Origin of the sequence: Sulfitobacter sediminis, from assembly GCF_040811725.1 — a bacterium.
Lineage (GTDB): Bacteria > Pseudomonadota > Alphaproteobacteria > Rhodobacterales > Rhodobacteraceae > Sulfitobacter > Sulfitobacter sediminis.
This window is the reverse complement of record NZ_JBFNXX010000002.1, coordinates 166,779-222,293: the sequence shown is the minus strand read 5'-3', so window position 1 is coordinate 222,293 and position 55,515 is coordinate 166,779. Positions and strand designations below refer to the sequence as shown.

Sequence of the window (55,515 nt, the reverse complement as noted above, 5' to 3'; positions counted from 1 at the left end):
ATTTCTCCGGTCAGAATGCCCTGCGCACCGTGCTCGCCATGGTGCTGAGCCGGTTTATCCCGTTCATCGGCCCCTGGATCGCGAGCCTGTTGACAACGCTTCTGGCCGCGCGGCTGTCGCGGGGCGACGAATACGAGGCGGATGCCTATGCCGCCGCGCTGCTGACCAAGGCCGGGATCGGCGTTGCGCCGCAGATATCGCTTTTCAAGAAGCTCGAAGCGCTCACACAGTCGAACGCGGGTGCCGCGCCAGCCTGGCTCCTGAGCCACCCCAAGACCGACGAGCGGATCGCGGCGCTGCAGAAGTTGCAGAAGCGCTGGCACACAACGGATTAACCCAATTCGCGCAAGTGCTTGGCCAGACGCGGCAGGCGTGCTTTCTTCAGCAGCCCGCGCATGTCCCACTCCCGCCCTGACAGCTGCCGTGCCGTCGCAAGGACGTTCTGTGCCACGTCTTCGATCTGCCGGGGTGAGGCCAGCCAGAGGTCCATCAGATAGCTGTCGGGGTCGACGCGCCTCAGGCCTTCCTCGGCCAGGGTCCCGCGCGGGAAATCCTTGGCGTTCAGCGTCATCAGCATGTCGGCGCTGGATGCAACGGCGACGGCCAGCACGTGAATGTCATTCTCATCCGGCAGCCACAGCCTTTGCGCCACCTGCGGCGCGGCGGGGCGAAGTGCACCGGGCCATGAGGCCTGCACCAGGGCAATCTCCGAACGTGCCTGTGCCTCGCCCCCGGCACCCAGTTTGACGGCGGCACGGGCCCATTCCTCCAGGATGCGCGCGGACCAGACCGGCTCGAACAGGCCCTGCCCCGCAGCCCCCAGAACCATCTCACGCATGACGGTAGGATAGAGCACGCAGGCGTCGATCAGGATGCGCGGCGGCGTCACAGGCGGAAGAAAAGCGATTTCAGATAGCCGCTTTCGGCAAGCTGCGGCAGTTGCGGGTGATCGGGACCGGCAAAGCCCGTGTGCAACAGGATAGCCCTGCGCCCTGCCCGGCCGATGCCGCGCACGCAGGCCCCCCGGAACTGCGCGATGTCCGCCGCGTGAGAGCAGGAACAAAGCACGAGGAAACCGCCGTCGGCCACCAGCGGCGCGGCAAGACGCGCGATACGCTCGTAAGCGCGCAGCCCCGCATCCAGCGCATTGCGCGAGGGTGCGAAGGCAGGCGGATCGCAGATCACCACGTCGAACTGCGCCCCTTCCTTGCCAAGTGCCGCCAGCGTGTCGAAGGCATCTCCCTGGCGCGTCTCGAAGGACGATGCAACGCCCATCCGCGCAGCCCCTTCAGTCGCCAGTGCCAGCGCGGGGGCCGAGGCATCCACCGCCAGAGCGCTTTCGGCCCCTGACGCCAGCGCGGCAAGAGAAAAGCCGCCCACATGGGCAAAGACGTCCAGAACCCGTGCCCCCCGCGCAAGACCAGCCGCAAAGGCGTGGTTGGGCCGCTGGTCGTAGAAGAGGCCGGTTTTCTGCCCTTCGGTCAGATCGGCCATGTAGATTGCCCCGTTCATCGGCACCCCGACCGGCCCTTCGGGCGCCTCACCGTGCAGCACGCCCGAGACATCGTCGAGCCCCTCGAGCGTGCGTGTCCGCCCACTCGCATTCTTTAGAACGTGGCGCACGCCGGTCACCGCCACCAAAGCCGCGCAAAGCGGTTCGATCAGCACCTCGGCCCAGGCGGCATTGGGTTGGATCACGCAGGTATCCCCGAACCGGTCGATGATCACCCCAGGCAGCCCATCAGCCTCCGCGTGGATCAGGCGGTAATAGGGCGCATCGAAAAGCGTCTCCCGCAGGTGCAGCGCCCGTTCGATCCGTGTTGCGAACCACGACTGATCGACGCTTGCCTCACCGTCGTCGTCCAGCATGCGCGCGATGATTTTCGAATTGGGATTGACCGCAACCAGCCCCATCGGCTGGCGGTCTGCGTCCTCCAGACGCGCAAGTGTCCCGGGGAGCAGCTTTCGCGTACGCCGGTCGGTCACAAGTTCATTGGCAAAGACCCAGGGCGCGCCAAAGCGGATCGCGCGGGCGTTGGCCTTGGGCAAAAGCCGCACGGTCGGGCGGTCTGTGAGACCAGGTGTATCAAGGGGCGCTGTCATGTGCCCCATTTAGTCGTTTCGACACCGCCGGAAAAGCGCCGAATGCGTGCAGCACCTCAACCGGAGACGAATTTCGCCAACTCGTTCCGGATGGTCTGGCGCAGAAAGGCCAGCACGCGCACTTTCTGGGTCTCGCCCCGGCGGTCCGCCTCTATGGCCATCTTGCCACCGAAGGCCTCAAGATCAGCGACCACCCGCCGCGTCGGTGCCAGGGGTTGCCCGGTCGAAGCGCGGCGCACAGTCAGATCGAAGATGATGTTGTGCACCCCTCCGATCGAATAACGCGCCTTTTCGCTCAGCGAGTGAAAGCGCACAAGCTGCACATCGACGACCACCGCCGTCGGGCCGCTGAGGCTTGCGGTCCCCTCGGCAAAGGCCTGTTCCAGGATCGCCTGGACCTGCGCATGCCGGTCGCCGATCAGGTCACCGCGCCAGACGATATCCGCACGCGGATAGTAGCTGTTGGCCTCCGAGACGCTGAGCGTCCGGGGTACGGTGACATTGATCTGGCTGACGCTCAGGGCACCCGCACGCGGGGCCGTGGCGACGCCGCCGGGCTGTGCGACGGGTGTGACCCCGGCGGGCGCAGCGCCCGCCTGCGCGGGCGGAACGGCCTCGAAAGGTGCGCTGCGGCTTGCGAGGTCCGGCATCCCGCCGCAGCCGGCAAGAGCCAGCACAAAGACGGCAGGCACGATGATTTTCAGGGGTTGCATCACAAACCACTCCTTGGGCCTACATGCCGGCCCTCCCATATCCAGTGGCGGCTTTCTGGGCGGCAAATGGGGCAGGTTTGAGACGAAAGAGCCTTTTCTCGAAGGTTTTCCGCGAATGTGACCTTTGCGCATCCCGTCAGTTGCGGGGGCGCGACCGCCAGCCCCCGCGCCTGCGCGGCGCCGCCATCGACGTCAGCCCTTCGCTCAGCACCTCCGTCATGGGGTGGGACGGATTGGCGGGGCGGTATGTTTCAAGCAACGCCCTGATCGTCCGACCGGTATCGCGCTCCATCGGCAGGCTCAGCGCCCAGTCGAGGAAAATCGAGCGACATTCGGCCTTGGTGATCCCCTCCATGCGGTAGCTTTCATGGATCAGGCCCTTTGGATCGTCTTCGCTGCCCTTCTTCATGCGGATTGCCTTTCAGGAAGCGCCGCCGTGATCACGCGGTCCGCATCCCCATAGATCGCGGTCATCTTCTCCTCAAGCGCCGCAAGGTTGTCACAGCCCAGCGACCGGGCAAGGAAATCCGCCCCAGCCTGGCCCAGCGTCTCGCTCTCCACGGGGTGGGCGGACAAGAGCCGCCCGGCGCATTGCAGCCGCCAGCAGGCGTCGTAGGCGAGGTTGAGCGTCTCGGCACCCCCCGGGTCGAGCACCCCTTCCGCCAGTCCCGCCGCGATGCCGTCCGGAATGCTGCAGGCCGACTTTCCGCCAAGAAGCCCGCCTGCCTGAGCCATGAGTTCGATATCCTGCAACCGCCCCGGCCCGATCTTGGCATCCCAAGGGCCCGCAGGGGCCTTGGCCGCCGCGATGCGCGCGCGCATCTCTGTCACTTCCTGCAGGACTTCGGCCTTCGCGCTCGGCAGGGCCAGAACCTCGGCACAGAGCGCCGTGACATCCGCCGAGACATCCGCCGGCCCCGCCACGACGCTTGCCCGCGTCAACGCCAGATGCTCCCAGGTCCAGGCCTCGGTCTTCTGGTAGCTCTCAAAGCTCGCAAGGCTCGTCGCCACCGGCCCCTGATTGCCAGATGGCCTGAGCCGCATGTCGATCTCGTAAAGCTTGCCCTGCGCCATCGGGGCGGTCATCGCCGTGATCATCGCCTGCGTCAGTCGCGCGTAGTATGCGCGCGAGGCCAGTGGACGCTTGCCTTCCGAGCTTTCCACACCTGCCGGTTCGTAGATCACCATCAGATCGAGGTCCGACGTCGCGGTCAGCCGCCCGGCCCCGAGCGATCCCATCCCGAGGATCGCCGCGCCGCGCCCTGGCGGCGGGCCATGCCGGGTTGCAAATTGGTCGGTCACCACCGGCCAAAGTGCTGCGAGCACCGCGCGCGCCAGATGGGCGTATTGCTTTCCCGCCCGGTCCGCATCAATGAGCCCGCGCAGCAGGTGCACCCCGATCCGGAAATGCCATTCCCGCGCCCAGCGGCGCGTGCCGTCCAGCTTGGCCTCATAACTCGGCTCGGCCGCCAGAACCGTGCTCAATATCTCTGTCAGCCCCGCCTCTCCCGGCCATTCGCTGAAGAAGTCACCGCCGATCACCGCGTCGAAAACGCCCGCGTTGCGGGACAGGTGGGCGGCCAGCGCCGGGGATGTGCTGACGATGTCGATCAGCAGATCGGCCAGTTGCGGATTGGCCTTGAGGAGCGAGAAAAGCTGCACACCCGCAGGCAGCCCCGCAAGGAAGCCGTCGAAGGCCAGCAGCGCCTCGTCCGGCTTCGCCGCGCGGGCAAGCCGCGCCAAAAGATCGGGCTTCAGCCGCTCGAAAAGCTCCGCGCCGCGTTCGGACCGCAGGGCCGGATAACTTAGCCAGCGGTCAAGGACGGAGGTGTCAAAGACATGGGCGGCCTCTTTCGGGGCCTCGGCACCGGCACGGGAGGCGGCAAAGAAGCCCTCGGTCATCTCGTGTACCTCGGAAAGCCGCTCAAACAGTTCTTTCCGAAGATCCGTTACCTCCATGTCCATCATCGCCGCAAGGCGTGCAAAGCCCTCGTTGGTCTGCGGCAGATCGTGGGTCTGGGCATCGCGCACCATCTGAAGGCGGTGTTCCACCGTGCGATGCGCGCGGTAGTGGTCGGTCAGCGTCTCGGCGGCGTCAGACGGCACCCAGCCCTTCTCTGCCAGCACCCGGAGACCGTCGCAGGTGCCCCGCTTGCGCAGGTCGCTGTCGCGCCCACCGGCAATCAGCTGGCGGGTCTGGGTAAAGAACTCAATCTCGCGGATACCACCCCGCCCCAGCTTCATGTTGTGCCCCGGCAGGGTGATCGGCCCATGCAGCCCCTTGTGCTCACGGATGGCGAGGCGCATGTCGTGGGCGTCCTGAATGGCGGCAAAGTCAAGGTGCCTGCGCCAGACGAAGGGCCTGAGCGACTGGATGAAACGGTCGCCCGCCTTCAGATCGCCCGCGCAGGGACGCGCCTTGATATAGGCTGCACGCTCCCAGGTTCGCCCCAGGCTTTCGTAGTAGCGCTCGGCTGCCTCCATCGCCATGCAAACCGGCGTCACCGCGGGATCGGGCCGCAGCCGCAGGTCTGTCCGAAACACATAGCCCTCACCGGTCAGATCGCTCAGGGTCGCGCTCATCGCGCGGGTTGCCTTGACAAAGGCCATGCGTGCCTCGTGGTAATCGTCCACCTCGAAGCGGGTCTCGTCGAAGAGGCAGATAAGGTCGATATCCGAGGAATAGTTCAGCTCATGCGCACCCATCTTGCCCATCGCCAGAACGGTCATGCCCCCCGCATCGGCCAGATCGTCCATGTCCATGCCGGGCAACTTGCCGCGCCTGATCTGCGGCGCGAGCCCCGCGCGCAAGGCGGCATCGCAGGCCGCATCCGCGAAATCCGTCAGCGCTCCCGTCACCTGCTCAAGGCTCCAGGCACCGCCAAGATCAGCCAGCGCGGTCATCAGCGCCACCCGCCGCTTGCCACGGCGCAGCGCAGTGCCCACGTCATCAAGCTCCAGCGCCCGGGCCGCCGCGATCTCGGCTTGGACTGCGCCCATGGGATCGGCAATCGCCCCCATCAACCAATCGCTTTCTTTTTCCAAGAGCGCCATGAGGTAGGGCGCGCAGGACGCGGCCCCGACGATCAGCGCACGCACCTCAGGCGGCGCATCCGTGGCCCGTGCCTTGGCATCCTCGGCGCGGGTGGTGTCGAAGACACGTGGCGTCCGGGTGATCTGGGAGGCGAGGCTGCTTGTCATGCCCTCACCTTTGCGCCAGTGTCCGCCCATGAGCAAGAGCCTGAAACGCGTCCGCGCCGCCCTCGATGCCGCCGGTGTTCCCGCCGACATCCGCGAAACCGCCCTCTCCCGCACCGCTGCGGACGCAGCGGCCGCCATCGGCTGCACAGTGGACCAGATCGCCAAGTCGATCATCCTGCGCGGAGAGACCTCGGGCAAGGCGCTGCTCTTTGTGACCGCAGGCGGTCAGCAGGTCGATCTGGAGGCCGCTGCCAAACTCGCCGGAGAACCGCTGGGCAAGGCGGATGCCGCGCTGATCCGGGCACAGACGGGCTTTGCCATCGGCGGCGTGTCGCCCGTCGGACACGTGACCGAAGCAAGCAAGTGGTTCGACAGCACCTTGCTGAAATTCAATATGATTTGGGCCGCTGCAGGCACACCGCACCACGTATTCGGCATGAATCCGGCCGATATGGCAAGAATTTCCGGCGCGGAAGTATCTGATTTCATTCTGTAACTTCAGAAAATGTAAAAACCTTTCACATTTGCTCTTGCGCGACGCGAAACAATCTCCATCTTGAGTGATGTAAAAGGCATTCACATAAGACCTTTTAGAAAAGAGAGGCCGCAGTCAGGCCTACATCGCACGAAAGGCTCGACACGATGACGACGATCACTTCTGAGCAAACCTACGCCCCCCAGCCAAGCTGGTTTGCCCGCACGGAAAACTGGCTGGACGAGAAAGGCAAAGGCGCGTGGATCGCCGCGATGGTCCTTGGTTTTATCTTCTTCTGGCCCGTCGGCCTCGCCCTTCTGGCCTACATAATCTGGAGCAAACGTATGTTTTCTGGCAAATCCTGTGCCCGCCGCGGCAGCCGCCGCATGATGACGACCCGCAGCACCGGCAACTCGGCGTTCGACGCCTACAAGGCCGACACGCTGCGCCGACTCGAGGAGGAACAGCACAACTTCGAGGCCTTCCTGGAGCGCCTGCGCGAGGCCAAGGACAAGGCCGAGTTCGACCAGTTCATGGACGAACGCGCCAAACGCAACAGCGGCGACGCCGCCGAAGCCTAAGGCCCTTTGCCCCCCGACTTGCTCGGGGGGCATTCCCGAAACTCCTTTGAGAGAACTACAAATGACGCCCGACCCCCATACCCAACCGCAGTTCTACGAAGGTATCGCGCTCAAGCGCCTTCTGGCTTGGGTGGTCGACTCTGTCCTGATAGCCCTGATCTGCCTGCTGATCGTGCCCTTTACGGCCTTTACCGGCATCTTCTTCTTTCCGCTGCTGATGCTGGTTGTAGGATTTGTTTATCGCTGGGCCACGCTTGCGGGCGGCTCTGCCACTTGGGGCATGCGCCTGATGGCGATGGAGTTGCGGCGCAGTGACGACCGCCTTTTCGACGGCGGCACGGCCCTTGTGCACACGCTGGGCTACTCGGTCTCGGTCGCCTTTCCGATCCTGCAGGTGATCTCGATCGTTCTGATGCTGACCTCCGAAAAGCGGCAGGGTCTGACGGATATGATCCTTGGCACGGTGCCGATGAACCGGCGCCGTTAACCGCCTTCGGATTTCCTGACAAATTTTACTAAAACTGCCCTTGGCGGGTGATGATCTCAGCGCTAGTCTCACTTTCGGAGACACGATCACCATGCGCCACACCCTGCCCCTGACGCCGCAATTCTACGTGACGGCACCGCAACCCTGCCCCTATCTCGAGGGCCGGCTTGAGCGGAAACTGTTCACAGCATTACAGGGGGAAAACGCGACAGAGCTGAACGACAGCCTGTCCGCCCAAGGCTTCCGCAGGTCGCAGAACGTGCTATACCGCCCGTCCTGCGCCGAATGCGCCTCGTGCCTTTCGGCCCGCATCGACGTTGCCGCCTTCGAACCCAGCCGCAGCCAGCGCCGCATCATCAAGCGGAACAGGCGGCTGGAACGCCGGGCAACGTCGCCCTGGGCGACGGAGGACCAATACGAGCTTTTCCGCCGCTATCTCGACAGCCGCCACGCCGATGGCGGCATGGCCGACATGGACGTTTTCGAGTTCGCCGCGATGATCGAGGAAACGCCGATCCGCAGCCGCGTGATCGAATACATGGACCGCGACAAGCGCGAGCTGGTGGGCGTCTGCCTCACCGACGTTCTGGGCGACGGGGTCAGCATGGTCTATTCCTTCTACGCCCCCGACCGGCCCAAGGATGGTCTTGGCAATTACATGATCCTCGATCATGTCGAGATCGCCCGCTCCGCCGGGCTGCCTTACGTCTATCTCGGCTACTGGGTCCCCGGCAGCCAGAAGATGGGATACAAGGCCAAGTTCTCGGGGCTTGAGGTCTACCTTGGCGGCAAGTGGCAGAAGCTGAAGGATCCCGAAAGCTTCCGCCCCGAACAACACCCCCTCAGCAACGATCCGATTGCCGAGCAGGTGGCGAACATCGCCCTGCCCGACATGGCGCGCAGCAAGCGCTGATCAGAGATCGCGCCAGCGTGGCAATCCGATCTGCGCGGCCTTGATCTTGTGCACCGCAGCAAATCCGATCCCGAAGGTCAGTGTCAGCATCAGGTAGACCACCGGCCCGGCCTCGATCAAACTGCGGATAGGCCGGGGCAGATGCCCCATCAACACCCCAATAACAACCGCCAGCACCGTTACGGCGCTGAACAGGAAAAGGAAGAAGATCACCAGCCCGATCCATGACCGGTAGTGCAGCGGTTTGACAATGATCCCCGCGCGCGCCAGTGCCCGGAACGCAGGCGCATAGGCATAGGCGCCCGTCACACCGCCGCGCTCAAGATGCGCGAGTGCCAGAATCAACCGTTCGCGCCGATTGCTTGCCGGTTTCCCATGCGGCACTTCCGGCGCCTTGCGCGCGTTGGGTTGCTGTGGCGTGGCCTGCGCCTCCTTCTCCCTCAGGCGCGCCAACCGGTCTTCGAAAGAACTCTGTCCCATTCAGTCCTCCTGCATTTTCGCGCAGGAAAACAACCCTTCCGGGCAAAACTAAGACTGAAAATGGGAATTCGAAATGCAAGGACCGCCCCGAAGGGCGGTCCTGACCTAGCTTTCCTTTTACCGATCAGTTCGGGATCAGGTCCGGTACGATGGTCACGATCGACGGGAAGAACCACAGAATCGCCAGCCCCAGCACCTGGATCAGCACGAAGGGAATGATGCCCCGATAGATGTGCTGCGTCGTGACCGAACTAGGCGCCACGCCCCTCAGGTAGAAAAGCGCGAAGCCGAAAGGCGGCGTCAGGAACGAGGTCTGCAGGTTCACGGCGATCATGATCGTCACCCACTTCGGATCAAAGGTGCCGCCGTAGATCACCGGCCCCACGATCGGCACCACAATGTAGATGATCTCGAGGAAGTCGAGCACGAAGCCCAGCACGAAGAGCACCAGCATCACGATGAGGAAGACCGTCAACTCATTGTCGAAAGACTTCAGGAACTGCTGGATGTAATGCTCACCGCCGAAGCTGATGACCACGAGGTTCAGAAGCTGCGAGCCGATCAGGATGGTAAAGACCATCGAGGTCACCTTCGCCGTCTCCCGCACCACCGGCGACAGGACACCAGAAGTGTAGAGTACCAAGCAGGAGAACAGCAGACCGAAGACCGCGTAAAGATACGCACCGTAGGCCACGAAGAAGGCGAACCAGCTTTCTGCACTCACCTCTTCCTGGTTGATGCGCAGGTCGAAGTTCACACCCACGAGGATGCAGATGATGATCGCCAGCGTCGACCAGATGATGATCTTGGGTGACCGGTCCTGATCCTTGAGCTTGCGGTAGGCTGCCAGCATGATCGCACCGCCCGCACCCAGAGCCGCCGCCGGTGTCGGGTTGGTGATGCCGCCAAGGATCGAGCCCAGAACGGCCACGATCAGGATCAGCGGCGGGAAGACCACGCGGATAAGCTCGTTCCCCGCGCAAAGCTTGGTCGCGTAGACGACGCCGTAGAGGGCCAGCACAAAGGGGATGAACAGCAATGCGATGGTCGCCCCGGAAGATGTCAGCGGTCCGACAAAGATGATGTCCACCAGCACCGCAAGAACGATCCCGATACCACCCACGATCAGCGGACGACTATCCGCGGAGGGCGAAACGCCCCGCCCGGTTGTCATGATCAGCGACAGGATGACCAGCAGGATGGCAACGCCGGTCCCGATCGGGGCGGCATTGGCGACCTTGTCGGCGCGGGCCTGTTCGATCTCTTCCGGGCTCAGGCGCTCGGACTGGGCAAGACCGCCCGCATCGTCGATGGCCTTCTGCTCCTCTACCGCGCGGTCCCAGGCTTCCTGGCCGTGCAGTTCGATCATCGACGCCTGGCACTGCTCGCCCACGTTGGTGCGCAGACTGGCCGCCTGACCGATGTCCGAGAAGGTCGAGACCGTGGTCGACTGGCTGCCGACGATGTTGAGGTTGCCCAGCAGGATGGTGCCCACGATCAGCAGCGCGGGCGCGCCGAGGAACCAGGTGAACGCCTCGCCCCGTGTGACCGGTTCGGCATTGGTCGATCCCATCTCGACGGCGGGGGCCTTGTCGGGGTTCAGAAGGGCGAAACCGAAGGCGTAGAGCGCGTAGAGCAACGCCAGCATGATGCCCGGTAAGAGCGCCGCCTGAAAGAGCGTCCCCACAGAGACCACCGCCGGCTCGCCCAGGAACGTCAGCGCGTCGGTACAGCCCGCCTGCATGGCGCGCGCCTCCTGCGCGGCGGAATAGAGATCCCCCGCCAGCGTGCCCAGAAGAACGATCACGATGGACGGCGGGATGATCTGCCCCAGCGTCCCGGACGCGGCGATGACCCCCGTCGCGATCTCGGGCGAATAATTGTTGCGCAACATGGTCGGCAGGGCCAGCAGCCCCATGGTGACCACCGTCGCCCCCACGATCCCGGTCGACGCCGCCAGGAAGGCACCCACGACGACAATCGACACCGCCAGACCGCCCGGCAGCGGGCCGAAGACGCGCGCCATGGTGGTCAGCAGGTCGTTGGCGATCTTGGACCGCTCCAGCGTAATGCCCATCAACACGAACATCAGCACCGCGAGCAGCGTCTCGATGGACTGACCCGCCAGCACCCGCTCGTTCATGCGGTTCACGATGAAAGAGACGTTACGGTCCAGCGCCACTTCCCAGCCGGAGGGGAACACGGGCTCACCGATGCGCGGCAGATCTGGATATCGGAAGATCGACACCGCATCCTCCCGCACACCTGAATTGATCAGCGCGCGATAGGCGTCGGACGATGTGTCGATTGCCTGGTGGATCAGCAGCCCCGCGCTATCGAGTGCCGCGATGATGCCGAACGAGATAATCGCCGCACCACCGATGGCAAAGGCCACGGGAAAGCCGGACAGAATACCGCCGAAAAGGCAGACGAATACGATAATCAGGCCGATTTCGACCCCATCGAGACCGAAAAGCATCAGTGTGTCCCTTCGTAGGCTTCTTCACCTTCGCCAAGGGTGTCCTTGTCGAGGTACTTGTTTTCCGATTCCTCACCTTCCATGAATTCGCAGTAGCTGCGGTAGAAGGTGGCGATGGCCTGCAAAATCACCATGACGCAGAACATGCAAAGCAGGACCTTGAAGATGAAATATCCGTTGAACCCGTTGGGCGAGAACCCGATGGTTTCCACGTTCCACTTGAGCACGCGCGCCTTGCGCAGCAGCAGGTCCAGCGCGTCCGAAGCCGAGGGGTTCGGCGTCACAAGGTGCCGCCACATGAAGAACCAGCCATAAAGCCATGTCACCACGGCAAAGGGGATCATGAAGAACAGCGCGCCGAACATGTCGATGATCTTCTTGGTGCGGAACTTGGCCCCCGCGTAGAAAAGGTCCACCCGGACGTGGCCGCCCTGGATGAAGGTGTAGCTGACGCAAAGACAGACGACCAAGGCGTTGAAAAGTTTCAGTTCCTCGGCAAACCAGCTGATGTCGAACTGCAGTGGTATGCCGAAGCCGACCGAGATGTCCGGCCGGGTGAAAATCCGCTGCATGAACACGATGATGATCTGCTGGATCACCATGATCAGGCCCGCCCAGGCGAAAAGCCGCCCCATGCCGTTCCCGAACCATTCCAGCCCGCGGACCACCGCCCACATGACCTGGCGACGCATCATGCCGACGATGGTCAGGATGATCAGGCCGACAAAACAGACAAAGAAGAACTCGACCGATCCGCCGTAATATATGAAACGCATCAGCGCCTGCGGATCGGACCAGTTCAGCCAGAGCATCGGCTGAAAGATCGCCGCGAAGAAGTTGTAGAAGGCCTCCAGCATATTCCCCAGTACGAACTGGACGATGCCACTGTCCTGGAATTTGTCGAGGCAGCTGATCTTGGCGCCTTCAGCTGCGCGGAAAAATCCCTCGCATTCCACGTCGTTTTCCATGATGTCCCCTCCCGGATCGCATGGCGGGATTGTCCCTGTCTCATGCGTGTCAGACGCGCATAGCGCCCACCGAACCTAGATGTGCGTCAAGGGCCGCAACAGCTGCGGCCCTTGAGCGTTTCAAGCTGAAGCAGCTTACATGCTGGCGCGGACGCGCTCGCGCTGCTCGACGTAGAAGGCGTCGGACTTGGACAGCCACTCGGCGGAAGCCGTGAGCGACGCTTCGAAGCTCTCGCGGGTCTTGGCGAAAAGCTCGTCGCCCATGTTCTCGTCCATGACCTTGGCGGATGCGCGACCGAATGCGTCCCAGACATCGTCGGAGAACTGCATGGTCTTCACGCCCTGCTGCTGCAGACGCGCGAGGGCCGCACCGTTGTTCGCCAGCGTTTCGGCCAGCTGGACGTGGGTCGTCGCCATGCAGGCATACTCGATGATCTTCTGGTGCGCCGGCGACAGGTCATTGAAGACGTCGAGGTTGACGGCACAGGCCAGAGCCGAGCCCGGCTCGTGGAAACCGGCGGTGTAGTAGACCTTGGCGACTTCCTGGAAGCCCGCGCGCTCGTCCGCGAAGGGACCGACCCACTCCAGACCGTCAAGAGCACCGGAGGACAGCGCCTGGTAGAGTTCGCCGCCGGGGATGTTCTGAACCGACGCGCCCAGCTCGCCCAGCACCTTGCCGCCAAGGCCGGGCATCCGGAACTTCAGACCGTTGAAGTCGGCAGCGGAGTTGATTTCCTTGCGGAACCAGCCACCGGACTGCGAACCGGAGTTGCCGGCGATGAAGGACTTCAGGTTGAAGATCTCGCCCAGCTCGTTGTGCAGCTCGTGGCCGCCGCCATGGTGGTACCAGTTGGTGACCTCCTGCGCGGTGCCGCCGAAGGGCACGGCGGTGTAGTAGGCATATGCCGGGTGCTGACCGATGAAGTAGTAGTCAGCAGAGTGGTACATGTCAGCCTGGCCCGAGGACACGGCGTCGAACACTTCAAACGCGCCCACCAGTTCGCCCGGCGCTTTCTTGTCGATGGTCAGGGTGCCGTCGGACATCTCGTTGACCATGTTGTTGAGATACGTGGCCGCGTCGTCGAGCACGGCGAAACCGCGGGGCCAGGATGTGACCATGGTCAGCGTGCGGTTGCCCTGCGCGATGGCGGGTGCGGCGAGTGTGGATGCTGCGGCGGCGGTGCCACCCAGCGCAGATGTCTTCAGAAATGAACGACGATCCATAGGTATACTCCTCCCGAGTAGGATGCCCGTCTGCGCGGTTTTCCGCGCGCGGGTCGTTTCAAGTGCGCGTAAACTACAGTCGTCTGCGGAAAGTGAAATACCGACAACTACGTAGTTATCCGCAGTTTCCGCTCTATACACTTGAAAACCATACGAAAAATAGCCTCATCGCCCTCTGTTGACGCCTGCTGATGCCCGTCATGCGGGCAGTCCCCTTTGATTTGTCGGCGATTCGGCGTATCGAATCGCCCATGGCCCGCCGTTTCGCCCTTCCCCGGCCCTCCTACGCCCAGAAACTCACCCTTCTGGCAGCCGTGCCTCTGATCCTTGCGGTGGCCGCCATCGCGGTGCTGGTGGCGCTGCAGGCGCGTGCGCTGGCGGAACGGGAAATCTCGACCCTCGAGGATCAGCTTATCGAGGCCAAAAAGGCCGAGCTGCGCAATTACGTCACGCAGGCGCGCAACGGTTTCTATTTCGTCTACGGCAACGCCGCCCCGGACGACGAGGCGGCCAAGCAGCGCGTCGCACAGATCCTATCGGCGATGATCTACGGCGAAGAGGGACAGTTCTTCGTCTACGACTACGACGGCAACCAGCTTGTCAGCCCGCGCCAGACCGAACGGATCAACCAGAACTGGTCGGGCCAGGCCGACAGCGAGGGGACCGCCATCGTTGACGAGCTGATCCGCATCGCCCGTTCCGGGGCCGGCTATCACAGCTACCTCTGGCCAAAACCCACCACCGGACAAGAGGCGCGGATGATCACCTATGTCACCTCCTTTCCCTCGTGGCGGTGGGCGGTGGGCACCGGTGTCTATATCGACGACGTGCTGGCATCCGTGGCCTCGGCGCGGGCCGACGTGGAAACCCGCGTACAACGCACCTTCGTCTACATAGGCGCGATCACCTTGGCCGCCCTTCTGGTGGTCTTCGGCACCGGTATGCTCATCAACCTGCGCGAACGCCGCCTTGCCGATGCCAAGCTCAAGAAACTGACCCAACGGGTCTTTGACGCGCAGGAAGAGGAACGCAGCCGGGTGGCGCGCGAGTTGCACGATGGCATCAGCCAGATCCTCGTGGGTGTCCGCTACGCCCTCGACAACGCTCGCCGCAGGCTGGAACGGGGCGACCCTTCGGCATCCGAACCGCTGGGCAAGGGCATCGAAAGTCTGGGACAGGCCATCAGCGAGGTCCGCCGCATCAGCCGCGACCTGCGCCCCGGCGTGCTTGATGACCTGGGTCTTGGTCCCGCGATCAAGACGCTGGCCGAGGATTTCGAGACGCGCACAGGCGTGACCTGCAGCTTCGATACCGTGGTCTTCCGCAATCGCCTCGACGACGAGGCAAAGATCGCCCTTTACCGCATCGCCCAAGAGGCTCTCACGAACGTCGAACGCCATTCCGGCGCAACCGAAGTACAGATCGATCTGCGCGGCCACCGCCGCGGCGCGACATTGCGCATCAGCGACAATGGCCGGGGTCTGAATGCCGGACGCTCCGCCCGATCATCCGGTCTCGGTCTGCGCAACATGCAGGAACGCATGGAGCAGCTCGGAGGCATGCTGACAATCCGCGATGCGAAGGGGCACGGCACAACTATTGAAGCTTCCGTCCCCTTCAGCCATATGCTGCCGCCCGAACAGACGGAACGCCGAAAGGTCGCAGCTGAATGACCAGTCCCACCCGCATTGTCATCGTGGACGACCACCCCATGGTTGCCGAGGGGATCCAGTCCATCCTCGAAAGCTACGAGGATATCGAGGTGCTGGCGACGTTGTCGAACGGCCGCGAAGCGATCAACCGGCTTGAAACGCTGAACCCGGATGTCGTGTTGATGGACCTCAACATGCCCGAAATGGGAGGTCTGACAGCAACCGAGATCGTGCTCGAGCGCCGCCCAGGCACGCGGATCGTCATCCTGTCCATGCACGATAACCCCGAATACATCTCTTCCGCCCTCAGTCACGGGGCGATGGGGTATCTTTTGAAGGACGTGCCCACGGACGAGATCAAGACGGCCATTGACACGGTCATGCAAGGCGAGACCTACCTTTGCACCGGCGCACAAGGCTCCATCGCGCCCGCACGTTCCGGCGCACGCGAAGCCCTTACCGAAAGGGAACAGACGATCCTGCTGCAACTCGCCTCCGGCAAGTCGAACAAGGAAGTCGCCAACACCCTCGATATCTCGGTTCGTACGGTCGAGACGCACCGCAAGAACATCAAGCGCAAGCTGGGGATATCGAGCACGGCGGGCCTGACGCGATACGCGCTTGAACATGGCGTGCTTCAGGGCACAGGCGCGCGGCTCTGAAAATAAAAAAAGCTCCCGCTACATGGCGGGAGCTTATCTGGTTTTCTTTGTCAGGCGATTTAGCCGCCGTTATTCGGCGGCGTAACCGAGATACCGGGGACCGTCACCGTTTCTTCTTCCATGGTGATCTCAACATCCGGCACCTCAACCGTGACTTCTTCTTCGGTCATCTCTACGGAGCCCACTTCGGCGTTAAACTCGGGCATCTGGCCGCCTTCGACGCTCACGTCTACGTCAGGCAGGCGGGCTTCCTGCGTCTGATCGATATCGACCATGTAAAATGCGACTGCTGCAAGGGCGACAACGGCAACGGCGCCGACGATTTTGGTTGCGGTGTTCATTTTGAACCTTCCTTTCGTTTCACGACCATTGGCCGCTTTATCTGAGATGCGGCAAGTCGCCGCTGTGTTGCCTAATCAACGGAAGAAGGTTGCCACGGGTTCCCATAAATTTTCTCGCAAGTGGCTGAACCCGGATTTCCCCGCTCTCAGCACATTGCCGAAGAGGGGCGAGAATTTTCATTAACTGCGCAACGCACCCAATAGGCGAAATTTTATGTCGCAAAAAACCGCCCTTGCGACATTATTTCCGCCGCTTTGCCTGTTGACGCCCCCGTCAACCGCCCATAATGTCCCCGCACGCTTGAAGGAGCCTCACCCAATGACACCCCTAGTCGTCATCGTAGGACACACGCGCATGGGCCGGTAACGGTAGACCATACTCTGACCCATGCGCCCCCGACAGCCTCGGGGGCTTTTTTATGCGCCTAGAAAACCGATTGCCTTACGGAGCAAGACAATGACACGCCAAATGACCGGAGCCAAAATGATCGTCCAAGCCCTTATTGATCAGGGCGTGGACACCGTATTCGGATATCCCGGCGGCGCTGTTCTACCGATCTATGACGAGGTCTTTCAGCAGAACTCGATCAAGCACATCCTCGTGCGCCACGAACAGGGCGCGGTGCACGCCGCCGAAGGCTATGCGCGCTCCACCGGGAAACCCGGCGTGGTGCTGGTGACCTCCGGCCCCGGTGCCACGAACGCGGTGACGGGCCTGACGGATGCGCTGATGGACTCGATCCCGATTGTCGTTTTGACCGGCCAGGTACCCACCTTCATGATCGGCTCGGACGCTTTCCAGGAGGCCGACACGGTAGGCATCACCCGCCCCTGCACCAAGCATAACTGGCTCGTGAAAGAGACCGACAAGCTGTCGGGCGTGTTGCACGAAGCCTTCCACGTGGCGACCTCGGGCCGCCCCGGTCCGGTCCTGGTCGACATCCCCAAGGACGTGCAGTTCGCCACCGGCACCTATACGCCCAAGGCGCCCTCGACCTCGCACTACCAGCCGCAGCTCAAGGGCAACCTCGAAGAGATCACCGAACTGGTTGCGGCCATCGAGAAGGCCAAGCGCCCGGTTTTCTATACCGGCGGCGGGGTCATCAACTCCGGCCCCGGTGCCTCCCAGCTTCTGCGTGAGCTGGTGGATGCGACCGGTTTCCCGATCACCTCGACGCTCATGGGCCTCGGCGCCTACCCCGCCTCGGGCAAATCCTGGCTCGGAATGCTCGGCATGCACGGCCTTTACGAGGCCAACATGGCGATGCACGGCTGCGATCTGTTGATCAACGTCGGCGCGCGTTTCGACGACCGGATCACGGGGGTTGTCGATGCCTTCAGCCCGAAATCCAAGAAGGCGCATATCGACATCGACCCCTCGTCGATCAACAAGGTCATCCGCGTCGATATCCCGATCATGGGCGACGTGGGCCACGTGCTTGAAGACCTTCTGAAGATCTGGAAATCCCGCGGCCGCAAGACCAACTCCGAGGCCGTCGCAAAGTGGTGGGAACAGATCCAGGAATGGCGGGCCGTCGATTGCCTGAAATTCACGCAGAAGGGCAAAACGATCAAACCGCAACACGCCCTTGCCCGGCTTGAGGCCCTGACCAAGGATCACCCCGACCGCTATGTCTGCACCGAGGTGGGGCAGCACCAGATGTGGGCCGCACAATACATGGGATTCGAAGACCCCAACCGCTGGATGACCTCCGGTGGCCTTGGCACCATGGGCTACGGCTTTCCCGCGTCCATCGGCGTGCAGATGGCACACCCCGACGCGCTTGTGATCAACGTCGCGGGCGAGGCGTCGTGGCTGATGAACATGCAGGAGATGGGCACGGCGGTGCAGTACAACCTGCCGGTGAAGCAGTTCATCCTGAACAACGAACGCCTTGGCATGGTGCGCCAGTGGCAGGAGTTGCTGCACGGCGAGCGTTACTCGCAGTCTTGGTCCGAGGCCCTGCCCGATTTCGTGAAACTGGCCGACGCCTTCGGGGCCAAGGGCATCCTCTGCTCCGATCCCGCCGATCTGGACGACGCGATCATGGAGATGCTGAATTACGACGGCCCGGTCATCTTCGACTGCGTGGTGGAAAAGCACGAGAACTGCTTCCCCATGATCCCGTCGGGCAAGGCGCATAACGAGATGCTGCTGGGCGAGGCGGAAACCCAAGGTGTGATCGACGCGAAAGGCTCGGTGCTGGTGTAGCCCGATTTCATCGAAGAAATCGGTCCGGAGTTTTCGAAAACTCCGGCGCCAGCCCCCCGCGATAAGGATTGAATGACATGTCTGCACTGAAAATCAAAAAGGGCGCGACTTCCCACTCCGCCTACAACCTACGCCCCAACTTTTCGGACATCGAAGAGCGGCACACACTGGCGGTTCTGGTGGAAAATGAACCCGGCGTGCTGGCCCGTGTGATCGGCCTTTTTTCGGGTCGGGGCTACAACATCGACAGCCTGACCGTGGCCGAGGTGGACCACACCGGCCACCTGAGCCGCATCACCATCGTCACCTCCGGTACGCCTCAGGTGATCGAACAGATCAAGGCGCAGCTGGGCCGGATCGTCTCGGTCCATGACGTGCACGACCTGACCGTCGAAGGACCCAGCGTCGAGCGCGAACTGGCGATGTTCAAGGTGGCGGGCAAAGGCGATGCCCGTGTCGAGGCGCTGCGCCTTGCCGATATCTTCCGCGCCAATGTCGTGGACAGCACGCTGGAAAGCTTCGTGTTCGAGATCACCGGCGCGCCGGACAAGATTGACGCCTTTGCCGATCTCATGCGCCCCCTCGGTTTGGTCGAGGTCGCCCGAACCGGTGTCGCCGCGCTGTCGCGCGGCGACTGAGGCATCAGCGCATTACGCTGCCCATCCGGGACCCGTTCGCCGTCTTTCTCGAAAAGGCGATGACCTCACCGCCGCGCTCCTGCGCGGCGTTCTTTGCGCGCTGCCTCTTGGCGTTCGCGCGCAGGTGATCCTGGAGCCCGTGGCATACCTTGGGCCTGATCAGACTGGCATTATGAGCCCGGCGTACCTGGCGTTCCAACGACAGGTCGAATTCGACCATGTCTCCAGCACAAAACGCCGATTTACCTTTACCCTCATCGCGTGACGCATCGTAATACGCGAGGTCACCGTGGTCCTCGCACCAAAACACTGCCTTCTGTTCCGCTGCGTCGCTCCAAAGCACAACACCAATCATAAACTTCGTCATACCCTTCGGTTTGTTTCCATTCCAAACTTCTGTTTACCATTATGATATGTTTGGATTTTCCACGCACGATTGCATTTGTGTCGGCAATGGGTAGGAATGACGCGGACCCGCGTCAGGGCTGTTGCTAATTAGCGTCAAATGTGTTGAAGTTAACATCTCTGAATATATGCTAAACGCATATAAATCGTGCTCTGGTTGAGTCAAGCCTTTGTCAAAAGATTCCCTCTCCCCCGCCGAAATCCGCGCAGTCTTCGGAGCGAATCTGGAAAAACTTTCGCAAGGCTATCCCTCCATTTCGGAACTTTCACGACAGCTCGGGATCAACCGCACGCAATACAACCGCTACCTGTCCGGGGAAAGCTTTCCCCGGCCCGACGTCCTTGCCCGCATCTGCCGGTTCTTCGATGTCGATGCGCGCATCCTGCTTGAACCGGTTGGAAGCGCCGGGTCAGAGCAGGACCCGATCGCCAATCCCTTCCTGCACGATTACGTTGGCGCAGGTGTCGCCAATGTCCCCGAAGAAGTGTTCCCTTCTGGTTTCTACCGTTTCTCGCGGCGCAGCTTTCTGAAGATGGACGTCTTCATTCTCGGCATCGTTCATGTCCGCCGATCCGATAAGAACACCTTCATACGCGGGTTCGAAACCCGCGCGGCGATGAAGGTTCAGAACTTGCCCACCTCCAGCCTTGCTCGTGAATTCCGGGGCATCGTCATGCAGCAGGAGGATGGGATCGTGATGATCGCCTCGCGCAGGAACACGATGACATCGACCTTCAACTATCTCAGCCGTGTCGCCTCTTTCGAGAACAACTTCTGGCAGGGTTACGTCACCCGCACCGTGCCCGAGAATGTGGGCGGCCTGCGCGCAACACGCATGGTCTTTGAACTGCTTGGCAACAGGCCACGTGATGTGCTCGCGGCGGCCCGTGCCACAGGGTTTCACTCAGTGGATGATCTGCCGGCCTTCCACCGGCGGCTTCTGATGCCGGATGTCCCCTTCTCCTGACGCCACGGTGTCGCCCGTGGCAAAGTCCGGTCGCTGGCGGCATCCAGCGCGCCCCCGGCGCGGGATATAGTTGCCCAAGCTACAGGAGGGCAGCATGACCGTCTCATCCACCGATCTGGGCACAGTACGCCAGCCTATCGAATCCGCGCACGGCCTTCCCAACGCGCATTACATTGATCCGACCGTCTTCGCGGAAGAACGCCAGGCGGTGCTCTTCGACAACTGGGCGGGCCTCGCGGTTACCGCCGATGTGCCCGAGCCGGGCGATGCCGTGCCGATCAGCTTTCTCGGCATGCCGCTCCTCCTGATCCGGGACAAATCCGGCGAGGTGCGTGTATTCCAGAACACCTGCCGCCATCGCGGCATGATCCTTGTCGAGGAACCCCGCAAGATCGAAGGGGCGATCCGCTGCGCCTATCACAGCTGGTGCTATGCCACCGACGGGCGGCTGGTTAGCACCCCGCATGTGGGCGGCCCGGGCCAGAACACCCATGCGGGCATCGACCGCGCCCTGCTGGGCCTCGTCGAGATACGCAGCCACGTCTGGATGGACGTCGTCTTCGTGAATGTCTCTGGCAACGCCCCGCCTTTCGAGGAGGCCAATGCCGACCTCATCGCCCGCTGGGCGGAATACGACAAGCCGCTCTTTCACGGGGGCGCGGACAGCCGGTTTCAGCTCGACGTGGCCTGCAACTGGAAACTCGCGGTCGAGAACTACTGCGAAAGCTACCACCTCCCCTGGGTGCATCCCGGTCTGAACAGCTATTCCCGCCTCGAGGACCACTACCACATCGAGGCGCCGGGCCTCTACTCCGGCCAGGGTACCCTGGTCTACCGCCAGCTTGCCGACGCCGACGGCACCGTCTTTCCCGATTTCGAAAACCTCTCAGCCAAATGGGACACGGCGGCGGAATATGTCACCGTTTATCCCAACGTGCTGTTGGGCGTGCACCGCGACCATACCTTCGCGATCATCCTCGTCCCGCAAGGCCCCGAACAAACGGTCGAACATGTGCACATCTACTACGCCAGCCCCGACACGTCACCGGACCTGCGGGCCAAGAACACCGAACAGTGGAAAGGCGTTTTCGCCGAGGATGTCTTTGTCGTCGAGGGCATGCAGAAGGGACGACACGCGGTCCATTTCGACGGCGGGCGCTTCTCTCCCGCGATGGACGGGCCGACGCACCTCTTCCATGACTGGGTCGCCGCGCAGGTCCAGCGCAGCCGCGCGATGTCACAAGCCGCGGAATGAGCGATCTGGAAGCGGCGCTGCTGGCGGCGCACGCGCGGGAGGACCACCCTGCGCTAGTAGATCTCTACCGTCGGGCGGCGGAAAGTGCCGAAACCGAGGAAAGCCGCGCCTTTTATCTCACCCATGCGCATGTCTTCGCGCTCGAGACGGCGCATCCGGACACCGCTGACCTGCGCGCAGAACTGATCGGGATGGGGCGCGAGGAACCCCTGCCCCCGGCCCGCGAACCCAAGAGATAACCTAACCGAGCTGAGGCGGACGCCGGTTCGGCCAGTCGGTCGCCTTGTGCCACGCATGCGCCAGCTGCATCAGACGTCCGCCGCCGGCGCGCGGTCCGATCAACTGCATGCCGCCGGGCAATCCGTTCTCTCCGAAACCGGCCGGAACGTTCACCACCGGCAAGCCGATAAGACTTGCCGGGATCACCACCTGCATCCAGCGGTGGTATGTATCCATGGCGACCCCCGCGATTTCGGTCGGATGCACGATGTCAACGTCAAAGGGCCAGCACTGAGCCGACGGCAGCACAAGCACGTCAAATGACTGGAAGAGCTCCGACGCGGCACGGAACCAGTTCGACCGGATCATGCTGGCCTGGTGCAGATCCATCGCCGACAGGTTCATGCCGCGCTCGATCTCCAAGGCGGCGCTGGGTTTCAGCAACGGGCGGGTGTCGGGGTCGGTGAACAGCACGTGGTTCCCCGAAGCGACCGAGAATGAGCGCAGCGTGATCCAGCTATCCCACATCTCATCCGCGTCAAAGGGGGGCGGCACCGGCGTCACGCTGTGCCCCATATCTTCAAGCTGTTTCACCGCCGCTTCGGTCAGCGCGGCGATCCCGTCCTCGTAGGGGAAGGCACCGCCCCAGTCACCCAGCCATCCGATCCGCTGGTGCGGCAACTCGAGATCAAGCAGCGGACTCGTCCGCCCGGCGGCGCGCGCAAGGGGCTGCCGCTCGTCCGGCCCGGTCATCGTGTCGGTCAGCGCCGCAAGATCGGCGGGGCTGCGTGCCATCGGCCCGGAGGTGGCAAGCTGGTGCAGGAAGACGTCACCGGTGGGCTCCGCCGGAACGCTGCCCCAGGTGGGCCGGAACCCGTAGACGTTGTTCCACCCCGCAGGATTGCGCAGGGAACCCATCATGTCCGACCCATCCGCCACGCTGACCATGCGTGCCGCCAGCGCCGCTGCCGCGCCCCCTGACGACCCGCCCGCGGATTTGGTGGTGTCATAGGGGTTTCGGGTCGCTCCGTAGACGGGATTGAACGTGTGGCTGCCCAGCCCGAACTCCGGCGTATTGGTCTTGCCGATAATCAGCGCGCCCGCTTTGCGCAGGCGCGCGACCAGCAGGTCATCGTCCTCTGCGACCTGACCGGCAAAGATGGGAGAGCCCATCGAGGTCGGCAGGCCCTTGGCATTGGCAAGGTCCTTGATCGCCATCGGAATACCGTGGAGCCAGCCCTTGCGAGGGCTTTCATCCGCCGCCCGTGCCTCATCCAGCAACGCATCCCGGTCCCTCAGCGCGACGATGGCGTTGATCTCGCCATTCACGGCATCGATCCGGTCGAGGGTTGCCTGCATCACGTCGACCGCACTGATCTCGCGCCGCTCAAGCAAAGCGGAAAGGGTCAGCGCGTCTTGTGCATGAAGGTCCATTGTTGGACAAGATCAACTAAACGCGAAAAAAGCAAAATATTTCGCACGACAGCGCCGTGCTGGCGGCTCAGCTCCCCTGCGCCTCGGCCCGGCTCTTGCCGCTTGCCGAGAGCGCCAGCGTCGCCGCCATCAGACCGTCGAGGTCGCCATCCAGCACACCCTTCGTATCCGAAGTCTCGTAGTTGGTGCGAAGATCCTTCACCATCTGGTAGGGCTGCAGCACGTAGGACCGGATCTGGTTCCCCCAGCCTGCGTCCCCCGCGCTTTCGTGGGCCTCGTTCACCAGCGCCGACCGCTTGTCGAGCTCAAGCTGGTAAAGACGGCTCTTGAGCGCCTTCATCGCGATATCGCGGTTCTGGTGCTGCGATTTCTCGGAGGACGTCACCACGATCCCCGTCGGATGGTGCGTGATCCGGACGGCGGAATCGGTCGTGTTCACGTGCTGCCCGCCCGCGCCCGAGGACCGGTAGGTGTCGATACGGATGTCGGCCGGGTTCACCTCGATCTCGATGTTGTCATCCACCACCGGATAGACCTTGACCGAGGTAAAGGAGGTATGCCGCTTGGCCGCGGAATCGAAGGGCGAGATGCGCACCAGCCGGTGCACGCCCGATTCCGATTTCAGCCAGCCATAGGCGTTATGCCCGGAAATCTTGTAGGTCGCGGATTTGATCCCCGCCTCATCGCCGGCGCTCTCGGCCTGCAGCTCGACCTTGTAGCCTTTCTTCTCCGCCCAGCGAACGTACATCCGCGCCAGCATCGCGGCCCAGTCACAGCTTTCCGTCCCACCTGCGCCCGCGTTGATCTCCAGGAAGGTGTCGTTGCCATCGGCCTCACCGTCCAGCAGCGCCTCCAGCTCCTTCTGCGCGGCCTTCTCGGCCAGCACCTTCAGTGCCTTCTCCGCGTCGGAAACGACCTCGGCGTCATCCTCCATCTCGCCCAGCTCGATCAGTTCGACGTTGTCGTTCAGCTCCTGCTTGATCCCCTCGTAGGTGTCGATGGCATCCACAAGGGTCTGGCGGTCGCGCATCAGCTTCTGCGCAGCCTCCGCATCGTCCCAGAGGTTCGGGTCCTCGACGCGCGCGTTGAATTCCTCGAGCCGGTGCTGAGCGGTCTCAACGCCAAGCCGTTGTCCCAGCAATTCCAAGGACTTGGAAATCTGCTCTACCGTGTTCTGTGCCTCTGCGCGCATGGGAAATGCCTTCGTTGTCTGCCCCGAGGGACATAGACCAGCCATGTCCGCTCAGCAAGCCGTAGGGTGGGGTTTGACCCCACCTTACCCTGTCAGTAAAGCCCGCCCGAGGACAGCGAGCCAAAGCTCGCCTTCGGACCCACGACCGCCTTCTTGCCGGTCGACGTGGTCACCTGCCGTGCCGACTGGCCCACTTCCTCGACCAGCGGCAGATCGGCGCCCATGGCAAAGCCGCCGTCGAACATGATGCCAAAGATCGGCTCCTCGCCCTCGCGGAAACACTCCGAGACAACGTTCGGCCCGGAAGCCTCATCGCTGAGGCGTGCACCGGTAAAGCGGTCGATGTTGATGAACTGGCAGGCCTCAGGCACGGTGAACGGCCCGCCGCCGTATTTCTGGGTGGCTGCAGTCATGAAATTCTGGAAAACCGGGCCGCACATGCCCCCGCCCGACGCCCCTCGGCCCAGCGAGCGTGGCTGGTCATATCCGATATAACAGCCCGCCACGATGTTCGAGGTGAAGCCGATGAACCAAACGTCCTTGGCATCGTTCGTGGTCCCCGTCTTGCCCGCCGTCGGCACCGGCAGGTTCACCGCCTTGCGCGCCGTGCCGCGCTCCACCACGCCGGTCATCATCGAGGTCAGCTGGTAGGCCGTCACCGCGTTCATCACCCGCTCGCGGTTCGAGATCACGCGCGGCGCGACACCGGGATCGAGGCTGGCCAACTGGCAGTCGTTACAGATGCGGTCGTCATGCTTGTAGACCGTGCGGCCATAGCGGTCCTGCACCCGGTCGACCAGCGTCGGCTGAACGCGTTCGCCGCCGTTCGCGAACATCGCGTAGGCGCTGACCATCTGGTAAAGTGTCGTCTCCTGAGAGCCCAGTGCGTTGGCCAGCACCGGCGACAGGTCGTCATAGACACCAAACCGCTCGGCATAGCTGCCGACAACGTCCATGCCGACCTCCTGTGCCAGACGGATCGTCATCAGGTTCCGGGACTGTTCGATCCCCGTGCGCAGGGGCGTCGGACCGTAGAACTTGTTCGACGCGTTCTTGGGCCGCCAGACACCCTGCGGCGTGTTGATCTCGATCGGCGCATCCACGACGATGGTCGCTGGCGAATAGCCGCTGTCCAGCGCCGAGGCATAGACGAAGGGCTTGAAGCTGGACCCCGGCTGCCGCTGCGCCTGTGTCGCGCGGTTGAAGACCGAATCCTGATAGGAAAACCCGCCCTGCATGGCGATCACCCGGCCCGTGTCCACGTCCATCGCGACGAATGCCCCCTGCACTTCCGGCACCTGCCGCAGCGTCCAGCGGATGAAGCTCCCGTCACTGTCGGCGGTCATCCGGCGCACCAGCACCACGTCACCCACTTCGAGAAGATCACCGGCAACCTGCGCCTTGCGCCCAAGATCACCGTTCTCCAAAAGCTTGCGTGCCCATTGCACGTCCGTGGCCGGGATAAAGTGCCCGTCGCCGTCGTCTTCGATACCTTCGATGCCGATCCGCGCATCATTCGCGCCAATCTCGAGCACAACCGCCGGATACCACTGGCTCTCAAGGTCGATGTCGCGCGGCACCCGCAGCTCCGCCAGCGCCGCGCGCCAGCTTTCCTCGTCCTTCAGCTGGTCGGCTGCTATCTTCTCGCCCGTCCCACGCCAGACACCCCGGTTGCGGTCGTACTGCTCCAACTGCGCGCGCAGCGCATTGGCGGCAATCGGCTGCATCTCGTTGTCGATGGTGGCCCGGACCGACAGACCGCCGGTAAAGAACTCCCCCTCGCCGAAATCACGGGACAACTGGCGGCGAATCTCGTCGGTGAAGTAATCGCGCGGCGGCAATTCCGCGCTGAAGCTCTGGAAATCCCCGTTCTGAACCGAGCGCAGCGGCTGCGCCTTTTCGCTCTCGTAGACGTCCTTGGTGATGTAGCCGTTCTCGTACATCTCCCGCAGCACGAAGTTGCGCCGTGCCAGAAGACGGTCCTTGCGGCGCACCGGGTGGTAGTCCGACGGTGCCTTGGGCAGCGACGCAAGGAAGGCCGCCTCATGCGGCGCAAGCTCGCTCAGCGTCTTATTGAAGTACGTCTGCGAGGCTGCGGCGACGCCATAGGAATTCTGGCCCAGAAAAATTTCGTTGAGGTAGAGTTCAAGGATCTTTTCCTTGCTCAGCGCTTCCTCGACCCGGGCCGCGAGAATGATTTCCTTGATCTTGCGCTCCGCCCGCCGGTCGCCCGACAGAAGGAAGTTCTTCATCACCTGCTGCGTGATGGTCGAGGCCCCGCGCAGGTCGCGTCCGCCCGACCGCACCGCGTCGATCCCCGCCGCCGCAATCCCGCGCAGGTCATAGCCGTCATGCTGATAGAAATTCTTGTCCTCGGCCGAGATGAACGCCTGCTTGATCAGCGGCGGGATCGTATCTGCGGGCGCAAAAAGCCGACGCTCCTTGGCGAATTCGTCGATCAGCTTGCCCTGGCCCGAGTAGATCCGGCTGATCGTGGGCGGCGTGTATTGCGCAAGGCTCTCGTGGCTGGGCAGGTCGCGGCCGTACATCCAGAACACCGCACCGATGCTCAGCGCGACCATGGCGATCCCCATGGTCAGGGTGGTAAAGATACCGCCCAGAAAAGAAAGGATAAATCTGAACACCGCTTCCTGCCTTCTACGTGGCAATCATTTGGCCTGAGTATAGGCCAGACCGCGCATATGGTCAAAACATCGCACCGCGTCAACTCGGCCAGTCTTTGCCCAATTTTCCGTGATCACTGCCGCACCAGCGGTGCCCGCGCTGCATCCTGATCGCGCCAGACCAGGATCGCATCCGCGATGGCGTTGATCATCACAGACCGCCAGACCGGATCGCGCAGGTTCTTGAGGTCCCGGTCCGAGCTGAGAAAACCCACTTCGACCAGCACCGAGGGAATGTCCGCCGATTTCAGCACCGAGAATCCCGCGCGGCGCAATGGCCGCCGGTTCATCGGCCCGCCCGCTGCCGCCATGCCGTCGACCAGCGCCTGCGCCAGATCGGCCGAACGCGGCTCTGTCTCCTGCCGGGCAAGGTCCAGCAGGATGCCTGCCACCTGATCATCAGACCCGGTCAGGTCAGCTCCCGCGATGATATCCGCCCGGTTATGCCGCGCCGCCAGATGCGCGGTCGCCGCGTCGCTTGCCTCGTCCGAGAGCGTATAGACCGTCGCCCCCTTCGCACCCCCCTGGCTCAGGATATCGGCATGGAGCGACAGAAACAGGTCCGCCTCCGCCTGATGGGCAATCGCCACGCGGGTCTCCAAAGCGACGAAAACATCGTCGTCGCGGGTCAGTACCACGTCGACACCATTGCGGATCAACGCCTCGCGCAGGCCTCGCGCGAAACTCAGCATGAGGTCCTTCTCGGCCACCCCCTCCCGCTCCGCCCCCGGATCGATGCCCCCATGGCCCGGATCGATGGCCACGACAAACCGGTCCTCTCCGCTGGCCTCCGGCGCGGCAGGCTGCGTCGAAGCCACGGCCCATGACGGATCGACGGGCGCACCCGTCGCGGCGGCAAAGACCTCAGCATCCGCCGCCTCAAGCACGATCTGCAGGCTGGCGGCGCCGCTGCCGGTCTCGACCGGCATCCCGATTTCCCGGGGCATCATGGGTTCCGCCAGATCGGCCACCAGCCGCGTCCAGCCAGGCCGGAACGCGCCAAAGCGCACCGCCGCTATGCGCCCCGGTTCGGGCAGGATCATCTCGGGCCGTACTCCAGACCAGTCCGCCTCGCGGAAATCCACCACCAGCCGCGCCGGATCGTCCAGCAGGAACACCCGGAAAGGCACCCCCTGGCTCAGCCCGATGGTGATCTCGGTCCGTCCAAACCATGTGTCGCTGATCCCGCTGCGCGCCGCATCGACGCGTGCAAGCGCGCTCATCTCCTGCGCGCCCGCCATCTGCGCAATGCACAGCACCGCTGCCACCAGCCTGAGGATTGCCCGTATCATGTCACCGCTTTGCGCTTGTTCTTGGGATGCACCCTAGCGCGACGGTCGCGCGATTTGAACTCTTTTCCGACCGCTCAGCGGTCCTGCAGGAAGGCTTTCAGCCGCCGCAGGCCCTCCACGATGTCCGCCGTGCTCCGCGCATAGGAAAACCGGATCGTCCCGCCCCCGCGTACCGGATCGAAATCCAGCCCCGGCGTGACCGCAACTCGCGCCTTTTGAAGGATTTCCGCCGCAAACGCCCGGCTGTCATCCGTCAGGTCCGACACATCGGCATAAACATAAAACGCCCCGTCCGGCGGCGCGAAACTGGCAAAACCCGCATCCGCCAATCCGTCGATCATCAACTGTCGGTTGGCGCGGTAGACATCCATGTTGGCCTGTAACTCGTCCTCGCAGTCCATCGCCGCCAGCGCCGCGATCTGGCTGGCGTGCGGCGCACAGATGAACATGTTCTGCGCGATCCGCTCAACGGTCCGCACGTGGTCCTCCGGCACCACCATCCAGCCCACGCGCCAGCCGGTCATCGAGAAATACTTGGAGAACGAATTGATCACATAGCTCTCATCCGTCAGCTCGAGCGCCGTCACCGCCTTCTTCTCGTACTCGATGCCGTGGTAAATCTCGTCCGAGATGAAGGACGCCCCGTTCTCCGCGCAAGCCCCGATCAGCGCGCCCATGGCCTCGCGGTCCAGCATCGTGCCCGTCGGGTTCGCGGGCGAGGCGACCATCAGCCCGGCAAGGTCCATGCCCGCGAAATCCGCCGGCACCGGCTGAAACCGGTTCTCGGGCGCGGTCGGCAGGTCCACGGGCTGCAACGCCAGCGCCTTCAGTATCTGCCGGTAACTCGGATACCCCGGTGCACCGATGCCCACCCGGTCGCCCGTGTCGAAAAGCGCCGTGAAGGCAAGGATGAAGCCGCCCGATGACCCAGGCGTGATCACCACCCGCCCCGGATCGAGATCGACGTTGTACCATTCCCCATACATCCGCGCGATCCGTTCGCGCAGCGCGGGCAGTCCCAGCGCCACCGTATAGCCAAGCGCCCCCTGACCCATGGCCGCCGTCAACGCCTCAACCGCGTCCCTCGGCGCGCCCGTGCCGGGCTGCCCCACCTCCATGTGGATGATGTGCTGCCCCGCCGCCTCGGCCGCCGCCGCCGCCTGCATCACGTCCATCACAATAAAGGGATCGACCTCGGATCGGGTTGAATGTCGCATGGGCTTGCTCCTATGACTGGCCCGTGTATCACTGCGTTTCGCTGTCAGCGTCAACCGCCCAAAACCCGAAAGGTCCGCCCATGTTTGCCCGTCTCGCCGCGACATCTCTTGCCGCCGTCCTCGCCCTGCCGCTCGCCGCGATGGACCTCAAGGAATTGTCCGACGAGGAGCGCGCCCAGTTGCGCGCCGAGGTGCGCGCCTACCTGCTGGAAAACCCCGAAGTGATCATGGAAGCCATCGAGGTGCTGCAAAACCGCGAGGCCGAGGCACAGGCGCAGGCAGATGTTGACCTCGTATCTGACAATGCTGAGGCGATCTTCAACGACGGGTTCTCCTGGGTCGGCGGCAACCCCGAGGGCGACATCACGCTGGTCGAGTTCCTTGACTACCGCTGCGGCTACTGCAAGCGCGCCCATGACGAGGTCGCCAAGCTGATCGAGACCGACGGCAACATCCGCTTCATCATCAAGGAGTTCCCGATCCTAGGGGAGCAATCCATGCTCGCCTCCCGCTTTGCCGTGGCAACCAAGCAGATCGCGGGCGGCGACAGCTACAAGGCACTGCATGACGCGCTGATGGAATTCAACGGCGACGTCACCCTGCCCGCCCTGCGCCGTATGGCCACCACCTTCGGGCTTGATGCCGACGCCATCGAGGCACGCATGGACAGCGACGAGGTCACCCGCGAAATCGCCGAGAGCCGCGCGCTCGCGCAGCGGCTGAACATCACGGGCACGCCGACCTTCGTGTTGCAGGACGAAATGCTGCGCGGCTACGTGCCCTACGATCAGATGCAGTTGATAGTTGAAGACAAGCGGGGATGAGCCTCTTCCGCGACCTGCACGTCCCCGGCACGCCGCTTCTGATGCCGAACCCTTGGGACGCAGGCAGCGCGCGGATACTGGAAAATCTCGGTTTCAAGGCACTGGCGTCGACAAGCGCAGGTGCCGCCTTCGCCCAGGCCAAGCAGGACGGTGATCTCACCCTCGACGAGATGATCGACGCAGCCCGTGAGGTGGCAGCGGCCGTATCGGTGCCGGTCTCCGCCGATCTTGAGAACGGTGGCGGAGACAGGCCCGAGGATGCCGCCACCGCCATTCGCCGCGCCGCGGCAGCCGGGCTCGCCGGTGCTTCCACAGAAGATCTCGGGTCAGACGGCATCTATCCTTTCGATCTGACGCTTGAACGCGTAGAGGCCGCCATCGACGCCGCGCGCAGCACCGGCATCGTGCTGACCGCGCGAAGCGAGGGGTTGCTCACCGGCACGCTTTCCCTGTCGGAGGTTTGCGAGCGCATCACGGCCTTCGCCCGCGCGGGCGCTGATGTGGTCTTTGCTCCGGGCCTCAAGACGACGGAAGATGTGCAAGCTGTGATGGATGCTGCGGGCACGACCCCTGTCAGTGTGCTGGTCGGCGCGAACGCCCCTGAAATGACCGTTGAACACCTTGCCTCGCTCGGCGTGGCGCGGATCAGTGTGGGCTCGGGCCTTGCCCGCGTGGCCTACGGCGGGATTGTCGCGATGATGCGGACGGCACTTGTCGAGGGACGCTTCGACTATCCTGACACAACCGCAAGCTTCGACGAAATTGCCAGGCTGCTGAAATAGCTTCGCTATTCCGCGGCCTTCACCTCAGCCGCTTCGATCTCCGCCGCCTTCTTCTCGACCTGCTCGACGATGTGGTCGATCATGCTGGCGTTGTCCTGCTTGTGGCTCTGCTTGCCCGCAAGATACACCATCCCCGACCCCGCACCGCCGCCGGTGAAACCGACGTCGGTCATCAGCGCCTCACCCGGCCCGTTCACCACGCAGCCGATGATCGACAGGCTCATCGGCGTCTTGATGTGCTCCAGCCGTTTTTCGAGGATTTCAACCGTCTTGATCACGTCGAACCCCTGCCGCGCGCAGGAGGGACAGGAGATGATGTTCACGCCCCGGTGCCGCAGGCCCAGCGATTTCAGTATCTCGTAGCCAACCTTCACCTCTTCCACGGGATCCGCCGACAGCGACACGCGGATCGTATCGCCGATGCCCATCCACAGCAGGTTGCCCAGCCCTATGGCCGACTTGATCGTGCCGGACATCAGCCCCCCGGCCTCGGTGATGCCAAGGTGAATGGGCGCATCCGTCGCCTCAGCCAGCTGCTGATAGGCCGCCGCCGCCATAAAGACATCCGACGCCTTGCAGCTGATCTTGAACTCGTGAAAATCGTTGTCCTGCAGTATCTTGATATGATCGAGACCGCTTTCCACCATCGCGTCCGGGCAAGGCTCGCCGTATTTGTCGAGCAGATGCTTTTCGAGAGAACCAGCGTTCACACCTATCCGGATCGAGCAATTGTGGTCACGCGCGGCCTTGATCACCTCGCGCACACGCTTTTCATCGCCGATATTGCCCGGATTGATCCGAAGACAGGCCGCCCCCGCCTCCGCCGCCTCGATCCCGCGCTTGTAGTGGAAATGGATGTCCGCGACGATGGGCACGGACACTTCTGGAATGATCTCTTTCAACGCCTTTGACGATGCCTCGTCCGGCACCGAAATACGCACGATATCCGCACCCGCCTCCGCCGCCGCATGCACCTGCGCGATGGTCGCCTTCACGTCCGTGGTCAGCGTGTTCGTCATCGTCTGCACGCTGATCGGGGCATCGCCGCCCACGGGCACGTTGCCCACCATGATCTGGCGCGACTTGCGACGGTAGATGTTGCGCCAGGGGCGCACGTGGTTCAGCGACATGGAAAGCCTCGGGGCATGGAGCGGTTGCTCAATACCTAGTCAAAGCACCGGGTTCGCGCAATGGTGCCTAGTTCGTCTGACAGGGGATCGCGGCAAGGGCCGCCGGGTCAATGTCGGTGCTGGCGAGATCGGCAAACATCCGGCTCAGCGACTGATCGGCTGTCGGATCGACCGGATCGTAAAGCTCGGCCAGCGCCTGTTCGTTCAGCGGCAGGTTCGAGGTGATCGCCCCCCGCTCGCCCACCGGGCCGAAACAACCGTCCGCCATGGCGAAATAGAGCGCACCGGACTCGCCTGTGCGCAGGGTCGCCGGTTCCTCGGTGACCGGCACCTCGAAGACCTCGCCCTTGTTCATTACCTTCTCGAAGATCACCGTCCCGTCCGCAGCACGCACCCGCACCCATGAGGGATAGGCGGCAACCATGCGCAGCGGCGCTGCGGGGCCCTCCACGACCTGCGGCACACCCGGCAGCCCCCCGAGCGCCTGCGCGACAGCGGCGTCCGTGTCGGCACCGACGCTGGCGGTCTGGATGTTCAACGCAGGCGACACCGGATCGGGCGTCGCGAAATTGCCCAGCGAGCGTGGGTCAATCGTCGCAATCGGCGCATCGCGCGCCACCAGCACCGGCACATCTAGCGCCTGCGGGCGGTATAGCCTGTCCAGCGCCTCGGCCCGCGGGGCCTCCATCATCCGTGTCGCGGAAATATCGCTGCTGTCCTCCGAGGTGACACCCAGCGCCCCGTCAAGCGGATCGAGATCGGACAGGACAACCGGCGTCTGATCGACCGGCGCGACCTGCACCTTCTGCACCTCCTGCAGCACGGTCCAGCCGCCGAAACCGATGGCCCCGATTAGGCCGACCAGCACCAGCATGGAGCCGATCGCGCTTGGCTCGATCCGGCTGAGCAGGCTTTCACCGGCGGGCGTAAAGGGAAGGTTCGGACGCGTGAACAGGTCCGCCTCGGCGGGTCGCTTGCGGCGCTCCTCGAAATTCGGCTTCTTGATGACCGACGCCTCGGCGGACATGCCGTGGGCGACCTGGAAACCGCTTTCCTTGCAGAAGGTCGAAAAGGCCTCGTCGGGGTTCATGCCCAGGTAGCGCGCATATGACCGCACGTAGCCCGCGATAAAGCCCGGTGTGTCGAAGGCGTCAGGATCGGAGTTCTCGATGGCGGCGATGTAGGATGCCTTGATCCGCAGCTCGCGCTGTACGTCCAGCAGGCTCTTGCCCATCGTGGCGCGTTCGCCGCGCATCACGTCCCCAAGTCGTAATTCGAAATCGTCGAACCCCTTGGGTTCCACGTACTCTTCTTCATCGACCTGTGAGGACCAGCGCCCGATCATCCCATCGCCCCGTCGTTGACCTACCTGCAACCAATTGCCGAACCAGCAGACGATTCGGATTTGGCCTTATGTTTCGGAGACCGTAGCACAGTGCAACGCGAAATACGAACCTAACGTGGCTACCCAGCTGCCTCGGCGCGATTCAGCGCACAATGCGCCCAGAGACCGTCCATCGCCTTCACCAGCGCGTCGATCTCCTTGAAATCATGCACCGGCGAGGGGGTGAACCGCAGCCGCTCCGTACCGCGCGGTACGGTGGGGAAGTTGATCGGCTGGACATAGATGCCGTGATCTTCCAGCAGCATGTCCGAGAGCATCTTGGTATGCACCGGATTGCCCACGATCACCGGGACGATATGGCTTCCGTGGTCGATGATCGGAAGCCCCAGCCCCTTCAGCCGCAGCTTCAGAACCTTCGCCTGCTGCTGGTGCTTGTCGCGCAGCTCCTGCGCGGTCTTGAGGTACTTCACCGATGCCGCGGCACCCGCCGCTACCGCCGGCGGCAGCGAGGTGGTAAAGATGAAGCCCGGCGCATAAGACCGGATCGCATCACACATTTTTGCCGAAGCCGCGATATAGCCGCCCATCACGCCATAGGCCTTGGCAAGTGTCCCGTTTATGATGTCGAGACGGTGCATCAGCCCGTCACTCTCCGCCACACCGGCCCCGCGGGGCCCGTACATGCCCACGGCATGCACCTCGTCGATATAGGTCAGTGCGCCGAATTCGTCGGCCAGATCGCAGATCGCCTCGATGGGCCCGAAATCGCCGTCCATTGAATAGATCGATTCAAAGGCAATCACCTTCGGTGCCGCCGGATCGTCGGCTTCGAGCAATTCGCGCAGATGCGCCACGTCGTTGTGACGGAAAATCCGCTTGGCCCCGCCATTGCGGCGCACGCCCTCGATCATGGAAGCGTGGTTCAATTCATCTGAGTAGATGATGAGGCCTGGAAAAAGCTTGGGCAGCGTCGAAAGCGTCGCGTCATTAGCGATATAGGCCGAGGTGAACAGGAGCGCTGCTTCCTTGCCATGCAGATCGGCCAGCTCAGCCTCGAGCCGCTTGTGATAGACCGTCGTGCCCGAGATGTTGCGCGTCCCGCCGGAGCCCGCGCCGGTGGCGCGCAGCGCTTCTTCCATCGCCTCCAGAACAACCGGGTTCTGCCCCATGCCCAGATAGTCGTTGCCGCACCAGACGGTGATGTCCTTCTCGGTCCCGTCGGGCCTGGTCCAGACCGCGTGCGGGAACTGGCCCTTGCGCCGCTCGATGTCGATGAAGGTCCGGTAACGGCCTTCCTCGTGCAGGCGCGCAATCGCCTCGTCCAGTTTCGCGGTATAATCCATGCGCGTCTCCAATCCGGCAGTTTGGGCAGTCTATCGGGTGACCGCCGTGGCGAGCTTTTAGAACGAATATAGAAACATATCCCAAGCTTCAACGGCTTTAGGCCGCACGTCTTGTCGCAGCTTTGATCTGAATCAACGGCTTGCGGGAAACCCTGTTTCCGATGGGTTACACGCTGGCCACTGGACACCGCCCTCCCGCCTGATACGGTCGCGCCAAATTCCTCGAAAGACCGGAGAACGCCATGTCCCTCGACGCCGTCCTTGCCCGTATCGACCAAGACCTGCCCGCGGCCACCGACCGCCTGCTCGACCTGCTGCGCATTCCCTCGATCTCGACCGATCCCGCCTTCAAGGCCGACTGCGACCGCGCCGCCGACTGGCTTGTGAAAGACCTGCAGGACATGGGTATCGACGCCTCCAAGCGTCCCACGCCCGGCCACCCGATGGTGGTGGGCCACCTGGGCAACGGTGGCCCGCACCTGCTGTTCTACGGTCACTACGACGTGCAGCCCGTCGATCCGCTGAACCTCTGGGACAATGACCCCTTCGATCCGCAAATCGAGGACACGCCCAAGGGCAAGGTCATCCGCGGCCGCGGCTCGTCCGACGACAAGGGCCAGCTGATGACATTCGTCGAGGCCCTGCGCGCCTGGAAGGCCGTGAAGGGCGACTGGCCCTGCAAGATCACCTTCTTCCTCGAAGGCGAAGAGGAATCGGGCTCCCCTTCCCTCGTCCCTTTCATGAAAGAAAACGCCGATGAGCTGAAAACCGACATCGCACTCATCTGCGACACCGGGCTCTTCGAATCGCGCACCCCCGCCATCGTCACCATGCTGCGCGGCCTTCTGGGCGAGGAACTGACGATCACCGCCCCCTCCAAGGACCTGCACTCCGGCATGTACGGCGGCATCGCGATGAACCCGATCCGCGTCCTCTCCCGCATCGTCGCCTCGCTCCATGACGAGACCGGCCGCATCACCGTCCCCGGCTTTTACGACGGCGTGCCGGAACTCCCCGATGAACTCGAAGCCCAATGGCAGGGCCTCGCCTTCAACCACCAGGCGTTTCTCGAAGACGTCGGCCTTTCCGAGCCCGCAGGCGAACAGGACCGCACCCCGCTCGAAATGATCTGGTCGCGCCCCACCTGCGAGGTGAACGGCATCTGGGGCGGCTACACCGGCGACGGCTTCAAGACGGTGCTCCCGTCAAAGGCCCATGCCAAGATCAGCTTCCGCCTCGTCGGCGATCAGGATCCGTTGGCGATCCGCGAGAGCTTCCGCAAGATGGTCACCGACATGCTGCCCCCCGACTGCGAGGTCGAATTCTCCCCCCATGGGGCCAGCAAGGCCTCCGGTGCGGATACGTCGGACCCGATGTTCGAAAAGGCCCGGAAGGCCCTGTCGGACGAATGGCAAATCCCCGCCGCCTACATCGGCTGCGGCGGCTCGATCCCTATCGCCGGACATTTCCAGAAGATCCTCGGCACCGAGCCCATGCTGATCGGCTTCGGCAAGGACGACGACCAGCTCCATTCCCCGAACGAGAAGTACGACATGGAAAGCTTTCACAAGGGCATTCGGTCGTGGGCAAGGGTGCTCGATGCACTGACCTGAGAGCAAACGGAGGAGGCTTGAACGCCTCCTCTTCCCAGGCCGAGCAGTCTTGGGCCCAGCTCGCGGAAAGACCGCCTATCCGTCCTTGATACCTTGCGCTTTAAGCCGCTGGACAAGCCATACCAGCAGCACCAGACTCCCAAGAACGAAACCGAACAAAGGCAGACGTACCGCCCCAGTGTCCGGGTTGACGATACCGTGCTGAACAAGGAACAGCGCGTTCAGGGCAATGTAAGCCAATCCAGCACCCAGAGCGACGGTGGTCCGTCCGCGCGTGGCGGATGTGAACAGTATCGCGCCGATAGCGATCACGCTGTTGGAAGCAACCCGCAGCGGTTCAAACTGCCCGGTCGCGACATGCACCAGCACGTCAAGTCCCTGAAGCCCGAGCAGCAGGAAAAGCAAGATTGGAAAACGCGCGCTCAAAGCCTTCTGGTCCTTCCTCGCTCTCTACGGTCCATGCGATGACCTTAGGGCGATGTGGCTTCGGACTGAACCCTTCACGAAACCGCCCCGCGCCGCTCTTGCCCCTCTCGGAAGAACACGTACATCCCCGACCCGATCACAATGGCCGCACCGGCAAAGACCACCGGCTCAGGCCATTCGCCAAAGACCGTCCAGCCCCAGAACAGCGCAAAGATCAGAAGGATATACTCGAAAGGTGCGACCACCGACGCGCGGCTGAGACGGTAGGCCTGGCTCATCAGGTAGCCGACCACGCCGGACAGCACGCCCAGCCCGATGATGGCCGCGTAATCCTCCCGTGCCGGCCACACCCAGGGCCGCAGCAGAAAGCGCAGACTGTCGTTCGTCGTGTCGTCCACGAAACGCCCGTCGCCCACCGCAACGTACATAATGGCACTGATGATGATGAAAGCCAGCTGGATATGGATCGCCAGCGCCGAGGCGCGGCTGGTCGCCCCCAGCTTGCGCGTCAGCACCGACATCATCGCATAGCCCGCCGCCGCCAGCACCGGCAAGACCGCCACCCAACCGTGGCTCCCCGATCCCCCGCTCAACTGCGGCAGCATCATCAGGAGCACACCGCCGAAGCCCACGCCGATTGCGGCAAACCGGCGCACGCCCACGTGTTCACCCAGCATCGGGACCGACAACAGCGTCACGAAAAGCGGGGCAACGAAGTAAAGCGCGTTCGCCGTCGCAAGCGGCATCGCGACGATTGCGGCGTAGATCGCGGAATTGGCAAAGACGATCAGCACACCACGCAGGATATGCAGCCGCCAACGCCCTGTGTTCAGCAGCCCCCAGCCGCCCTCGACGTGCAGGATGCCCACCGCAAAGAAGATACCGATGACGCTGCGCAGAAAGACCAGCTGGTGCAGCGGATAGGCCCCGGACATGCTCTTGATCAGCATGTCGTTGAGCGAGATGAGGAACATCCCGACGATCATGCAGGCGATGCCCCAACGGCCGGTGTTGACAGATGCGATGCTCATCCCTCCCCTTACACGGGGCCCGGCGTGATTGTCAGGCCGTAAATGCACGAAGGGGACACCGGAAATGACACTTCTTGCAGGCTTCAAAGCGGGGCTGGCCCCGGTCAACGGCCAGCGTATCGCCTATGCCAGGGGCGGGGACGGGCCGCCGGTGCTGCTCCTGCACGGCTTCCCCCAGACCCACGCCATGTGGCACGCCGTCGGGCCTGCTTTGGCGAAGGATTTCACTGTCGTGGCCGCCGACCTGCGCGGCTACGGGGCCAGCTCCAAACCTGCGGGGGCCGAAAACTACTCCTTCCGCCACATGGCAGCGGATCAGGTGGCGCTGATGCGGCACCTTGGCGTCGACCGTTTCCATCTCGTCGGTCACGACCGGGGCGCGCGGACGGCGCACCGCTTGGCGCTCGATCACCCGCAGGCGGTGGCGTCGCTCACGCTGAAGGACATCGTGCCCACACATCTGCTGCTCGATGACCTGACCCGGCAGGTGGCGCGGGCCTATTACCACTGGTTCTTCCTCGCCCAGCCAACACCTTTCCCCGAGCGGATGATCGGCCACGACCCGGATGCCTTCTACGAATCCTGCCTTCTCGGCTGGGGGGCCGCGCAGCTGTCGGATTTCGATCCCGACGCGCTCGCCGCCTACCGCCAAGCCTGGCGCGACCCCGAGACCATCCGCGCCATGTGCGACGACTACCGTGCGGCGCTCGACGTGGATTTCGACCTCGACGCCGCTGATCTGGACAAACGCGTCACCTGTCCCGCGTTGGTGATGTACGGGGCCGACGGGATCATGGGGCGCGTTTTCGACGTCCCGGCCACATGGTCGGATCGGCTGAAAAAGATGGAAAGTGTCTCCATGCCCGGAGGGCATTTCTTCGTGGATGAGTATCCGGAGAAGACCGCCGAGGCTTTGATGAGCTTTTTCAGCGCACAGGCTCCCCTTTAGCGGACAGGTCATCAGCAGCAGGGCATCGAATGAAACCCCTACTTGAGTGTGAATGTTCATCCAAAGCCATGATTTCGCTCCGAAACCCTGACATGTCCCGCGGGGACGGCGTGGAAAGCGCACATGAAAACGAAAAAGGCTCCCCGAAGGGAGCCTTTTCAGGACAGCGGTGGCGCGGTTGACGGGGCTCGAACCCGCGACCCCCGGCGTGACAGGCCGGTACTCTAACCAACTGAGCTACAACCGCCCGCTGCAGGCTTCGAAGCACGCTCCGAAGTGTCTGGTCCTAATATGGGGGGTATGCTGAGGCGTCAAGACGCAAACCTGACAATGAGCCAGAAAATTTTGCTCCTCACCGCGCAGGCGCCGGAATGAATTCCTGGTCATCCCCCGGCGGCAGCTTGAAGCGCCCGTGCGCCCAGTCGCCCGCGCGCCAGGCTTCCTTGGCCGCGTCAATCCGCTCCTTGCTGGAAGCCACGAAATTCCACCAGATATGGCGCGGCCCGTCCATGGTGGCACCGCCCAGCAGCATGATCCGCGCGCCTTCTTCTCCTGCCCTTGCCGAAATCCGGTCACCGGGCCGAAAGACCAGCATCTGCCCGGCCTCGAAATCCTGCCCCGCAACGGTGACCGAGCCCGAGACGACATAAAGCCCCCGGTCCTCGTGATCGTCCGGCATCGGGATCGACGCCCCGGCCTCCAGCAGCGCATCGGCATAGAAGGTCTCGGAGAACACTTTGACCGGTGCTTCCTCGCCGTAGGCGGTGCCAAGGATCAGGCGCACCTGCTTCCCCTCGCCCTCCAGCATCGGCAGCGTCTCCTTGGGCGCATGTTCAAATGCCGCCCCTTCGTCCTCGTATTTCTGCGGCAGCGCGACCCAGGTCTGCAGACCGAACAGACTATGCGGCTGCTTGACGTAATCCCCGTCCGCCCGTTCCGAATGGGTGATGCCATGGCCCGCGACCATCCAGTTCACCGCCCCCGGTTCGATCCACTGATCGGTGCCCAGACTGTCCCGGTGGTGGATCTTGCCCTTGTAGAGGTACGTGACCGTCGCCAGCCCGATATGCGGATGCGGCCGCACGTCGATCCCCTTGCCCGTCAGGAACTCCGCCGGGCCCATCTGGTCGAAAAAGATGAAAGGGCCGACCATCTGGCGCTTGGGCGCAGGCAGCGCACGGCGCACCTCGAAGCCGCCGAGGTCACGCGCGCGGGGCACGATCACGGTTTCGATGGCGTCGACGGCGTCACCGATCGGACAATCGGGATCGAGGGCGGGGTTCCAACTCATGTCGCGGCTCCTTTGCTGTGGATGCCCTCAACGTATGTCGTTCGCTCCCCGGTGCAACGAGGGGATATGTGCATGATTGCGCAGAGCAGGTGCATCATGGCTACTTTTGTGCGCATAACTGAAGCACGTTGGTCGGGCCAGCCGCTCAGAAGCGTCTCATCTATCTGGCCTGACAGGAAAGCTATGGTGGGTCGTGAGAGGCTCGAACTCCCGACATCTTCGGTGTAAACGAAGCGCTCTACCAACTGAGCTAACGACCCGCCGTGCGGTGTCTTAGCCCAAGCGTGCCCCCCGCTTCAACCCCCTATTGTCAGCCGCTCCTGACGGCCACCCGCAACGCGGAAAACCACCCCCTGCCCGCCGTCGATCCGGCGCAGCTCTGCCGTCGGACGGCCGGTCAGGATCAGGCGGATCATGCGGGATGTGATGCCGTGGGTGATCAGCACGGACGGTCCTTCGAGCCCGCGCAGGAACCGCTCGCAGCGGCTGCGCAACGCCGCAAAGCCTTCACCTCCCGGTGCCAGTTCATAAAGCGCAAAGCCGTCGCACGCGCCGGTGCGGGCGATCAGCGCGGCCCGATCCTCCCCCGCCCAGTCGCCCAGCCCGATCTCGCTCAGCGCCGGGTCGGTGGCAATCGGGTCGATGACGCCCTCCAGCGCGATCCGCGCCGTCTCCAGCGCACGGCCCTGCGGGCTGCTGATCGCGGCAAATCCCGCAAGCTCGTGCCTGCGCAGGATGTCGCGCTGCATCCGGGATTGCACGATCCCTTCGGGGGTCAGCGCGGAATCGAAGCGCCCCTGCAGACGGCCCGTCAGGTTCCACTCCGTCTCGCCATGGCGCAGGACATACACCGGAGGAAAGCTGTTCACTCTGGTGCCTCCAGCACCGTCTCCGTGCCGTTTTCCAGCAGGTAAACACAGCCCTGCCGGTTCGACAGCGCGCCCGCTTCGGGAATGGGGATACCGCGCACCTCGGCGCGCAGAACCTGCCCCAGAAGGCCGTGCGCCACCAGCACACTGGGCCCGTCCAGATCGCGCAGGAAACTGCGAATGCGCGCGTGAAAGGCAACAATCCCCTCACCCCCTTCGGCCGCTTCGTAGATGTCGAGCGGCGTAGCCCCGCTTGCGACAAGATCGGGCCGTTCGGCCAGAATGTCAGCGCGGGTGCGGCCCTGCCAGCCGCCGGCGTGGATTTCCATGAGGCGCGGATCGGTTCGATAGGCCCTGCCATGCAGCGCGATATCCGCCGTCTGCCGCGCGCGGCCCAGCGGGGAGGCGAAAAGCGCGGGGGTATCGGCCAGAACCGCGTGCATCAACCGCGCCTGACGCCGCGCGTCGGCGAGGCCCTGCGCGGTAAGCGGGGAATCAAGCTGACCCTGCAGGCGATATTCCCTGTTCCATTCGGTCTGGCCGTGGCGCAGGAACCAGATTTTCGGATAGTCAGACACCTTGCCGCCCTTCGTCCCGTTTCGGTCGGGATATCTCCAAAAGTCCGGATTATGAAGCGGCTGTCTTCAATCTTTGCAAGTGCGGCGTCTGCCCTGAGACGAAGCGGCACTCAGCCTTTCGGCCTCATGCATCAAAAGAGTGCTGCACCAAAAAAGAGAATGGTGAGTGATAAGAGATTTGAACGCCTGACCCAGATTGGCCGCGCAGCGGACGGGCGTCGGTCAGGCCATCAAGACGCGGAGCGCTCTGGCAACATGGAAACAGAGGAAAGTGGTGGGTGATAAGAGATTTGAACTCCTGACATCTTCGATGTGAACGAAGCGCTCTACCACTGAGCTAATCACCCGTTGGATGGGGAATTAGCGTCTTGCGCCAGACTGTGCAAGACCGGCGTCACATTCTTTAGCCAAAGAAACGCCGTTACGTGCCGCTTTCCGCTTTCTTCGGCCCGTCGGCAGCAGCGACCGGCTCGTTCTGGCGAATCTTGGTGACGATGATCCTGCCGTTCGACAATTTCTTTTCCTTGCGCACCTTCAGCTTGCCGAAAGGCTGCAGGTTCAGCTCGCGATTGTCGGCGATCGCCTCACCCAGCACGCTGAGCATCATCTCCACGACCGGCTTGACGTCTTTCTTCTTCTTGCCAGAGCGTGTGACGACCTCTTCCACCAATTCCTTCTTGCGCATCACCGGACCCATGATCACGGCCTGTGGGGCCTCAACGACGGTGGGCGCGGAAGCCGGTGTCTTTGCAGCCACGGCGGCCTTGGATGCGGGTGAAACGGTTGGTTTCGTGGAGGTTTTCGATGCCTTCGCGGTTTTCGTGGCCGCAGTTGACTTGCGCGCCTTCGTGGTCGTGGTGCTCACACTGTTCTCACTTGTTGTAGTTTCTTGCCTGTTTTCAGCGTAGCGGCAAATGGCCAAAATATCTAGCTTTGCTTGTTGGAAGGGCGAAATTTGCTACAAAATGTGGTGTTCTTGTTCGCCAACGCATGTTGCGCATAGGTACCGGCCCGGTCGTTCTGCGACGGTGAGACGTACATTTGGACGCCTGCTTTCGCGCAATCGAGCACGTCCCTGCAAACAGAAAGCGCCCCGCATGATGCGGGGCGCTCCTGTTTCTCAAACCGGTCGTCGCGGCTTAATGCGTGGTCGTCGCGTCCGTCCCGGCCGACTTTTCGGCCAGCGCCGCGGCGGCAGCTGCGTCCTCGGCCTCCTGATCCCACTCGATGGCCTCGGGTTTGCTGACCAGCGCGTGTTCCAGCACCTCGGAGACGTGATTGACCGGGATGATGGTCAGCCCCTCTTTCACGTTGTCCGGGATGTCCGGCAGGTCCTTCTCGTTCTCCTGCGGGATCAGCACCGTGGTGATGCCACCGCGCAATGCCGCCAGCAGCTTCTCCTTGAGCCCGCCGATGGGCATCGCATTACCCCGCAAGCTGACCTCGCCCGTCATGGCGATGTCCTTGCGGACGGGGATCTGCGTCAGCACCGACACGATGGATGTCACCATCGCCAGACCGGCAGACGGCCCGTCCTTGGGCGTCGCGCCATCGGGCACGTGCACGTGGATGTCCAGCGTGTCGAACTTCGGCGGCTTGATACCGATCTTGGGGCTGATGGACCGCACGTAAGAGCTTGCCGCGTCGATGGATTCCTTCATCACATCGCCCAGCTTACCCGTCGTCTTCATCCGGCCCTTGCCCGGCAGGCGCAGCGCTTCGATCTGCAACAACTCGCCACCGACCGAGGTATAGGCCAGCCCGGTCACGACACCGATCTGATCCTCCTTCTCGGCCAGGCCGTAGCGATGCTTGCGCACACCCAGGAAGTCATCGAGGTTGTCCTCGGTCACGGTGACGTGCTCGACCTCTTTCTTGACGATCTTGGTCAGCGATTTGCGCGCCACCTTGGCGATCTCGCGCTCAAGGTTCCGCACACCCGCCTCGCGCGTGTAGTAGCGGATCATGCCCAGAAGCGCGGAATCCTCGATCTCGAATTCCTTCTTCTTCAGGCCGTGGTTCTTGATCTGCTTGGGCACCAGGTGCTGCTTGGCGATCTCGAGCTTCTCGTCCTCGGTGTAGCCCGACAGCGGAATGATCTCCATCCGGTCCAGAAGCGGCCCGGGCATGTTGTAGCTGTTCGAGGTGGTCAGGAACATCACGTTCGACAGGTCGTATTCCACTTCGAGATAGTGGTCCACGAAGGTCGAGTTCTGTTCCGGATCCAGCACTTCCAGCATGGCCGACGCCGGGTCGCCACGGAAGTCCTGCCCCATCTTGTCGATCTCGTCGAGCAGGATGAGCGGGTTCGTGGTCTTGGCCTTCTTCAGCGCCTGGATGATCTTGCCGGGCATGGAGCCGATGTAGGTCCGGCGGTGGCCCCGAATTTCGCTCTCGTCGCGCACGCCACCCAGCGAGATGCGGATGAACTCGCGCCCCGTCGCCTTGGCCACGGATTTGCCGAGCGATGTCTTACCGACACCCGGCGGACCGACAAGGCACATGATCGGGCCCTTCAGCTTGGAGGACCGCTGCTGCACGGCAAGGTATTCGACGATGCGCTCCTTGACTTTTTCCAGACCGTAATGATCGTCGTCGAGGATCTGCTGGGCCTTGCCCAGGTCCTTCTTCACGCGGGATTTCTTGCCCCACGGGATCGACAGCATCCAGTCGAGATAGTTGCGCACGACGGTCGCCTCGGCGGACATCGGGCTCATGTTCTTGAGCTTCTTCAGCTCCGCCTCGGCCTTTTCCTTGGCTTCCTTGCTGAGCTTGGTCTCGGCGATCTTGGCTTCAAGCTCGGCAACCTCGTTCTTCCCGTCCTCGCCGTCGCCCAGCTCCTGCTGGATCGCCTTCATCTGTTCGTTGAGATAATACTCGCGCTGGGTCCGCTCCATCTGGGACTTCACGCGCGTCTTGATCTTCTTCTCGACCTGCAGGACAGACAACTCGCCCTGCATCAGGCCATAGACCTTCTCCAGCCGCTCGCTCACGCTGAGCGTCTCCAGCAGGTCCTGCTTCTGGTCGACCTCGATGCCAAGGTGACCGGCCACAAGGTCGGCAAGCCGCGCGGGCTCGGTGGTTTCGCTGACGGCTGTCAGCGCCTCGTCGGGGACGTTTTTCTTGACCTTTGCGTAACGCTCGAATTCATCCGCGACCGACCGCAGCAGCGCCTTGGTCGTGGCGGCATCGCCCGGCATCTCGGTCAGATACTCGGCGCGGGCCTCGAAGAAATTCTCGTTTTCCAGGTACTCGGTGATGCGCACCCGCGCCTGGCCTTCGACCAGAACCTTGACCGTGCCATCGGGCAGTTTCAGCAGCTGCAGCACGTTGGCCAGCACCCCGGCCTTGAAGATACCGTCGGTCGAGGGTTCGTCCTCACCGGGGTCGATCTGGCTGGACAGCAGTATCTGCTTGTCGTCCGCCATCACCTCTTCGAGGGCGCGGACAGACTTGGCGCGTCCGACGAACAGCGGCACGATCATGTGGGGGAAGACCACGATGTCGCGCAGCGGCAGGACCGGGTAGGACGCGTTCAGAGGTTCTAACATGCTCTTATCCTTGTATTAGCAAGACGTCTCCGGTCCCTCATGCGGCAACCAACGGCGTCTCCTGTTCAGGGGCTGATATGTGCACCATCCCCGCCTGTTTCAATCCCTTTTACGGGTTCGGGCGGCATCATCGCTTGACGCAGCGCGAGAGGCAACCGGACTCTTGCCGCGCTTTGAATGAAAATGTCCCTACCGCCGCGAAAACCGGCGCAGGGGCAGCAGTGAGGGCAGTCGTTTGGGGGTGCCGCGGCGGATTTGCTCAGAATCGGCGCGCCGGGACCATATTGGCGCCAGAATCCCCGCTCAGACAGGCCAGCGCACAACCCAGAGGATTGCGATGTTCAGACTGATCTACCGCCAGCGCCGCAGGCTTCTTTTCGGTACCTTTTTCGTGACCATGGCACTGATCCTCATGGCACTGGATTTCGGTGGTGCCGAGATCATCGGGCCCTATCCCACCTGGATCATGCTGACCGCGGTCGGGCTGACCTCGCTTCTGGTGGCGCTCGGGGTCTTGTTGACAGGCATCCTGATCATCCTGCTCATGCCCAACTGGCGCAGCATGATCGAGCTTTTTGCGCTGATCTTCTTCGTCAACGCGGTGCTCGGCATTCTGGCACCTTCGGTCTACGACATCCCCTATTTCGGTGGCTTCATGCCGCTGTTCCTGACAATCGCGATCTTCTCGCTGGTCTACGGCGAGGCGCTGGACCGCTTCCGCCTCTGGGTGGACTACGATGCCACGCGCAGCTTCGTCTCGCCGAAGGCACCCGAGGAGCTCTGGGCAGAGCTGGTCCCGTGCGAGGCCCCGGTCGAGGGCCATTGGGACAGCCTGCTCTATAGGCTCGAGCCCGACCCGGAGGATGCCGATACCCTTCAGGCGCAATATACCCACGGCGGCTCCTGCTACGAGCACCAGACCATGACGTTCCTCGAAAAAGAGGCGCCGCACATAGCCCGCTACCACCACGTGGGCGAAGTCGATCCGAAGAACCGCAGCCTGGTCGAGGGCATCTACGAGGTGCGGATCACACCGCGCGAGGGCGGCGGCAGCACGGTGACCTTCCTGACCCGCCGCAACCTGATGCTGCACCGGCAGGCGCTGGCGATGTGGTTCGACGACCATCTGGGCGACCAGGCCGATCACCTGCGCGCCCGTCACATGGGCCGCGCCGACTGGTCCCAGACCGGGCGCTACCGGCGCAAGGTCGGCCAGTTCGCCTGACCCGCTGGTTTTGGTGAGCCAGAAGCTTGGGATACGGGACGGCGGGTGGGGCGTCGTGCGCAGCACGCGCGCCACCCCCGTCACACGAGCATTACAGCGGCTCGATATCCCCCTGCGCCCGTCCCGCGTGGAACTCCGCCTGCCATGCCGCGAAACGCCCCCCGGTGATGGCCGCGCGCATGCCCGCCATGATATCCTGATAATACTGCAGGTTATGCCAGGTCAGCAGCATCGCGCTGATGATCTCCTGGCTCCGGAACACATGGTGCAGATAGGCGCGGCTGTAGCTCCGGCAGGCTGGGCAACGACACGCTTCATCCAACGGCCTCGGATCGTCCATGTGCCGCGCGTTCTTGATGTTGAGCACACCGTGTCGCGTGAACACCTGCCCCGTCCGGCCCGAGCGTGAGGGCAGCACGCAGTCCATCATGTCGATCCCCCGCGCCACGGCCCCCACGATATCGTCGGGTTTGCCCACGCCCATCAGGTAACGCGGCTTGTCCTGCGGCAGCTGATCCGGCGCATAATCGAGACAGTCGAACATCGCCTCCTGCCCCTCGCCCACGGCCAGCCCGCCCACCGCATAGCCATCAAAGCCGATCTCGCGCAGAGCCTCCGCGCTGGCCTGTCGCAAATCCTCCTCCAGCCCACCCTGCTGGATGCCGAAAAGCGCATGTCCCGGCCGGTCGCCGAATGCCTCCTTCGACCGCTTCGCCCACCTCATCGACAATTCCATGCTCTCCGCGATCCGGTCGCGGTCCGCGGGCAAGGCGGGACATTCGTCGAAACACATCACGATGTCAGAGCCCAGCAGCCGCTGTATCTCCATCGACCGCTCCGGCGTGATCTCGTGTTTCGACCCGTCGATATGGCTCTTGAAGGTCACCCCCCTCTCAGTGAGCTTGCGCAGCGCGGCAAGGCTCATCACCTGGAAACCACCCGAGTCGGTCAGGATCGGCTTTTCCCAGTTCATGAACCGGTGCAGCCCGCCCAGACGGTCCACCCGCTCGGCGGTGGGGCGCAGCATCAGGTGATAGGTATTGCCCAAAAGCACATCCGCGCCGGTGGCTGCCACGCTTTCGGGCAGCATCGCCTTGACGGTGGCGGCGGTGCCTACGGGCATGAAGGCGGGCGTGCGGATGTCCCCGCGCGGCGTGCGGATGACGCCCGTGCGTGCCTTGCCGTCCTGCGCGGTCTTCTCGAAGGTGATGCGGGCCATCCGGGGCATCCTTTGCCGATTTGCACCGGGCGTAATGCAGTGAGGCGCAAGATGCAATCGCGATGGATAAGGCACTGATATCGTGCCTCTTCCCGCCAGCAAACCTGCCGGGAACGACCCGGAATCCGAGACTTCACGCTACAACGGCCCCCGGCCCCAACGCCAACGTCAAGCCCTGCAAACACCCACTGGCCTTCGTCCCGCAAGATGCCGTCACGTGGCCTGTTGAGCTTGCCTTGCCGCCCTGCTAGGCCATCTCTTCCAACCAAGAGGTAGAGCGCATGGATGAACTGACATTCGGCTGGGAAGAATGGATCGCCCTGCCCGATCTGGGCCTGCCCGCGATCCGGGCCAAGGTCGATACCGGCGCGCGCACCTCGGCGCTGCATGCCCACGACATCGAGACCTTCGGCTCGACCGCCAAGCCCAAGGTGCGCTTCAACGTGCACCCCATCCCCGGTCGCGAGGATATCGCGATCACTTGCTCCGCCCCGATCAGGGACCGCCGCGAAGTCACCTCCTCCAACGGCGAGAGCGAACAGCGCTACGTGATCGAAACCACGCTCGCGGTCGCCGGGCAAAGCTGGCCGATCGAGGTCACACTGACCAACCGCGCGGGCATGGCCAGCCGCATGCTGCTGGGCCGTCAGGCGCTCGCCGATCACATCACAATCTCCGCCACCGAACGCCGCCTGCAGCCCGAACTCAGCTACGACTTCTACCACGACGCCCGCGTGCGCCGCGTCGCCCCCAAGCGCGCGCTCCGCATCGCGGTCCTGAGCCGCGAGGACAATTACTCCACCCGCCGTCTCGTCGAAGTCGGCGAGGCGCGCGGCCACACGGTTGAAGTCATCGACACAACCCGTTGTTACATGGCGATCAACGCCATGGCCCCGGAGGTGCACTACGACGGCAAGCGCCTGCCCCGCTACGACGCGGTTATCCCGCGCATCGGCGCATCGATTACGCCCTACGGCACCGCGGTGATCCGCCAGTTCGAAACCATCGGCACCTATTGCGTGAACGGCTCCGCGGGCATCACGGCCAGCCGCGACAAGCTGCACGCCCACCAGGTGCTCGCCTCCAAGCGCATCGGCATGCCGACCACCGCCTTTGCCGCCTCGCCCAAGGACACCTCGAACCTCATGGCGCTTGTGGGCACCGCACCGCTGATCGTGAAACTGCTCGAATCGACCCAGGGCAAGGGCGTCGTGCTGGCCGAAACCAAGAAAGCCGCCGAATCCGTGATCGACGCCTTCCGGGGCCTCAAGGCGAATTTCCTCGTGCAGGACTTCGTCAAGGAAGCGGCGGGCGAGGACATTCGCTGCCTCGTGATCGCGGGCAAGGTCGTGGCCTCGATGAAGCGCACCGGGGCGGAGGGCGATTTCCGCTCCAATCTGCACCGGGGCGGATCGGCAAAGGTGGTGCGCATCTCCAAGGCCGAACGCGACACGGCCGTCCGTGCCGCACGGGCCTTCGGCCTCGGCATGGCAGGCGTCGATCTCTTGCGCTCCGACAGCGGACCCAAGGTGCTCGAGGTCAACTCCTCCCCCGGTTTCGAAGGCATCGAGGCGGCCACCGGCAAGGACATCGTCGGCAAGCTCTACGATGAGATCGAGGCGCGCGTGAAACCGCAGCCGGTGCGGCGCCGCAAGGCGGGCTGACCGGGGCCATTAACCCTTCATCAATCTTGCAGACGCATCATCCGCCGCGCGCAACAGACGCGCAGGAGGACCGGGCGCATGGGTTGGCTGGGCGATAATCTTTTTCCGGACGGCGGGCTTTCCCCGCAGGACGACGCCATCGCCTCGACCCTGCCGGTGCTCTATTCCCATATCGCGGCCGATCTGCTGATCGCCCTTTCCTGCTTTGCCATTTCCGCCGCGATCCTCCTCTTCCTGCGGCACCGACCGGACGGTCGGCTGCACTGGACAGTGATGCTTGTCGTCATCTTCATCACCGCAAGCGGCGTCACGCACCTGATCGGCCTTCTGGCAATGTTCCTGCCCCTTTTCGGGTTCGAGGGGCTGATCAAGCTCATCACGGGAATCGTCTCCGCACTGGCCGCGCTGGCCCTCTGGCGCCAGCTGCCAAACGCTCTGCGGACACCGGCACAGCAGGAGCTGATGCAGGCCATCTCGGACAGGGACGCCGAGATTTCCCAGCACCGGGTGAGCGAAGAAGCGATGCAGGCGACGGAGCGGCTGCTGAACATCAAGATCGAGCAGTTGGAGGCGGCGAACCTCGAACTGCGCGAATTCGCCTATGCCGCGTCGCATGACCTGAAGTCGCCCGCCAATACGCTCTCCCTCTGGCTTGAGAACTTCATGGAGGATTGCGCCGAGCGGCTGTCGCCGGAGGAACGCAAGGACGCGGAAGAAGCACAGCGCATCCTTGCGCGGATGCGCATGCTGGTGGACGACGTCCTGAGCTGCGCGCGCCTTCTCAGCGACGAGGCGGCCGCGCCGCAGGCCTGCGATACCGCCCGGATCGTGGCGGATACCCTGGCCGACCTCGCACCCGAGATCGAGGCCGCCGAAGCGGAGATCGTCGCCGGGCCACTGGTGACGGTCCGCGGCCATCCGGCCATGCTTTCGGTCCTGTTTCACAACCTGATCGGCAACGCGATCAAGTTCCGCCACAAGAATCGCCCCTGCAGGGTCGAGATCAGCGCGCGACTGGACGGCTCACGGGCGACGATCTTGGTCAGGGACAACGGCATCGGGATCGACCCGGTGCACCACGAGCGTGTGTTCAGCCTGTTCAAGCGTTTGCATCATCACACCCTGTTCGAGGGGACCGGCCTGGGGCTGTCGCTGTGCCGCCGGATCGCGGTGATGCACGGCGGCCGGATCGAGCTGAACTCCGTGCCGGGCTCGGGCACCGAGATGCGCGTCGTCTTCGACCAGGAGGCCCTGCATGTCGCCCAAGCGGCTTGAGCGCGTTGTCCTGATCGACGACGGTATCCTCGAGAACCGTCTGCACCAACGCATGATCGACCGCTCCGGCCTCGTGGACGAGGTGCTCTGCTTTGCCATGGCCGAGCGGGCGCTGAACCATTTCCGCAGCCCCGGCGCCCTGCCCGCCGAACTGATCCTCTTGGACATCAACATGCCGCGCATGGACGGTTTCGAGTTGCTGGAAACCGCGCTTGCCGAATTCGGCGCGCCCTTCGCCGCGACGCCGGTGGTCTTTCTCACAACGTCGCTGAACCCCCGGGACAGGGCGCGCGCGTAATGCTACGTGATGGTTCGCGACTACTTGCCGAAGCCGCTCACGCTCGAGAAATTTCGCGCGCTGGTGACATCGCTCTAGGCGCTTCCACGCGCCGATCTCCACCGCAAACGGTCGCCGCCTGCGTCATCGGCGCGCGTCACCGCGCGACGGCCGCCCCTTTACCCCCGATGCCCCTTATCCTATATAAACAGTCGGAAAAGACGTGAGGCCCCGATGACAGATCAGTCCCCACCCATGGAAGGCACGCCGCTGATTGCGCCGTCCTCCACGGATCACCCCCTCTACGAGCAGGTCGTCGATGCCTGCCGCACGGTCTATGACCCTGAAATCCCGGTGAATATCTACGAATTGGGCCTGATCTACACGATCGACATCTCGGACGACAACGCGGTCAACATCAAGATGTCGCTGACCGCCCCCGGCTGCCCCGTCGCGGGCGAGATGCCGGGCTGGGTCGCCGATGCCGTCGAACCGCTGCCCGGCGTGAAACAGGTGGATGTTCAGCTTGTCTGGGAGCCGCCCTGGGGCATGGACATGATGTCGGACGAGGCGCGGCTGGAACTGGGCTTCATGTAAGGCGATCTTCGCCCGTTAAGCCCTTGTTAAGACAAATGTTTCGCGCGCGAAACAAATCTCGTTCGTCGCGCGTGTGTCGGAGCAGTTGAGAAAAGCGCGGCACCTACTTATCTTGAGGCCAAAGGAGACTTCCGATGTTCGCGATCCCCGGAAAACAGGCCGTGACCATGACGCCCCGCGCCGTGGCGCAGATCGTCAAGTTGATGGACGCCAAGGGCCACGCCGGCCTGCGCATCGGCGTCAAGAAAGGCGGCTGCGCGGGCATGGAATACACCATGCAATACGTGGACGAGGCCGACACCAACGACGAGGTCGTCGAACAGGACGGCGCGCGCGTGATCATCGCGCCGATGGCGCAGATGTTCCTCTTCGGCACCGAGATCGACTACGAAACCACGCTGCTGGAATCGGGCTTCAGGTTCAACAACCCCAACGTGACCGAGGCCTGCGGCTGCGGTGAATCGATCAAGTTCGACGACGCGCTCTTCGCCAAATGACCCTCGGCGCGGCGGACACGGCCTTCGCCCGCGAATTGTTTTCTGATCTGCCAGATCTGAGTGCCCGCAAGATGTTCGGCGGCATGGGCATCTACTCCCAAGGCGTGATCTTTGCAATCATGCGCTCCGACGGCGTGCTGCTGATCAAGGCGCAGGAGGGCCCGTTCGCCGACAGGCTGGCCGCCATGGGGTGCTACCGCTGGACCTATGTTCGCAAGGACGGCAAAGCCTCGGCCATGCCCTACTGGACAGTGCCGCAGGATGCGCTGGACGATCCGGACAAGGCCGCGCAACTGGCGCGCGAGGCGCTCGCGGCGCTCTAGGCCTTCTTCAGGTGCAGGTAGGTCTCGTTGTAGCGCGCCGAAAGGTGATCGCCCGCGAGGATGACCTTTTCCGATCCGGCGGGTGCAACATTGGTCTCATGGGCCGGGTTGAAGAACAGCGGCACCGAGATGCGCTCGCTCATGCCCCCCTGAACCCGGTGGGGCGTCGCGCGGATCACCCCGTCCGACCACATCTCCATCATCTCGCCGAAATTGATCACGAATTCCCCCGGCGGCGCGCTCACCGGTATCCAGCCCCCGCCCCGCTTGCGCACCTCCAGCCCCGGCGAGCCGTCCGTCGCCAGCAGCGTCAGGCAGCCATAGTCGGTATGGGTGGCAATCCCGAAGTCCTTCGCCCCGGCCCAGGCGGGACGCGACGGATAGAAATTACCCCCTAAAAGCGCCATCGGCGCATCGAAGGCCCCTTCGAAGACATCCGCAGGAATATCGACAGAAGCCGCCACGCCGCGCAGCACTTCCATCGCAACCGCGCAGGCGTCGGTGTAATAGGCGCGGATCACCCGCTCGAAATCCGCAGGCTCCTCGGGCCAGAGGTTCGGGGCGAAAAAGGGATTGGAAAGCCTCGGATCACCTTCGGGCAGCGTGAGCCCGCAGTCGAAGACCTGCTTGTAGTCGGGGTTGGCATCCGGGTCCACCTGCTCGGACCCCGGCGCGCCCCATCCCCGGTTCGATCCGGTCCGCGCCATGTCATAGGCGGCCTTCCTGTCTTCGGGCAGCTTGAAAAGGGCGCGGTAGGTCTCGATCACCTCCGACACCCGGTCTGCGGACAGGGCTGTATTGTGAACGGTGGCAAAGCCGATTTCCGTCGCCGCTTCGGCCATCGCGGCGCGCGCCTCCGGCCTGCCTGCGCTCAGGGCCTCAAGATCGATGCGCGGAATCATGGGCGCTCCCTCCGTGATGCCTCTCATGTCTACCCTGCGCGGCCCTCCGGCGGAAGCCCGCGCGTTGCCTTGGCCGGGGCCGGATGCTACCACCTTGCCGATACCGCAAAGAGGAGAGCCCATGCGCCAGAAGATCGCCGCCGGCAACTGGAAGATGAACGGCACCGCCCCGGCCCTCACCGAGTTGGACGCCCTGGCCGCAGGCCTGCCCGCCACCCCGCCCCTGGTGATCGTCTGCCCCCCCGCGCCGCTTCTGATCCCGGCCGTGGACCGCGCAAGCGGCATCGCAATCGGGGCGCAGGACTGCCATACGGCGCCATCAGGCGCCCATACCGGCGACATCTCGGCGCCGATGATCGCCGATACCGGTGCCAGCTTTGTCATCGTCGGCCATTCGGAACGGCGCGAAGATCATGGCGAGACCGACGCGGCCGTCCGCGCCAAGGCCGAAGCGGCGCAGGCCGCGGGCCTTTGCCCCATCGTCTGCATCGGCGAAAGCCTGTCCCAGCGCGAGACGGGCGAGACGCTTCACGTGATCGGCGCGCAGCTCGCGGCGTCGCTCCCCGAGACGATCTCGGCAGAGAATACCGTTGTCGCCTACGAACCGATCTGGGCCATCGGCACCGGCAAGGTGCCGAGCGTCGCGCAGATCGCCGAGGTGCATGATTTCATCCGGGCGGAACTTGAAAACCGATACGGGCCCGATGTCGGCGCTGCCGTCTCGCTGCTTTACGGCGGATCGGTGAAACCGGACAATGCCGCCGCGATCTTCGAGGTCGACAACGTCGATGGCGCGCTCGTCGGCGGTGCCTCCCTCAAGGCCGGGGACTTCCTCCCCATCATCGCGGCCCTCGCGAACAGCTAACCCGCGAAAAGGCGAAAGGCGCGCCACCCCGGGCGCGCCCCCTCGCTTCATCTTTCCAATACAACTCCTGCACCGCCGTCGCAGCTATCGCGACATCGGCCAGCCTCTTGTTACTTAGTGATGATCTCCGGCCCCATCATCAGCGTCGGCAGCCATGTGCTGAGGATCGGGATATAGGTCACCATGATCAGGAAGAGGAAGAGCACCGCAAGGAACGGAAGGGCCGCGCGGACCACGTTCATCATCGGCATGTTGGCGACACCCGAGGTCACGAAAAGGTTCAGACCCACAGGCGGCGTGATCATCCCGATTTCCATGTTCACCACCATGATGATGCCAAGGTGAATGGGGTCGATCCCCAGCTCGATGGCGATGGGAAAGACCAGCGGTGCGACGATCACCAGCAGCCCCGAGGGTTCCATGAATTGCCCGCCGATCAGCAGGATCACGTTCACGATCACAAGGAACATCACCGGCCCGAAACCCGCGTCGAGCATCGCTGCGGAGATCTGCTGCGGGATCTGCTCGTCGGTCAGCACGTGCTTGAGAATCAGCGCGTTGGCGATGATGAACATCAGCGTGATCGTCAGCTTGCCCGCCTCGAACAGCGTGTTCTTGGTGTCGCGGTGAAAGAACACGGTGATCAGCGACATCGGCTTCTGGATCAGCGACAGGTTGCGCCCCTCGCCGTCCACATGCAGCGGCCCCATGTCGCGGTAGACGAAGGACGCGATGAAGAAGGCATAGACCGCCGCGACGGCGGCCGCCTCGGTCGGCGTGAAGATGCCGCCGTAGATGCCACCGAGGATGATGACGATCAGGAAAAGCCCCCAGCCCGCCTCGCGCCCTGAGGTCAGCACCTCGCCCCAGCCGAGCCACTCCCCCTTGGGCAGGTTGCGCACCCGCGCGATGATGTAGATCGTCACCATCAGCATCAGCCCCGCGAGGAGGCCGGGAATGACACCGGCAAGGAACATCCGTCCCACGGAGACGTCCGTTGCTGAGGCATAGACCACCATCACGATGGAGGGCGGAATGAGAATGCCGAGCGTACCCGCCACGGCGATGACCCCGGCGGCGAAATCCTTGGTGTAGCCCACCTCGCGCATCCCCACGATCACGATGGAGCCAATCGCAACCACCG

Annotated in this window: 53 protein-coding genes and 3 tRNA genes (2 of these 56 running past the window's edge); 24 read left to right on the top strand and 32 right to left on the bottom strand. The window is 63.3% G+C overall.

Translation table 11 applies throughout. The annotated features are described in order from the left end of the window. Positions 1–335, top strand: partial view of a M48 family metallopeptidase gene (locus AB2B41_RS03640; RefSeq protein ID WP_367876383.1) — the end only. The gene continues 355 nt to the left of window position 1, outside the view; the window shows 335 of its 690 coding nt (coding positions 356–690); its start codon lies off the left edge, out of view; its stop codon occupies positions 333–335. On the opposite strand, the gene AB2B41_RS03635 is transcribed toward AB2B41_RS03640, so the two are convergent. The 5 genes from AB2B41_RS03635 to AB2B41_RS03615 form a co-directional block, all read right to left on the bottom strand. Next, a complete protein-coding gene (locus tag AB2B41_RS03635) occupies positions 332–889 on the bottom strand; it encodes an RSP_2648 family PIN domain-containing protein (RefSeq protein WP_367876382.1) in 558 nt (185 codons plus the stop codon). The two genes, AB2B41_RS03640 and AB2B41_RS03635, sit on opposite strands and share 4 nt — an antisense overlap. Further along, positions 886–2,103 (bottom strand): RSP_2647 family RNA methyltransferase, encoded by a 1,218-nt coding sequence (locus tag AB2B41_RS03630; RefSeq protein WP_367876381.1) that lies wholly within the window; start codon positions 2,101–2,103, stop codon positions 886–888. Before AB2B41_RS03630 ends, AB2B41_RS03635 begins: the two co-directional genes overlap by 4 nt. A 56-nt stretch (positions 2,104–2,159) precedes the next feature. After that, positions 2,160–2,816 (bottom strand): DUF6778 family protein, encoded by a 657-nt coding sequence (locus tag AB2B41_RS03625; protein WP_367876380.1) that lies wholly within the window; start codon positions 2,814–2,816, stop codon positions 2,160–2,162. Between the two features lie 136 nt (positions 2,817–2,952). After that, the gene (locus AB2B41_RS03620) at positions 2,953–3,225 is read right to left on the bottom strand and encodes a hypothetical protein (protein ID WP_367876379.1); all 273 of its coding nucleotides are present in this window, start codon (positions 3,223–3,225) and stop codon (positions 2,953–2,955) included. After that, positions 3,222–6,017: a [protein-PII] uridylyltransferase family protein gene (locus tag AB2B41_RS03615; RefSeq protein ID WP_367876378.1), complete on the bottom strand. Its 2,796-nt coding sequence runs from the start codon at positions 6,015–6,017 to the stop codon at positions 3,222–3,224. The genes AB2B41_RS03620 and AB2B41_RS03615 overlap by 4 nt, the downstream gene beginning before the upstream one ends. A gap of 28 nt (positions 6,018–6,045) precedes the next feature. Here AB2B41_RS03615 and AB2B41_RS03610 point away from each other — a divergent pair, with 28 nt between their 5' ends. From AB2B41_RS03610 to AB2B41_RS03595, 4 genes are all read left to right on the top strand, one after another. After that, on the top strand, positions 6,046–6,513 hold the full coding sequence (locus AB2B41_RS03610) for a YbaK/EbsC family protein (protein WP_367876377.1): 468 nt from the start codon (positions 6,046–6,048) through the stop codon (positions 6,511–6,513). Positions 6,514–6,659: 146 nt separating this feature from the next. Beyond that, a complete protein-coding gene (locus AB2B41_RS03605) occupies positions 6,660–7,073 on the top strand; it encodes a DUF2852 domain-containing protein (RefSeq protein WP_367876376.1) in 414 nt (137 codons plus the stop codon). A 61-nt stretch (positions 7,074–7,134) separates the two neighbouring features. Further along, a complete protein-coding gene (locus AB2B41_RS03600; protein WP_367876375.1) occupies positions 7,135–7,560 on the top strand; it encodes an RDD family protein in 426 nt (141 codons plus the stop codon). 91 nt (positions 7,561–7,651) lie between these two features. Continuing rightward, positions 7,652–8,473, top strand: coding sequence for an arginyltransferase (locus AB2B41_RS03595; protein WP_367876542.1), 822 nt, complete (start codon positions 7,652–7,654; stop codon positions 8,471–8,473). Here AB2B41_RS03595 and AB2B41_RS03590 read toward each other — a convergent pair whose 3' ends face one another. The 4 genes from AB2B41_RS03590 to AB2B41_RS03575 all read right to left on the bottom strand — a co-directional run bounded on the left by AB2B41_RS03590 (position 8,474) and on the right by AB2B41_RS03575 (position 13,624). Then, complete coding sequence (locus AB2B41_RS03590; RefSeq protein WP_367876374.1) at positions 8,474–8,953, bottom strand: DUF6404 family protein; 480 nt, start codon at positions 8,951–8,953, stop codon at positions 8,474–8,476. It abuts the gene before it with no gap. A gap of 124 nt (positions 8,954–9,077) precedes the next feature. Then, positions 9,078–11,432, bottom strand: coding sequence for a TRAP transporter large permease (locus AB2B41_RS03585; RefSeq protein ID WP_367876373.1), 2,355 nt, complete (start codon positions 11,430–11,432; stop codon positions 9,078–9,080). Then, positions 11,432–12,400 (bottom strand): TRAP transporter small permease subunit, encoded by a 969-nt coding sequence (locus tag AB2B41_RS03580; RefSeq protein WP_367876372.1) that lies wholly within the window; start codon positions 12,398–12,400, stop codon positions 11,432–11,434. Before AB2B41_RS03580 ends, AB2B41_RS03585 begins: the two co-directional genes overlap by 1 nt. A gap of 135 nt (positions 12,401–12,535) precedes the next feature. Further along, positions 12,536–13,624, bottom strand: a complete 1,089-nt coding sequence (locus AB2B41_RS03575; protein WP_367876371.1) for a TRAP transporter substrate-binding protein — start codon at positions 13,622–13,624, stop codon at positions 12,536–12,538. A gap of 251 nt (positions 13,625–13,875) precedes the next feature. Here AB2B41_RS03575 and AB2B41_RS03570 point away from each other — a divergent pair, with 251 nt between their 5' ends. Continuing rightward, a complete protein-coding gene (locus AB2B41_RS03570) occupies positions 13,876–15,297 on the top strand; it encodes a cache domain-containing protein (RefSeq protein WP_367876370.1) in 1,422 nt (473 codons plus the stop codon). Further along, complete coding sequence (locus AB2B41_RS03565) at positions 15,294–15,938, top strand: response regulator transcription factor (RefSeq protein ID WP_367876369.1); 645 nt, start codon at positions 15,294–15,296, stop codon at positions 15,936–15,938. The genes AB2B41_RS03570 and AB2B41_RS03565 overlap by 4 nt, the downstream gene beginning before the upstream one ends. Positions 15,939–15,997: 59 nt before the next feature. On the opposite strand, the gene AB2B41_RS03560 is transcribed toward AB2B41_RS03565, so the two are convergent. After that, a complete protein-coding gene (locus AB2B41_RS03560; protein WP_367876368.1) occupies positions 15,998–16,279 on the bottom strand; it encodes a hypothetical protein in 282 nt (93 codons plus the stop codon). A gap of 457 nt (positions 16,280–16,736) precedes the next feature. On the opposite strand from AB2B41_RS03560, the gene AB2B41_RS03555 reads away from it, so the two are divergent. Next, complete coding sequence (locus tag AB2B41_RS03555; protein WP_367876367.1) at positions 16,737–18,491, top strand: acetolactate synthase 3 large subunit; 1,755 nt, start codon at positions 16,737–16,739, stop codon at positions 18,489–18,491. Positions 18,492–18,568: 77 nt separating this feature from the next. Continuing rightward, positions 18,569–19,129, top strand: a complete 561-nt coding sequence (ilvN, locus tag AB2B41_RS03550) for an acetolactate synthase small subunit (RefSeq protein WP_367876366.1) — start codon at positions 18,569–18,571, stop codon at positions 19,127–19,129. Between the two features lie 4 nt (positions 19,130–19,133). Here ilvN and AB2B41_RS03545 read toward each other — a convergent pair whose 3' ends face one another. Then, complete coding sequence (locus AB2B41_RS03545; protein WP_367876365.1) at positions 19,134–19,496, bottom strand: hypothetical protein; 363 nt, start codon at positions 19,494–19,496, stop codon at positions 19,134–19,136. A 208-nt stretch (positions 19,497–19,704) separates the two neighbouring features. Between AB2B41_RS03545 and AB2B41_RS03540 the strand changes: the two genes are divergently transcribed. From AB2B41_RS03540 to AB2B41_RS03530, 3 genes are all read left to right on the top strand, one after another. After that, the gene (locus AB2B41_RS03540) at positions 19,705–20,502 is read left to right on the top strand and encodes a helix-turn-helix domain-containing protein (RefSeq protein WP_367876364.1); all 798 of its coding nucleotides are present in this window, start codon (positions 19,705–19,707) and stop codon (positions 20,500–20,502) included. Between the two features lie 94 nt (positions 20,503–20,596). Beyond that, complete coding sequence (locus tag AB2B41_RS03535) at positions 20,597–21,757, top strand: aromatic ring-hydroxylating oxygenase subunit alpha (protein WP_367876363.1); 1,161 nt, start codon at positions 20,597–20,599, stop codon at positions 21,755–21,757. After that, a complete protein-coding gene (locus AB2B41_RS03530; protein ID WP_367876362.1) occupies positions 21,754–21,996 on the top strand; it encodes a hypothetical protein in 243 nt (80 codons plus the stop codon). The genes AB2B41_RS03535 and AB2B41_RS03530 overlap by 4 nt, the downstream gene beginning before the upstream one ends. Position 21,997: 1 nt before the next feature. Here AB2B41_RS03530 and AB2B41_RS03525 read toward each other — a convergent pair whose 3' ends face one another. The 5 genes from AB2B41_RS03525 to AB2B41_RS03505 form a co-directional block, all read right to left on the bottom strand. Continuing rightward, positions 21,998–23,410, bottom strand: coding sequence for an amidase (locus AB2B41_RS03525; RefSeq protein ID WP_367876361.1), 1,413 nt, complete (start codon positions 23,408–23,410; stop codon positions 21,998–22,000). 67 nt (positions 23,411–23,477) lie between these two features. Further along, positions 23,478–24,602 carry a peptide chain release factor 2 gene (gene prfB / locus AB2B41_RS03520; RefSeq protein WP_367876360.1) on the bottom strand — a complete coding sequence of 375 codons (1,125 nt, stop codon included), beginning with the start codon at positions 24,600–24,602 and terminating at the stop codon, positions 23,478–23,480. 92 nt (positions 24,603–24,694) lie between these two features. Continuing rightward, on the bottom strand, positions 24,695–27,247 hold the full coding sequence (locus AB2B41_RS03515) for a penicillin-binding protein 1A (protein WP_367876359.1): 2,553 nt from the start codon (positions 27,245–27,247) through the stop codon (positions 24,695–24,697). 113 nt (positions 27,248–27,360) lie between these two features. Beyond that, entirely contained in the window at positions 27,361–28,578 is a 1,218-nt protein-coding gene (locus tag AB2B41_RS03510; protein ID WP_367876358.1) for an N-acetylmuramoyl-L-alanine amidase, read from the bottom strand. Between the two features lie 74 nt (positions 28,579–28,652). Further along, complete coding sequence (locus AB2B41_RS03505) at positions 28,653–29,795, bottom strand: pyridoxal phosphate-dependent aminotransferase (RefSeq protein WP_367876357.1); 1,143 nt, start codon at positions 29,793–29,795, stop codon at positions 28,653–28,655. Between the two features lie 80 nt (positions 29,796–29,875). Between AB2B41_RS03505 and AB2B41_RS03500 the strand changes: the two genes are divergently transcribed. After that, entirely contained in the window at positions 29,876–30,619 is a 744-nt protein-coding gene (locus tag AB2B41_RS03500) for a DsbA family protein (protein WP_367876356.1), read from the top strand. Continuing rightward, positions 30,616–31,401 (top strand): isocitrate lyase/PEP mutase family protein, encoded by a 786-nt coding sequence (locus AB2B41_RS03495; protein ID WP_367876355.1) that lies wholly within the window; start codon positions 30,616–30,618, stop codon positions 31,399–31,401. Before AB2B41_RS03500 ends, AB2B41_RS03495 begins: the two co-directional genes overlap by 4 nt. A 5-nt stretch (positions 31,402–31,406) precedes the next feature. Here the strand turns inward: AB2B41_RS03495 and ispG are convergent, their stop codons facing one another. From ispG to hemA, 3 genes are all read right to left on the bottom strand, one after another. After that, the gene (ispG, locus tag AB2B41_RS03490) at positions 31,407–32,531 is read right to left on the bottom strand and encodes a flavodoxin-dependent (E)-4-hydroxy-3-methylbut-2-enyl-diphosphate synthase (RefSeq protein WP_367876354.1); all 1,125 of its coding nucleotides are present in this window, start codon (positions 32,529–32,531) and stop codon (positions 31,407–31,409) included. Between the two features lie 67 nt (positions 32,532–32,598). Next, on the bottom strand, positions 32,599–33,876 hold the full coding sequence (locus AB2B41_RS03485) for a helix-turn-helix domain-containing protein (RefSeq protein WP_367876353.1): 1,278 nt from the start codon (positions 33,874–33,876) through the stop codon (positions 32,599–32,601). A 119-nt stretch (positions 33,877–33,995) separates the two neighbouring features. Next, complete coding sequence (hemA, locus tag AB2B41_RS03480) at positions 33,996–35,219, bottom strand: 5-aminolevulinate synthase (RefSeq protein WP_367876352.1); 1,224 nt, start codon at positions 35,217–35,219, stop codon at positions 33,996–33,998. A 242-nt stretch (positions 35,220–35,461) separates the two neighbouring features. Here hemA and AB2B41_RS03475 point away from each other — a divergent pair, with 242 nt between their 5' ends. Continuing rightward, positions 35,462–36,832, top strand: a complete 1,371-nt coding sequence (locus AB2B41_RS03475) for a M20/M25/M40 family metallo-hydrolase (protein WP_367876351.1) — start codon at positions 35,462–35,464, stop codon at positions 36,830–36,832. A 75-nt stretch (positions 36,833–36,907) separates the two neighbouring features. Here the strand turns inward: AB2B41_RS03475 and AB2B41_RS03470 are convergent, their stop codons facing one another. After that, positions 36,908–37,258, bottom strand: a complete 351-nt coding sequence (locus tag AB2B41_RS03470) for a hypothetical protein (RefSeq protein ID WP_367876350.1) — start codon at positions 37,256–37,258, stop codon at positions 36,908–36,910. Positions 37,259–37,332: 74 nt separating this feature from the next. After that, complete coding sequence (locus AB2B41_RS03465) at positions 37,333–38,289, bottom strand: DMT family transporter (RefSeq protein ID WP_367876349.1); 957 nt, start codon at positions 38,287–38,289, stop codon at positions 37,333–37,335. A gap of 64 nt (positions 38,290–38,353) precedes the next feature. Between AB2B41_RS03465 and AB2B41_RS03460 the strand changes: the two genes are divergently transcribed. Further along, positions 38,354–39,238: an alpha/beta fold hydrolase gene (locus AB2B41_RS03460; RefSeq protein WP_367876348.1), complete on the top strand. Its 885-nt coding sequence runs from the start codon at positions 38,354–38,356 to the stop codon at positions 39,236–39,238. A gap of 170 nt (positions 39,239–39,408) precedes the next feature. On the opposite strand, the gene AB2B41_RS03455 is transcribed toward AB2B41_RS03460, so the two are convergent. The 8 genes from AB2B41_RS03455 to lon form a co-directional block, all read right to left on the bottom strand. Then, positions 39,409–39,485: transfer RNA gene (locus AB2B41_RS03455), tRNA-Asp, on the bottom strand. Positions 39,486–39,590: 105 nt separating this feature from the next. Next, positions 39,591–40,529, bottom strand: coding sequence for a pirin family protein (locus AB2B41_RS03450; protein WP_367876347.1), 939 nt, complete (start codon positions 40,527–40,529; stop codon positions 39,591–39,593). Positions 40,530–40,713: 184 nt separating this feature from the next. Next, positions 40,714–40,789: transfer RNA gene (locus tag AB2B41_RS03445), tRNA-Val, on the bottom strand. Positions 40,790–40,825: 36 nt separating this feature from the next. Further along, complete coding sequence (locus AB2B41_RS03440) at positions 40,826–41,398, bottom strand: histidine phosphatase family protein (protein WP_367876346.1); 573 nt, start codon at positions 41,396–41,398, stop codon at positions 40,826–40,828. Continuing rightward, complete coding sequence (locus AB2B41_RS03435) at positions 41,395–41,976, bottom strand: histidine phosphatase family protein (protein ID WP_367876345.1); 582 nt, start codon at positions 41,974–41,976, stop codon at positions 41,395–41,397. The genes AB2B41_RS03440 and AB2B41_RS03435 overlap by 4 nt, the downstream gene beginning before the upstream one ends. A 272-nt stretch (positions 41,977–42,248) precedes the next feature. Then, a tRNA-Val gene (locus AB2B41_RS03430) sits at positions 42,249–42,323 on the bottom strand. 74 nt (positions 42,324–42,397) lie between these two features. Further along, positions 42,398–42,841, bottom strand: coding sequence for an HU family DNA-binding protein (locus tag AB2B41_RS03425; RefSeq protein WP_367876344.1), 444 nt, complete (start codon positions 42,839–42,841; stop codon positions 42,398–42,400). Between the two features lie 274 nt (positions 42,842–43,115). Further along, positions 43,116–45,527, bottom strand: a complete 2,412-nt coding sequence (gene lon / locus AB2B41_RS03420; RefSeq protein ID WP_367876343.1) for an endopeptidase La — start codon at positions 45,525–45,527, stop codon at positions 43,116–43,118. A gap of 337 nt (positions 45,528–45,864) precedes the next feature. Here lon and AB2B41_RS03415 point away from each other — a divergent pair, with 337 nt between their 5' ends. Next, a complete protein-coding gene (locus AB2B41_RS03415; protein ID WP_367876342.1) occupies positions 45,865–46,752 on the top strand; it encodes a hypothetical protein in 888 nt (295 codons plus the stop codon). Positions 46,753–46,843: 91 nt separating this feature from the next. Here AB2B41_RS03415 and tgt read toward each other — a convergent pair whose 3' ends face one another. Then, on the bottom strand, positions 46,844–47,971 hold the full coding sequence (gene tgt, locus AB2B41_RS03410; RefSeq protein WP_367876341.1) for a tRNA guanosine(34) transglycosylase Tgt: 1,128 nt from the start codon (positions 47,969–47,971) through the stop codon (positions 46,844–46,846). Between the two features lie 281 nt (positions 47,972–48,252). On the opposite strand from tgt, the gene rimK reads away from it, so the two are divergent. The 6 genes from rimK (at position 48,253) to AB2B41_RS03380 (ending at position 52,604) form a co-directional block, all read left to right on the top strand. Next, positions 48,253–49,635 carry a 30S ribosomal protein S6--L-glutamate ligase gene (gene rimK, locus AB2B41_RS03405; protein ID WP_367876340.1) on the top strand — a complete coding sequence of 461 codons (1,383 nt, stop codon included), beginning with the start codon at positions 48,253–48,255 and terminating at the stop codon, positions 49,633–49,635. Positions 49,636–49,713: 78 nt separating this feature from the next. Further along, positions 49,714–50,910: a sensor histidine kinase gene (locus tag AB2B41_RS03400; RefSeq protein WP_367876339.1), complete on the top strand. Its 1,197-nt coding sequence runs from the start codon at positions 49,714–49,716 to the stop codon at positions 50,908–50,910. Then, positions 50,891–51,208 (top strand): response regulator, encoded by a 318-nt coding sequence (locus AB2B41_RS03395; RefSeq protein WP_367876338.1) that lies wholly within the window; start codon positions 50,891–50,893, stop codon positions 51,206–51,208. The genes AB2B41_RS03400 and AB2B41_RS03395 overlap by 20 nt, the downstream gene beginning before the upstream one ends. A gap of 213 nt (positions 51,209–51,421) precedes the next feature. Then, entirely contained in the window at positions 51,422–51,784 is a 363-nt protein-coding gene (locus AB2B41_RS03390; RefSeq protein WP_367876337.1) for an SUF system Fe-S cluster assembly protein, read from the top strand. Between the two features lie 134 nt (positions 51,785–51,918). Then, the gene (locus tag AB2B41_RS03385) at positions 51,919–52,281 is read left to right on the top strand and encodes a HesB/IscA family protein (RefSeq protein WP_367876336.1); all 363 of its coding nucleotides are present in this window, start codon (positions 51,919–51,921) and stop codon (positions 52,279–52,281) included. After that, the gene (locus AB2B41_RS03380; RefSeq protein WP_367876335.1) at positions 52,278–52,604 is read left to right on the top strand and encodes a TfoX/Sxy family protein; all 327 of its coding nucleotides are present in this window, start codon (positions 52,278–52,280) and stop codon (positions 52,602–52,604) included. Before AB2B41_RS03385 ends, AB2B41_RS03380 begins: the two co-directional genes overlap by 4 nt. Here the strand turns inward: AB2B41_RS03380 and AB2B41_RS03375 are convergent. After that, positions 52,601–53,506, bottom strand: a complete 906-nt coding sequence (locus AB2B41_RS03375; RefSeq protein WP_367876334.1) for an isopenicillin N synthase family dioxygenase — start codon at positions 53,504–53,506, stop codon at positions 52,601–52,603. The two genes, AB2B41_RS03380 and AB2B41_RS03375, sit on opposite strands and share 4 nt — an antisense overlap. 121 nt (positions 53,507–53,627) lie before the next feature. Between AB2B41_RS03375 and tpiA the strand changes: the two genes are divergently transcribed. Further along, complete coding sequence (tpiA, locus tag AB2B41_RS03370; RefSeq protein WP_367876333.1) at positions 53,628–54,371, top strand: triose-phosphate isomerase; 744 nt, start codon at positions 53,628–53,630, stop codon at positions 54,369–54,371. 110 nt (positions 54,372–54,481) lie between these two features. On the opposite strand, the gene AB2B41_RS03365 is transcribed toward tpiA, so the two are convergent. Further along, positions 54,482–55,515: the 3' portion of a TRAP transporter large permease gene (locus tag AB2B41_RS03365; protein WP_367876332.1), read on the bottom strand. It continues 343 nt past the right edge of the window; the window shows 1,034 of its 1,377 coding nt (coding positions 344–1,377); its start codon lies off the right edge, out of view; the stop codon is at positions 54,482–54,484.

What these genes read in the sequence shown, in the direction of transcription:
- AB2B41_RS03625 (WP_367876380.1), bottom strand. Translation starts at nt 2,816, where the DNA reads ATGCAACCCCTGAAAATCATCGTGCCTGCCGTCTTTGTGCTGGCTCTT.
- AB2B41_RS03485 (WP_367876353.1), bottom strand. Translation starts at nt 33,876, where the DNA reads ATGATCGGGCGCTGGTCCTCACAGGTCGATGAAGAAGAGTACGTGGAA.
- AB2B41_RS03395 (WP_367876338.1), top strand. Translation starts at nt 50,891, where the DNA reads ATGTCGCCCAAGCGGCTTGAGCGCGTTGTCCTGATCGACGACGGTATC.
- ilvN (WP_367876366.1), top strand. Translation starts at nt 18,569, where the DNA reads ATGTCTGCACTGAAAATCAAAAAGGGCGCGACTTCCCACTCCGCCTAC.
- AB2B41_RS03530 (WP_367876362.1), top strand. Translation starts at nt 21,754, where the DNA reads ATGAGCGATCTGGAAGCGGCGCTGCTGGCGGCGCACGCGCGGGAGGAC.
- AB2B41_RS03545 (WP_367876365.1), bottom strand. Translation starts at nt 19,496, where the DNA reads ATGACGAAGTTTATGATTGGTGTTGTGCTTTGGAGCGACGCAGCGGAA.
- AB2B41_RS03415 (WP_367876342.1), top strand. Translation starts at nt 45,865, where the DNA reads ATGTTCAGACTGATCTACCGCCAGCGCCGCAGGCTTCTTTTCGGTACC.
- AB2B41_RS03570 (WP_367876370.1), top strand. Translation starts at nt 13,876, where the DNA reads ATGGCCCGCCGTTTCGCCCTTCCCCGGCCCTCCTACGCCCAGAAACTC.
- AB2B41_RS03535 (WP_367876363.1), top strand. Translation starts at nt 20,597, where the DNA reads ATGACCGTCTCATCCACCGATCTGGGCACAGTACGCCAGCCTATCGAA.
- AB2B41_RS03465 (WP_367876349.1), bottom strand. Translation starts at nt 38,289, where the DNA reads ATGAGCATCGCATCTGTCAACACCGGCCGTTGGGGCATCGCCTGCATG.
- AB2B41_RS03600 (WP_367876375.1), top strand. Translation starts at nt 7,135, where the DNA reads ATGACGCCCGACCCCCATACCCAACCGCAGTTCTACGAAGGTATCGCG.
- tpiA (WP_367876333.1), top strand. Translation starts at nt 53,628, where the DNA reads ATGCGCCAGAAGATCGCCGCCGGCAACTGGAAGATGAACGGCACCGCC.
- AB2B41_RS03495 (WP_367876355.1), top strand. Translation starts at nt 30,616, where the DNA reads ATGAGCCTCTTCCGCGACCTGCACGTCCCCGGCACGCCGCTTCTGATG.
- AB2B41_RS03590 (WP_367876374.1), bottom strand. Translation starts at nt 8,953, where the DNA reads ATGGGACAGAGTTCTTTCGAAGACCGGTTGGCGCGCCTGAGGGAGAAG.
- AB2B41_RS03620 (WP_367876379.1), bottom strand. Translation starts at nt 3,225, where the DNA reads ATGAAGAAGGGCAGCGAAGACGATCCAAAGGGCCTGATCCATGAAAGC.
- AB2B41_RS03505 (WP_367876357.1), bottom strand. Translation starts at nt 29,795, where the DNA reads ATGCGACATTCAACCCGATCCGAGGTCGATCCCTTTATTGTGATGGAC.
- ispG (WP_367876354.1), bottom strand. Translation starts at nt 32,531, where the DNA reads ATGTCGCTGAACCACGTGCGCCCCTGGCGCAACATCTACCGTCGCAAG.
- AB2B41_RS03575 (WP_367876371.1), bottom strand. Translation starts at nt 13,624, where the DNA reads ATGGATCGTCGTTCATTTCTGAAGACATCTGCGCTGGGTGGCACCGCC.
- AB2B41_RS03380 (WP_367876335.1), top strand. Translation starts at nt 52,278, where the DNA reads ATGACCCTCGGCGCGGCGGACACGGCCTTCGCCCGCGAATTGTTTTCT.
- AB2B41_RS03565 (WP_367876369.1), top strand. Translation starts at nt 15,294, where the DNA reads ATGACCAGTCCCACCCGCATTGTCATCGTGGACGACCACCCCATGGTT.
- AB2B41_RS03450 (WP_367876347.1), bottom strand. Translation starts at nt 40,529, where the DNA reads ATGAGTTGGAACCCCGCCCTCGATCCCGATTGTCCGATCGGTGACGCC.
- AB2B41_RS03610 (WP_367876377.1), top strand. Translation starts at nt 6,046, where the DNA reads ATGAGCAAGAGCCTGAAACGCGTCCGCGCCGCCCTCGATGCCGCCGGT.
- AB2B41_RS03560 (WP_367876368.1), bottom strand. Translation starts at nt 16,279, where the DNA reads ATGAACACCGCAACCAAAATCGTCGGCGCCGTTGCCGTTGTCGCCCTT.
- rimK (WP_367876340.1), top strand. Translation starts at nt 48,253, where the DNA reads ATGGATGAACTGACATTCGGCTGGGAAGAATGGATCGCCCTGCCCGAT.
- AB2B41_RS03400 (WP_367876339.1), top strand. Translation starts at nt 49,714, where the DNA reads ATGGGTTGGCTGGGCGATAATCTTTTTCCGGACGGCGGGCTTTCCCCG.
- AB2B41_RS03630 (WP_367876381.1), bottom strand. Translation starts at nt 2,103, where the DNA reads ATGACAGCGCCCCTTGATACACCTGGTCTCACAGACCGCCCGACCGTG.
- AB2B41_RS03475 (WP_367876351.1), top strand. Translation starts at nt 35,462, where the DNA reads ATGTCCCTCGACGCCGTCCTTGCCCGTATCGACCAAGACCTGCCCGCG.
- AB2B41_RS03385 (WP_367876336.1), top strand. Translation starts at nt 51,919, where the DNA reads ATGTTCGCGATCCCCGGAAAACAGGCCGTGACCATGACGCCCCGCGCC.
- prfB (WP_367876360.1), bottom strand. Translation starts at nt 24,602, where the DNA reads ATGCGCGCAGAGGCACAGAACACGGTAGAGCAGATTTCCAAGTCCTTG.
- AB2B41_RS03500 (WP_367876356.1), top strand. Translation starts at nt 29,876, where the DNA reads ATGTTTGCCCGTCTCGCCGCGACATCTCTTGCCGCCGTCCTCGCCCTG.
- AB2B41_RS03605 (WP_367876376.1), top strand. Translation starts at nt 6,660, where the DNA reads ATGACGACGATCACTTCTGAGCAAACCTACGCCCCCCAGCCAAGCTGG.
- AB2B41_RS03375 (WP_367876334.1), bottom strand. Translation starts at nt 53,506, where the DNA reads ATGATTCCGCGCATCGATCTTGAGGCCCTGAGCGCAGGCAGGCCGGAG.
- AB2B41_RS03580 (WP_367876372.1), bottom strand. Translation starts at nt 12,400, where the DNA reads ATGGAAAACGACGTGGAATGCGAGGGATTTTTCCGCGCAGCTGAAGGC.
- AB2B41_RS03460 (WP_367876348.1), top strand. Translation starts at nt 38,354, where the DNA reads ATGACACTTCTTGCAGGCTTCAAAGCGGGGCTGGCCCCGGTCAACGGC.
- AB2B41_RS03585 (WP_367876373.1), bottom strand. Translation starts at nt 11,432, where the DNA reads ATGCTTTTCGGTCTCGATGGGGTCGAAATCGGCCTGATTATCGTATTC.
- tgt (WP_367876341.1), bottom strand. Translation starts at nt 47,971, where the DNA reads ATGGCCCGCATCACCTTCGAGAAGACCGCGCAGGACGGCAAGGCACGC.
- AB2B41_RS03390 (WP_367876337.1), top strand. Translation starts at nt 51,422, where the DNA reads ATGACAGATCAGTCCCCACCCATGGAAGGCACGCCGCTGATTGCGCCG.
- hemA (WP_367876352.1), bottom strand. Translation starts at nt 35,219, where the DNA reads ATGGATTATACCGCGAAACTGGACGAGGCGATTGCGCGCCTGCACGAG.
- AB2B41_RS03595 (WP_367876542.1), top strand. Translation starts at nt 7,652, where the DNA reads ATGCGCCACACCCTGCCCCTGACGCCGCAATTCTACGTGACGGCACCG.
- AB2B41_RS03555 (WP_367876367.1), top strand. Translation starts at nt 16,737, where the DNA reads ATGACACGCCAAATGACCGGAGCCAAAATGATCGTCCAAGCCCTTATT.
- lon (WP_367876343.1), bottom strand. Translation starts at nt 45,527, where the DNA reads ATGTTAGAACCTCTGAACGCGTCCTACCCGGTCCTGCCGCTGCGCGAC.
- AB2B41_RS03525 (WP_367876361.1), bottom strand. Translation starts at nt 23,410, where the DNA reads ATGGACCTTCATGCACAAGACGCGCTGACCCTTTCCGCTTTGCTTGAG.
- AB2B41_RS03615 (WP_367876378.1), bottom strand. Translation starts at nt 6,017, where the DNA reads ATGACAAGCAGCCTCGCCTCCCAGATCACCCGGACGCCACGTGTCTTC.
- AB2B41_RS03510 (WP_367876358.1), bottom strand. Translation starts at nt 28,578, where the DNA reads ATGATACGGGCAATCCTCAGGCTGGTGGCAGCGGTGCTGTGCATTGCG.